Source organism: Pseudomonas abietaniphila (genome assembly GCF_900100795.1).
Classification (GTDB): domain Bacteria; phylum Pseudomonadota; class Gammaproteobacteria; order Pseudomonadales; family Pseudomonadaceae; genus Aquipseudomonas; species Aquipseudomonas abietaniphila.
Genome location: NZ_FNCO01000002.1, coordinates 115,343 through 171,595 on the forward strand (window position 1 = coordinate 115,343; position 56,253 = coordinate 171,595).

55 protein-coding genes (2 of these 55 only partly in view) are annotated in these 56,253 nt (G+C 60.9%); 25 read left to right on the forward strand and 30 right to left on the reverse strand.

All coding sequences use genetic code 11. The features are described from left to right. Positions 1 to 557, forward strand: partial view of a dienelactone hydrolase family protein gene (locus tag BLS87_RS03795; RefSeq protein ID WP_074750409.1) — the 3' portion only. The gene continues 163 nt to the left of window position 1, outside the view; the window shows 557 of its 720 coding nt (coding positions 164-720); its start codon lies beyond the left edge, outside the window; its stop codon occupies positions 555 to 557. Between the two features lie 146 nt (positions 558 to 703). On the opposite strand, the gene sodC is transcribed toward BLS87_RS03795, so the two are convergent. The 6 genes from sodC to gltP all read right to left on the reverse strand — a co-directional run bounded on the left by sodC (position 704) and on the right by gltP (position 5,729). Next, positions 704 to 1,222, reverse strand: coding sequence for a superoxide dismutase family protein (gene sodC / locus BLS87_RS03800; protein WP_074750411.1), 519 nt, complete (start codon positions 1,220 to 1,222; stop codon positions 704 to 706). 117 nt (positions 1,223 to 1,339) lie between these two features. After that, positions 1,340 to 1,753 (reverse strand): PaaI family thioesterase, encoded by a 414-nt coding sequence (locus BLS87_RS03805; RefSeq protein ID WP_074750412.1) that lies wholly within the window; start codon positions 1,751 to 1,753, stop codon positions 1,340 to 1,342. A 279-nt stretch (positions 1,754 to 2,032) separates the two neighbouring features. Continuing rightward, a complete protein-coding gene (locus tag BLS87_RS03810; RefSeq protein WP_074750414.1) occupies positions 2,033 to 2,545 on the reverse strand; it encodes a RidA family protein in 513 nt (170 codons plus the stop codon). Then, positions 2,538 to 3,440 (reverse strand): PhzF family phenazine biosynthesis protein, encoded by a 903-nt coding sequence (locus BLS87_RS03815; protein WP_074750416.1) that lies wholly within the window; start codon positions 3,438 to 3,440, stop codon positions 2,538 to 2,540. Before BLS87_RS03815 ends, BLS87_RS03810 begins: the two co-directional genes overlap by 8 nt. Before the next feature lie 104 nt (positions 3,441 to 3,544). After that, positions 3,545 to 4,384, reverse strand: coding sequence for an AraC family transcriptional regulator (locus BLS87_RS03820; RefSeq protein ID WP_074750418.1), 840 nt, complete (start codon positions 4,382 to 4,384; stop codon positions 3,545 to 3,547). A 19-nt stretch (positions 4,385 to 4,403) separates the two neighbouring features. Beyond that, positions 4,404 to 5,729 (reverse strand): glutamate/aspartate:proton symporter GltP, encoded by a 1,326-nt coding sequence (gltP, locus tag BLS87_RS03825; RefSeq protein ID WP_074750420.1) that lies wholly within the window; start codon positions 5,727 to 5,729, stop codon positions 4,404 to 4,406. 401 nt (positions 5,730 to 6,130) lie between these two features. On the opposite strand from gltP, the gene BLS87_RS03830 reads away from it, so the two are divergent. Beyond that, a complete protein-coding gene (locus tag BLS87_RS03830) occupies positions 6,131 to 7,651 on the forward strand; it encodes a xylulokinase (RefSeq protein ID WP_074750422.1) in 1,521 nt (506 codons plus the stop codon). Here BLS87_RS03830 and BLS87_RS03835 read toward each other — a convergent pair. From BLS87_RS03835 to BLS87_RS03860, 6 genes are all read right to left on the reverse strand, one after another. Further along, positions 7,638 to 8,357: an SDR family oxidoreductase gene (locus BLS87_RS03835; RefSeq protein ID WP_074750424.1), complete on the reverse strand. Its 720-nt coding sequence runs from the start codon at positions 8,355 to 8,357 to the stop codon at positions 7,638 to 7,640. The two genes, BLS87_RS03830 and BLS87_RS03835, sit on opposite strands and share 14 nt — an antisense overlap. Before the next feature lie 16 nt (positions 8,358 to 8,373). Then, positions 8,374 to 9,354: a sugar-binding transcriptional regulator gene (locus BLS87_RS03840; protein WP_074750426.1), complete on the reverse strand. Its 981-nt coding sequence runs from the start codon at positions 9,352 to 9,354 to the stop codon at positions 8,374 to 8,376. A 37-nt stretch (positions 9,355 to 9,391) separates the two neighbouring features. Then, positions 9,392 to 10,267: a carbohydrate ABC transporter permease gene (locus tag BLS87_RS03845; protein WP_208605134.1), complete on the reverse strand. Its 876-nt coding sequence runs from the start codon at positions 10,265 to 10,267 to the stop codon at positions 9,392 to 9,394. A 1-nt stretch (position 10,268) separates the two neighbouring features. After that, positions 10,269 to 11,174, reverse strand: a complete 906-nt coding sequence (locus tag BLS87_RS03850; protein ID WP_074750428.1) for a carbohydrate ABC transporter permease — start codon at positions 11,172 to 11,174, stop codon at positions 10,269 to 10,271. 209 nt (positions 11,175 to 11,383) lie between these two features. Next, positions 11,384 to 12,718 (reverse strand): ABC transporter substrate-binding protein, encoded by a 1,335-nt coding sequence (locus BLS87_RS03855; protein WP_074750430.1) that lies wholly within the window; start codon positions 12,716 to 12,718, stop codon positions 11,384 to 11,386. A gap of 74 nt (positions 12,719 to 12,792) precedes the next feature. Continuing rightward, positions 12,793 to 13,839, reverse strand: coding sequence for a zinc-dependent alcohol dehydrogenase (locus tag BLS87_RS03860; RefSeq protein WP_074750432.1), 1,047 nt, complete (start codon positions 13,837 to 13,839; stop codon positions 12,793 to 12,795). Positions 13,840 to 13,994: 155 nt separating this feature from the next. On the opposite strand from BLS87_RS03860, the gene BLS87_RS03865 reads away from it, so the two are divergent. Continuing rightward, positions 13,995 to 15,149: an ABC transporter ATP-binding protein gene (locus tag BLS87_RS03865; protein WP_083370596.1), complete on the forward strand. Its 1,155-nt coding sequence runs from the start codon at positions 13,995 to 13,997 to the stop codon at positions 15,147 to 15,149. 140 nt (positions 15,150 to 15,289) lie between these two features. Further along, a complete protein-coding gene (locus BLS87_RS03870) occupies positions 15,290 to 15,889 on the forward strand; it encodes a hypothetical protein (protein ID WP_074750436.1) in 600 nt (199 codons plus the stop codon). An 89-nt stretch (positions 15,890 to 15,978) separates the two neighbouring features. Here BLS87_RS03870 and BLS87_RS03875 read toward each other — a convergent pair whose 3' ends face one another. From BLS87_RS03875 to BLS87_RS03885, 3 genes are all read right to left on the reverse strand, one after another. Next, positions 15,979 to 17,436: a YncE family protein gene (locus BLS87_RS03875; RefSeq protein WP_074750438.1), complete on the reverse strand. Its 1,458-nt coding sequence runs from the start codon at positions 17,434 to 17,436 to the stop codon at positions 15,979 to 15,981. Positions 17,437 to 17,472: 36 nt separating this feature from the next. Further along, entirely contained in the window at positions 17,473 to 17,898 is a 426-nt protein-coding gene (locus BLS87_RS03880) for a DUF305 domain-containing protein (protein WP_074750440.1), read from the reverse strand. Positions 17,899 to 17,972: 74 nt separating this feature from the next. Then, positions 17,973 to 18,896, reverse strand: coding sequence for a LysR family transcriptional regulator (locus BLS87_RS03885; protein ID WP_074750442.1), 924 nt, complete (start codon positions 18,894 to 18,896; stop codon positions 17,973 to 17,975). A gap of 137 nt (positions 18,897 to 19,033) precedes the next feature. Here BLS87_RS03885 and BLS87_RS03890 point away from each other — a divergent pair, with 137 nt between their 5' ends. Then, positions 19,034 to 20,089: a tartrate dehydrogenase gene (locus tag BLS87_RS03890; RefSeq protein WP_074750444.1), complete on the forward strand. Its 1,056-nt coding sequence runs from the start codon at positions 19,034 to 19,036 to the stop codon at positions 20,087 to 20,089. Between the two features lie 101 nt (positions 20,090 to 20,190). Beyond that, positions 20,191 to 21,543, forward strand: a complete 1,353-nt coding sequence (locus tag BLS87_RS03895; RefSeq protein WP_074750446.1) for a dicarboxylate/amino acid:cation symporter — start codon at positions 20,191 to 20,193, stop codon at positions 21,541 to 21,543. On the opposite strand, the gene BLS87_RS03900 is transcribed toward BLS87_RS03895, so the two are convergent. Continuing rightward, positions 21,540 to 22,217: a murein L,D-transpeptidase catalytic domain family protein gene (locus BLS87_RS03900; RefSeq protein WP_074750448.1), complete on the reverse strand. Its 678-nt coding sequence runs from the start codon at positions 22,215 to 22,217 to the stop codon at positions 21,540 to 21,542. The genes BLS87_RS03895 and BLS87_RS03900 overlap by 4 nt on opposite strands. Before the next feature lie 333 nt (positions 22,218 to 22,550). Between BLS87_RS03900 and BLS87_RS03905 the strand changes: the two genes are divergently transcribed. Next, positions 22,551 to 23,141, forward strand: coding sequence for a cell wall hydrolase (locus BLS87_RS03905; protein WP_425262199.1), 591 nt, complete (start codon positions 22,551 to 22,553; stop codon positions 23,139 to 23,141). A 241-nt stretch (positions 23,142 to 23,382) separates the two neighbouring features. Here BLS87_RS03905 and BLS87_RS03910 read toward each other — a convergent pair whose 3' ends face one another. Continuing rightward, a complete protein-coding gene (locus tag BLS87_RS03910) occupies positions 23,383 to 24,237 on the reverse strand; it encodes a CAP domain-containing protein (RefSeq protein ID WP_074750451.1) in 855 nt (284 codons plus the stop codon). A gap of 340 nt (positions 24,238 to 24,577) precedes the next feature. On the opposite strand from BLS87_RS03910, the gene BLS87_RS03915 reads away from it, so the two are divergent. Then, entirely contained in the window at positions 24,578 to 25,234 is a 657-nt protein-coding gene (locus BLS87_RS03915) for a peroxiredoxin-like family protein (protein WP_074750453.1), read from the forward strand. Between the two features lie 122 nt (positions 25,235 to 25,356). Further along, entirely contained in the window at positions 25,357 to 26,259 is a 903-nt protein-coding gene (locus BLS87_RS03920; RefSeq protein ID WP_074750455.1) for a LysR family transcriptional regulator, read from the forward strand. Positions 26,260 to 26,271: 12 nt separating this feature from the next. Here BLS87_RS03920 and BLS87_RS03925 read toward each other — a convergent pair whose 3' ends face one another. Continuing rightward, on the reverse strand, positions 26,272 to 27,498 hold the full coding sequence (locus tag BLS87_RS03925; RefSeq protein WP_074751345.1) for a carbohydrate porin: 1,227 nt from the start codon (positions 27,496 to 27,498) through the stop codon (positions 26,272 to 26,274). A 363-nt stretch (positions 27,499 to 27,861) separates the two neighbouring features. Continuing rightward, positions 27,862 to 28,740, reverse strand: a complete 879-nt coding sequence (locus BLS87_RS03930; RefSeq protein WP_208605135.1) for a LysR family transcriptional regulator — start codon at positions 28,738 to 28,740, stop codon at positions 27,862 to 27,864. Between the two features lie 135 nt (positions 28,741 to 28,875). On the opposite strand from BLS87_RS03930, the gene BLS87_RS03935 reads away from it, so the two are divergent. After that, positions 28,876 to 30,222, forward strand: a complete 1,347-nt coding sequence (locus BLS87_RS03935; protein ID WP_083370598.1) for an MFS transporter — start codon at positions 28,876 to 28,878, stop codon at positions 30,220 to 30,222. A gap of 13 nt (positions 30,223 to 30,235) precedes the next feature. Here BLS87_RS03935 and BLS87_RS03940 read toward each other — a convergent pair whose 3' ends face one another. Together BLS87_RS03940 and BLS87_RS03945 are read right to left on the reverse strand one after the other, a co-directional pair. After that, complete coding sequence (locus BLS87_RS03940; protein ID WP_074750459.1) at positions 30,236 to 31,012, reverse strand: carboxymuconolactone decarboxylase family protein; 777 nt, start codon at positions 31,010 to 31,012, stop codon at positions 30,236 to 30,238. A gap of 230 nt (positions 31,013 to 31,242) precedes the next feature. Continuing rightward, the gene (locus BLS87_RS03945) at positions 31,243 to 32,226 is read right to left on the reverse strand and encodes an aldo/keto reductase (protein WP_074750461.1); all 984 of its coding nucleotides are present in this window, start codon (positions 32,224 to 32,226) and stop codon (positions 31,243 to 31,245) included. A 97-nt stretch (positions 32,227 to 32,323) separates the two neighbouring features. Between BLS87_RS03945 and BLS87_RS03950 the strand changes: the two genes are divergently transcribed. The 6 genes from BLS87_RS03950 to BLS87_RS03975 all read left to right on the forward strand — a co-directional run bounded on the left by BLS87_RS03950 (position 32,324) and on the right by BLS87_RS03975 (position 38,798). After that, entirely contained in the window at positions 32,324 to 33,232 is a 909-nt protein-coding gene (locus BLS87_RS03950) for a LysR family transcriptional regulator (RefSeq protein WP_074750463.1), read from the forward strand. Positions 33,233 to 33,320: 88 nt separating this feature from the next. Next, positions 33,321 to 34,223 (forward strand): LysR family transcriptional regulator, encoded by a 903-nt coding sequence (locus BLS87_RS03955; protein ID WP_074750465.1) that lies wholly within the window; start codon positions 33,321 to 33,323, stop codon positions 34,221 to 34,223. Between the two features lie 133 nt (positions 34,224 to 34,356). Next, positions 34,357 to 35,250, forward strand: coding sequence for a LysR family transcriptional regulator (locus BLS87_RS03960; protein WP_074750467.1), 894 nt, complete (start codon positions 34,357 to 34,359; stop codon positions 35,248 to 35,250). Between the two features lie 316 nt (positions 35,251 to 35,566). After that, complete coding sequence (locus tag BLS87_RS03965; protein WP_074750469.1) at positions 35,567 to 36,877, forward strand: MFS transporter; 1,311 nt, start codon at positions 35,567 to 35,569, stop codon at positions 36,875 to 36,877. Between the two features lie 96 nt (positions 36,878 to 36,973). Beyond that, positions 36,974 to 37,978, forward strand: coding sequence for a M14 family metallopeptidase (locus BLS87_RS03970; protein ID WP_074750471.1), 1,005 nt, complete (start codon positions 36,974 to 36,976; stop codon positions 37,976 to 37,978). Positions 37,979 to 38,114: 136 nt separating this feature from the next. Next, a complete protein-coding gene (locus BLS87_RS03975; RefSeq protein WP_074750473.1) occupies positions 38,115 to 38,798 on the forward strand; it encodes a GNAT family N-acetyltransferase in 684 nt (227 codons plus the stop codon). Positions 38,799 to 38,816: 18 nt separating this feature from the next. On the opposite strand, the gene BLS87_RS03980 is transcribed toward BLS87_RS03975, so the two are convergent. From BLS87_RS03980 to BLS87_RS04000, 5 genes are all read right to left on the reverse strand, one after another. After that, on the reverse strand, positions 38,817 to 39,575 hold the full coding sequence (locus BLS87_RS03980) for an endonuclease/exonuclease/phosphatase family protein (RefSeq protein WP_074751349.1): 759 nt from the start codon (positions 39,573 to 39,575) through the stop codon (positions 38,817 to 38,819). 136 nt (positions 39,576 to 39,711) lie between these two features. Further along, positions 39,712 to 40,926: an MFS transporter gene (locus tag BLS87_RS03985; protein ID WP_074750475.1), complete on the reverse strand. Its 1,215-nt coding sequence runs from the start codon at positions 40,924 to 40,926 to the stop codon at positions 39,712 to 39,714. A gap of 183 nt (positions 40,927 to 41,109) precedes the next feature. Continuing rightward, entirely contained in the window at positions 41,110 to 42,696 is a 1,587-nt protein-coding gene (locus BLS87_RS03990; RefSeq protein ID WP_074750477.1) for an ABC-F family ATPase, read from the reverse strand. Positions 42,697 to 42,992: 296 nt separating this feature from the next. Beyond that, the gene (locus BLS87_RS03995) at positions 42,993 to 43,361 is read right to left on the reverse strand and encodes an NUDIX hydrolase (RefSeq protein ID WP_074750479.1); all 369 of its coding nucleotides are present in this window, start codon (positions 43,359 to 43,361) and stop codon (positions 42,993 to 42,995) included. 178 nt (positions 43,362 to 43,539) lie between these two features. Then, a complete protein-coding gene (locus tag BLS87_RS04000; protein WP_074750481.1) occupies positions 43,540 to 43,851 on the reverse strand; it encodes a hypothetical protein in 312 nt (103 codons plus the stop codon). Positions 43,852 to 44,200: 349 nt separating this feature from the next. Between BLS87_RS04000 and BLS87_RS04005 the strand changes: the two genes are divergently transcribed. The 8 genes from BLS87_RS04005 to kdgK all read left to right on the forward strand — a co-directional run bounded on the left by BLS87_RS04005 (position 44,201) and on the right by kdgK (position 50,807). Next, positions 44,201 to 45,049 (forward strand): transporter substrate-binding domain-containing protein, encoded by an 849-nt coding sequence (locus BLS87_RS04005; RefSeq protein ID WP_074750483.1) that lies wholly within the window; start codon positions 44,201 to 44,203, stop codon positions 45,047 to 45,049. A 71-nt stretch (positions 45,050 to 45,120) separates the two neighbouring features. Then, positions 45,121 to 45,783, forward strand: a complete 663-nt coding sequence (locus BLS87_RS04010) for an amino acid ABC transporter permease (RefSeq protein WP_074750485.1) — start codon at positions 45,121 to 45,123, stop codon at positions 45,781 to 45,783. A 12-nt stretch (positions 45,784 to 45,795) separates the two neighbouring features. Next, positions 45,796 to 46,458 carry an amino acid ABC transporter permease gene (locus BLS87_RS04015; RefSeq protein ID WP_074750487.1) on the forward strand — a complete coding sequence of 221 codons (663 nt, stop codon included), beginning with the start codon at positions 45,796 to 45,798 and terminating at the stop codon, positions 46,456 to 46,458. Beyond that, positions 46,455 to 47,246 carry an amino acid ABC transporter ATP-binding protein gene (locus tag BLS87_RS04020; protein ID WP_074750489.1) on the forward strand — a complete coding sequence of 264 codons (792 nt, stop codon included), beginning with the start codon at positions 46,455 to 46,457 and terminating at the stop codon, positions 47,244 to 47,246. Before BLS87_RS04015 ends, BLS87_RS04020 begins: the two co-directional genes overlap by 4 nt. A gap of 24 nt (positions 47,247 to 47,270) precedes the next feature. Then, positions 47,271 to 47,660, forward strand: a complete 390-nt coding sequence (locus BLS87_RS04025) for a RidA family protein (RefSeq protein ID WP_074750491.1) — start codon at positions 47,271 to 47,273, stop codon at positions 47,658 to 47,660. Between the two features lie 168 nt (positions 47,661 to 47,828). Next, positions 47,829 to 48,593, forward strand: a complete 765-nt coding sequence (locus tag BLS87_RS04030) for an IclR family transcriptional regulator (RefSeq protein WP_074751350.1) — start codon at positions 47,829 to 47,831, stop codon at positions 48,591 to 48,593. 54 nt (positions 48,594 to 48,647) lie between these two features. Beyond that, entirely contained in the window at positions 48,648 to 49,853 is a 1,206-nt protein-coding gene (locus BLS87_RS04035) for an amino acid deaminase (RefSeq protein WP_074750493.1), read from the forward strand. Between the two features lie 12 nt (positions 49,854 to 49,865). Next, on the forward strand, positions 49,866 to 50,807 hold the full coding sequence (gene kdgK, locus BLS87_RS04040; RefSeq protein WP_074750495.1) for a 2-dehydro-3-deoxygluconokinase: 942 nt from the start codon (positions 49,866 to 49,868) through the stop codon (positions 50,805 to 50,807). Positions 50,808 to 50,930: 123 nt separating this feature from the next. Here the strand turns inward: kdgK and BLS87_RS04045 are convergent, their stop codons facing one another. After that, entirely contained in the window at positions 50,931 to 51,206 is a 276-nt protein-coding gene (locus tag BLS87_RS04045) for a peptidylprolyl isomerase (RefSeq protein ID WP_037009819.1), read from the reverse strand. 183 nt (positions 51,207 to 51,389) lie between these two features. Between BLS87_RS04045 and BLS87_RS04050 the strand changes: the two genes are divergently transcribed. Continuing rightward, entirely contained in the window at positions 51,390 to 52,556 is a 1,167-nt protein-coding gene (locus BLS87_RS04050; protein WP_074750497.1) for a PilT/PilU family type 4a pilus ATPase, read from the forward strand. 14 nt (positions 52,557 to 52,570) lie between these two features. Here the strand turns inward: BLS87_RS04050 and BLS87_RS04055 are convergent, their stop codons facing one another. From BLS87_RS04055 to BLS87_RS04065, 3 genes are all read right to left on the reverse strand, one after another. Continuing rightward, entirely contained in the window at positions 52,571 to 53,341 is a 771-nt protein-coding gene (locus BLS87_RS04055; protein WP_074750499.1) for a 3-hydroxybutyrate dehydrogenase, read from the reverse strand. Between the two features lie 10 nt (positions 53,342 to 53,351). After that, positions 53,352 to 54,743, reverse strand: a complete 1,392-nt coding sequence (locus tag BLS87_RS04060; protein WP_074750501.1) for a GntP family permease — start codon at positions 54,741 to 54,743, stop codon at positions 53,352 to 53,354. Between the two features lie 275 nt (positions 54,744 to 55,018). After that, on the reverse strand, positions 55,019 to 56,253 hold the 3' portion of the coding sequence (locus BLS87_RS04065; protein ID WP_074750503.1) for a sigma-54 interaction domain-containing protein. 178 nt of this gene lie beyond the right edge of the window; the window shows 1,235 of its 1,413 coding nt (coding positions 179-1,413); the start codon falls outside the window, past its right edge; the stop codon is at positions 55,019 to 55,021.

Sequence of the window (56,253 nt, forward strand, 5' to 3'; positions counted from 1 at the left end):
TCGCCGACCGCCTGGCAGCGGCCGGTTATCTGGCGTTGGTGCCTGATCTGTACCGGGGGGAGATGACGGTCGAGGAAGAGGAAGCGCATCACCTGATGAGCAAACTCGATTTCGCCGACGCGGCCTCGCAGGACATCCGCGGCGCCGTGCAATACCTCAAAGGCCACACCCGGAACGTGGGCGTCACCGGTTTCTGCATGGGTGGGGCGCTGACCTTGCTGGCATTGAACTTCATCCCTGAACTGTCAGCGGGCGTGGTCTTTTACGGCATGCCGCCGCTGGAATACCTCGATCCCAAGGCCATCAAAGTGCCGGTCCAGGCGCACTGGGCGACGCAGGACGAGTTCTTCCCGGCGGAAAACGTCGACAAACTGGAAGAAAAACTCAGCGAGGGCGGAGTGGACATCGAGTTCCATCGCTATCTGGCGCATCACGCGTTCACCAACGAAGAAGCCGTGGGTTACGGACGGATCCCGGGCACTCAATACGACCCGGTCTGGGCGCAATTGGCGTGGGACCGCACGCTGACGTTCTTTGGGCGCACGCTCTGGGGCTGATGCCCGGTTAAGGGTTAAACGTTGTAACGGAGGAAGCGAAGCGCGCGACGGGGTCATTCCGGCCCCGTGCCTGGACAGGCAGCTCGCGCGTTTCGCTGGCTTCAACCGTATCGGACAGCGGGGTCAAGCACCCCGACCGCTCACGGTCAGATCACCCCGCACGCGACGCGGTCGCCACCACCGCCCAGCGGCATGGGCATGTCGGCGTGATTGTCACCACCTGCGTGAATCATCAACGCGTGGCCCTTGATGTCCGAGATTTTTTTCAACCGCGGCGCCAGCACCGGATAGGTGGCCATGCCGTCGGCGGTGACGTAGACCGCGGGCAAATCGCCCAAGTGGCCTTCGACATAAGGTCCGAGGTGTTTGCCGGTCTTTTTCGGGTCGAAATGTCCGCCAGCGGCCAGTGCCGCGCCTTTCTTGCCGTCTTTGGTACCAGCATCACAGCTGCCGTTTTCATGCACGTGAAAACCGTGAACGCCCGCAGGTAACGAACTCAGCTTGGGCGTGAACACCAGCCCGTAGGCGGTTTCGCTGATGGTGACTTGACCGATGGGTTGTGGCGCGCCGTCGGCGCTGACCAGGTTCATGGGGACATCGAGTGTGGCCGCCTGGGCACCGAGGGAAAGCGAGCCGAGAAGACCGAGCCATAGATAACGTTTCATAAGCGTTCCATCGAAGGGATGAGGGTTCGACGTTCAGGTTTGCTGAACGGCCCGCAGCGTTCGGGGCTGCCTGGGTTTTGAGTGCTCGATGCTCAAGAGGTTCGCACTGAGTGTTACTCAACGCAGGTGCTGCGGCGGAATGGCATAGGTGCCGACGACATGGGCGACTGCGTCCGGTATACCTTCGGAGTACAGCGACACCTCGCCAATGGCCAGCGTCTTGCCGACTTTCATCAACTGGCATTCACCGATGATGCGCCGACCCGCTTCGGGTTTGCGCAGGAAATTGATGGTGAGGCTGGTGGTGACGGTCAACGGAACGATGCCGATGACGCCCAGCACCGCGACGTACAGCGCAACATCGGCCACGGCCATCAGCGTCGGCCCGGATACCGTCCCGCCAGGGCGCAGGTCAGCATGATCGATCACCTGGGAGATCGTCGCCCGTTGATCACCCACCGCTTCGACGACGATCCGGGTCTGCGGAAACTCACGGGCGATGAACGCCGAAATCTCTTCCTTGCTCGCCATCTTGTTCTCCTGCGGTGTGGGGGAGACCAGACTCGATGAGCGAAGGCTTGCTTGTCAATGTGCTGTTTGAGCGGGTTGCTATGGCGACACCCCTGCACTCCTTGTGGGAGCGAATTCATTCGCGATTGGCCATCCCATCCAGCAACACTCTATATCAGCGCCGCAATGGCAAACCTTCCGCTGTTTTGCTGACGGTAAGGCTCGCCTGCGTGCGTTGATGGCGCAGATGACCGGGACTTTACCCGCGTCGATGTACTTGGCAGCGGTGTTGGACATCATTCATGTCTTGAGCCTGACCACGCCTTCTACCTCGACCGCCGCCCCTCCGGGCAGTGAATGCACACCGATGGCTGAGCGGGCATGTCTGCCACGGGCGCCAAACAGTGCAGTCAGTACTTGCGATGCGGCGTTGATGACCTCCGACTGCGCCGCAAAGTCCGCATCGCCCCGCACATAACCCGTGATGCGGACGACCTGCGTTACGCGGCCCAGGTCGCCGTCACAGGCGGCTGCGACGATAGAAAGAAAATTCGCCACACACAGGCGCGCAGCCTCGCGCGCCTGTTCCATCGACACCTGCTGGCCGACGATGCCGGTGTAGCGAATGTCCTGATTGAAGCGCGGCACCTGGCCCGAGACCCATAACAGGTCGCCATCGAGCACGCTCAGTTGAAAGTGCGCCGGAACGACGAACGTGTCCGGCATGAGTGGATACAACGCCGCCAGTCGGCTGCCGAAGGGCTCGGCGACTTCGCGCAGCGGCAACCACTGTGGCTTCGAGTCCTCAGCCATGGGCCTCTCCCGACGGCGTCTGGTTGTCGGCAAAGGCGCTGTAACCCCCGACGAAGCAACCGCGCGGCGTGTTCGTCTGGTCCAGATCGAAACGTACGTAGATGTCTGAAGGGCGGCCCATGGCACGTCCCTGATGGATCAACACTGGCTCAGTGCTGCTCTCGATCAGGCCGTAATTCAGCAGACCGAACGCCAGTGCAGTGGCGGCGATGCCGGTTGCGGCATCTTCCGGGTAGCCCGAAGCCTTGGGGAACTGGCGGCTGTCGAACTGCCGAGGTGCCCCGGGGTGAGGGCAAAACAGGTAAAAACCGGTGGAGTCCAGGGCCTTGCACAGGGCCTCGATCCGAGCCGAGTCAGGGCGCGCTGCATCCAGCCGCTCGGGGGTTTTGACCGGAATCAGAGTTTTCACCCGACTGGTCGCGGCATTGAGAAACGGAAGATCGAGGATGTCTTCGGCGTCCAGACCGATCGCCCGGATGATCTGCTCGCGCAGCTCAGGTTTGCTCAGCGGCTCGATGACGCCGACAGGCTGGGAGATTTCAATAAAAGGAGGTTCGCCGGCCGTGTCATGAACCTGCGCGGTGACGGTGCCGCTTATCGTATCGATCGATAACTGATGGTTTTTCAGCTTGCCCAGGGTATGCAGCAGCCACACTGTGCCAATGGTGGCGTGGCCGCACATGCTCATCTCATGCAGCGGGACGAAGAAACGGAACTGATAATCGCTGCCGGTGCGTTCCCCTGCCGCAAACACAAAGCCGCTTTCATGGCCGTAGGCGCGGGCGATGGCTGTCATCTGCTCAGCATCAAGGCCTTCTGCGTCGATGACGATAGGTGCCGGGTTGCCGCCGCCCTGGCTGGATTTGAAGACTTCTACAACGCGCACATCCTTCATGGTGACCTCGAAAACGGGAGACGGGGTCGATTGTGCCCAAGGGCTTTGTGACGGTCCCGCTCGATCGGGTCGCCGACCCGCACGTTTAGGCCAACGCCCCCGGATCAGCGCGGCTTGCGCATCTGGCTGGGCACTACGCCCAGATAACGCTTGAACAGGCGAGCGAGGTAGGAGGGCGAATCGATGCCCACCGCCAGACTGATGTCGAGAATCGACAGCGAGGTGGTGGAAATCAGCCTTGCGGCGGTTTCCACTCGCGTGCGGTTTGTGAAGTCCAGCAGGGTTTCGCCGGTGAAGGCCTTGAACAGGCGGGTGAGGTGGCGCCGGGACAGGTGGAACTGATAGCCGATCAGGTCGACGGTCAAGTCGTCCTGCAGATTTTCCTGCACGTACCGCTGGATGTCGCGAACCAGCAGCGCGTGCTGCAGCCGCTCGGCAGGCTGCGGCTGAGATTGTTGCGTGGCGATCAGCCGCGCGCATTCTTCAAACAGCAATTGATTGAGGTGTGGCAGCTGGCGCTGGAACGCGTCGGGCGAGGTCACCTGCCGCAGTTGATCATGCAGCAGCAGGATGCTGTCCAGGGCGTCGCTGCCTTGCCAGACCTCCGCGCGATGGGCCCGCTGCGCGAACGTGCGATAGCCCTCCAGGCGACCCTGACGCTCGATGTGTTCGGAGTCTACATACAGCGCCACGTGCTTTTCCCGGCCCGGCGCTGCCCGAGTGGAATGGGCGGAGTCGGCTGGCACCAGCGAGAACGACTGCCGCGACACATGCCGCGCCTGGGGGGTGTTTTCGGTCGACAGGAACAGTCCACCCTGACGCGGCAACAACAGCATATGGCAGTCGTGGGCATGCCAGTCCTGCGCATAGCCGCTGCTCTCGCTGATTTCAAACCGGAAGCGCTCGGACGACCGGCCGCTGAACTTGGGCGAAAGAGGGGCCATCGAGTCGACCTCGCTGATGTCAGTTAGCCGTTGCAATGAGCTGTTCGCTCCGGGGTGACGGAGCAGACAGGGATTTCCAGTAGCGCTCACCGGCCGCATCATCGTACATCCCTTCCCAGCGGGCGACGACCAGCACGGCCAGCGCGTTGCCGACGATGTTCAGCGCCGTGCGGGCCATGTCCATGATGCGGTCGACCCCGGCGATGAATGCCAGTCCTTCCAGCGGAATGCCGACGCTGCCCAGAGTCGCCAGCAGCACCACGAAGGAAACGCCTGGCACACCGGCGATGCCTTTGGAGGTTACCATCAGCGTCAGCACCAGCGTGATCTGCTGGCCTAACGACAGGTCGATACCGTATAGCTGGGCGATGAACACCGCCGCAATGCTTTGATAAAGGGTCGATCCGTCGAGGTTGAACGAGTAGCCGGTGGGCACGACGAAGCGGCTGATCGCGCGAGGCGCGCCATAGGCTTCCATTTTCTCGATGATGCGCGGCAGCACGGTTTCCGAACTGGCCGTGGAATAGCCGAGGATCATCTCGGCCTTGAGGATGCGCATCAGCTTCCACACCGAAAACCCGCAGGCCCGCGCCACCAGGCCGAAGATTACGATGCCGAAGAAGGCGATGGCGGCGTAGACCAGCGTGACCAGGCGCGCCAGAGGCCACAGGGAGGCAAAGCCGAAGTTGGCGACGGTGACCGAAATCAGTGCGAAAACGCCAATCGGTGCACAGCGCATGATCATGTAGGTGATCTTGAACATGGTCTGCGACACCCCTTCCAGCACGCTTACCAGCGGCAGGCGCAGCTCGTCCTTGAGACTGGACAGGCCCAGGCCGAACATCACCGAGAAGAAGATGATCGCCAGCATGTCGCCTCGCACGATGGCCGCAAACACGTTGGGCGGCACCAGATTGAGCAGGGTGGTAATGAAGGCGTGGTTGGCCTGGACTTCGCTGGTGGTCTTCTCGTATTGGGAGATGTCGGTGGTGCCCAACTGGCTCATGTCGATACCGTGACCGGGCTGAAATACGTTGGCCAGCACCAGGCCGACGACGATTGCCAACGTGGTAATGATCTCGAAGTAGAGCAAGGTCTTGACGCCGATGCGGCCGAGCTTCCTGCTGTCGCCGACGCCTGCGATGCCGACGATCAGGGAAGAAATCACGATGGGGATCACGATCATTTTGATCAGCCGGATAAACAGGTCGCCTGCCGGTTGCAGCACGTTGCCGATCCACCAGCCCTTGTCTGCGCTGAAGTGGTTGAGCAGTGCGCCGACAGCGATGCCTAGCAGCAGACCGATGAGGATCTGCCAGGCGAGACTCAGTTTTGCCTTGGTCATGTCAGGTGTTCCCTTGCTGGTGAAGTCGAGGCGAAATACCGCAACGAGTCATGGCTCGCCGATGGCAGCTCGATGTTGAGCCGGTCTTTGGGCAGGGTCGGCGTCAATCGGGCCGATTGCCGACACGATTGGGCCACGCCCCGTGTTGACTTGCCTGCCAGCGACACAAATTCACCGTCCACGACAACCTGAGCGCAGGTGCGGGCTGACACGGCGGGTTAGCCGGTTTTGCTGCCGCTTCGCGCCAGATCGCGAGCAAGCTTGCTCCTGCAGCCCCTGGCCAGAAATAAAGTCTTCAGGGGCTGCTATCAAGCGGCGTTAAAACCAATACTCAACTAGTCTTGGCCTTCGGTCCTGCGGTTGTCGTGGACGTTGATGGACGGGGTTGGGGCAGGGCACGCATGCAGAAAATCGTCATAGGGATCGATCTGAGCACGACCACGTGCAAGGCCATTGCCTGGGATGTGCGGGGCATGCTGGTGGCGCAGGCGCGGGCGCCACTGGCGTTGTCCCGGCCGGCACCCAACGCCTACGAGCAGGACCCCGAAGACTGGTGGCGGGCCACGCAATGTGCGCTGAAGTCTCTGCTGGCAATGATCGAGGGCAAGGTCATCGCCGCCGTCTGCGTGGTCAATCAGCGCGAAACGGTGGCGGTCACTGACGCCGAGGACCGGTTGCTGCGGCCGGCGATTCTCTGGCTCGACGAGCGCCGCAAGGACGAAGTGGCCGCGCTCTGTCAGCGCGTCGGTCACGAGCGGTTGCACGCCATCACCGGCAAACCCCACGACTGGGCCCCCGCCATTTACAGCCTGGCGTGGATGGCGGATGCCGAACCCGAGCGCTTCAGGCAGATTCGACATGTCTACGAACCGCACGCCTGGCTGGTACGCAAGCTGACGGGCGAGTTCCTTACCAGTTGGGCCAGCGCCGATCCGTTTGGCGCTTTCGACATTCACACGCATGCCTGGGCCGAGGACGTGCTCCAGGCGCTGCCCATCCCGCTCAGCACCGCGTGTTTTCCCAACGCTGCTGCCCCGGGCTCCGTGCTGGGCACGGTAACCGGGCAGGCGCAGGCGCTGACCGGGCTTCCAGCGGGCACGCCGGTGGTCGCGGGCGGTGGAGACGGGCAGGCGGGCGGGCTGGGCATCGGTGTGGTCAGTGCTGGCACTGCGTACCTGAATCTGGGCACGGCGATTGTCTCGGGGGTGTATGCCGACACGCCGAGGGTGGACGAGGCTTTCCGCACGATGTGTGCCATCGACCGTCAGGGCTATGTGCTGGAAACCTCGCTCCGCTCCGGCACCTTGCTGATCAACAGCCTGTTGCGACAGTTTTTCGAGATTGACGTGGTCGCTCAACCGGACAGCCTGATTCGTCTTGAAATCGAGGCGTCGCGGGTGGCGCCTGGCAGCGCCGGTCTGATCCTGCTGCCGTACTGGAACGGTGTGATGAATCCGTACTGGGATCAGGACGCACGCGGATGCCTGTTGGGGTTGTCGCCGGATCACGGACGCGCGGAAATTTACCGGGCGGTGCTCGAAGGCATTGCCCTTGAGCAAGCCGTTGCCACACAACGCATGGTCCAGGCCACGGGCGAGCCGGTGAACACGTTCGTCGCCATCGGCGGTGGGGCGGCCAGCCGTCTGTGGTGTCAGATCATTGCCGACATCACCGACCGGCCGGTGATCCGTGCCGCGACCCAGGAAGCCTCCAGTCTGGGCGCCGGCATTGCGGCGGCGGTCGGTGCCGGTTGGTACGAAGACTTCGCCAGCGCGGCGCAGGTCATGACCCAGGACGGCGAGACGTTCTTGCCGAATCCGGCGTTGCGCGAATTTCACCAGGAACTGTTGGCGCTCTACAGCGAGCTGTACCCAAGGCTGCGTGACCTGTATCCGCGCCTCGCGAAGCTCAACCGGCGCTGAAACCGCCATCGACCGTCAACGTCACGCCATTGATCATCCCGGCATCGTCGCTGAGCAGGAAGGCGATGGTCGAGGCGATTTCGCTCGGCTGCACAAAACGTCCCAACGGAATGCGCGCGAGCATTGACGCGGCCTTGACCGGGTCGCTCCAGGCCTTGTCGGCCATCGGTGTCAGGGTCACCACCGGGTTCACGCTGTTGACCCGGATGCCATACGGCCCCAACTCCACGGCCATGACCCGCGTCATTGCGTCCAGCGCGGCCTTCGAGGCGCAATACGCCAGATGATCACGAGTGCCGACGGCGGCGGCGAGGCTCGAGACGTTGACGACAGCGCCCGGCATACCGCGTTTGATCAGGTCCCGGGCCACCACCTGAGCCACCACCATGGGCGCGCGCGTGTTGACCGCCATCAAGTGATCGAAGGTCTCCACCGACGTGTCGAGAAACGACTCCAGTTCCACGACGCCCGCGCAGTTGACCAGCAGGTCGATTGGCAGCATCGAGGCGACAGCGGCCTGGGTCGCCGCGACATCCGCCAGATCCACTACCAAGGTGTGGTCGCAGTAGGTAAGGTCGGCCGCATTGCGTCCAAGGGCGATGACTTGTGCACCGCAGCGTGCCAGCCATTGCACGGTTTCACGGCCGATGCCCTTGCCGGCCCCGGTCACCAGGATACGTTTGCCCATGAAGTCGTGAGTGGCCATGGCGGTTGCTCCAGCGTCAGTTGTCTTGTTCGAGCAGTTGCTGCGCGGCGCTTTCGTCGATCACCAGTTCGTGAACGACGTTGCGCAGCAACACCGCGCGAATGATCTCGGCCTTGTACGGCCCACCCGATACCAGCACCACCTTGCCGATCTTGCGCAGGTCTTCAAGATCCAGCGAAATCGCGCGTCGGTTCAACGGGTGATTGACTTCAATGCCGTCGCGATCCAGCCAGCGGCCGAGCAGATCGCCCACGGCGCCGGCGGCGCGCAGTGAGCGGGCGTCTTCGGGATTGACCAGCCCCAGTTCCAGCATCAGCGAGCGTTCGCTGAGATCGCCGACCGTCAACAGCGCCAGATCGGCCTGACGTGCCTTGCCCAGTACATCCTGCACCGAGGCTTCTGCCAGGATCATGTCCCGGTACGGCTCAGAGGGCGCGAACACCGGGGCCGCCAGGTAGTAGTAAGAGCCGCCGAACAGGCCCGCCAGACTGGAGGCGATTTCCACGGTGTTGTTTGCCGACCCGTAATGCAGGCCGCCGAGCAGCGACACCACGGTCATGTTGGGCAGCGCCCGGCCTTGCAGTTCACGCACCGCCTGACGAAGGGTGCGGCCCCAGCCCACGGCGATGATGCAGCCATCGACCAGATACTCCTCGATGCTCGGCGCAACACCCACCCCAAGCACGCGAAAGATGGTCGACGGATCGTCCGGGGACGGCACCACGGTGACCCGCTCCAGGCCAAACCGCTCCTGAATCCGCTCCTCAAGCTCGATGCACGAGGCCAGCGGCGAATTGATGCGAATCTGCACCACACCGGTTTCACGGCACGTCGCCAGCGCCTTGTTGACCCGCACGCGCGTGATGCCGAGACGGTCGGCGATCTGCTGCTGGGTCATGTTGTTGACGTAGTAGTACCAGGCGATGCGGATGTTCAGTTGATCCTCCGCGTTCACCGTTTCGGTGTCGGCGGTCAGTTCCGAGTAGCGATTCTGCACGGCAGTGTCCTTGGTAAAGCCTGTTTTGCGGCACGCCTTACTTCACCGCGCCCATGGTCAGACCTTGTACCAGATGCTTGGAAACCATCAACGCGAAAATAATCACCGGGAACACGATCAGCGTGCCGGTGGCCATGATCTCGCCCCAGGGCAAATCGTAGCCGCTCATGAAACTGGTCGCGGTGACCGGCGCCGTGCGGGCGACGTTGCGGGTCAACACCAATGCGTAGAGCAACTCGTTCCAGGAAAAGATGAACGAGAAGATCGCCGACACGGCAACGCCCGGCATCGCCAGCGGCAGGGCGATGCGCCAGAAAATGGTGAAGCGCGACGCACCGGACAAGCGGGCGGCTTCGTCCAGGTCCTTCGGCACGCCACGAAACTGATCCGTGCAGATCCACACCACGATGGGCAGGTTGAAGGTCAGGTAAATCAGGATCAGCACCAGATGCGTATCGATCAGGCCCAGGTTGCGCGCCATGAGAAAGATCGGCAGCGCAACGACGATCGGACTGAGCATGCGGTTGGTGATGAACCAGAACCACAGGTCCTCCTTGCCCTTGAACTCGAAACGCGCCAGCGCATAGGCGGCCGGCGTGCCGAGGCCCACCGCCAGCAGCGTGGTGCAGACGGCCACGATCAGCGAGTTGCCGAGGCTGTGCAGCACATCGCGCTCGAACAACACGTTGACGTAGTTATCCAGGTGCGGCGTGAACGCCCAGATCGGCGGCGAGGCGAGGGCTTCTGCTTGCGTCTTCAAACTGGTGGCGACCATCCAGTAGAAGGGGAAGACCGCGAACAGGAAGATCGCCAGCAGGCCAACGAGATGCCAGGCGTTGACCCTCATGCGAGGGCGTGCGTGTGCAGGGGTGCTGGCCATCGTCGGGTTTTTTGCAGCAGGAACGGTGGCCATGTCAGATCTCCCGGTAAACGAATTTAATGTACAGGCGCGCCAGCACGATGGTCAGAATCAGCATCAGGATCGCCTGGGCCGAGGCCACCCCCTGATCGAACACCCGAAAGCCGACGCGCTGGATGTACACGCTCACCAGTTCGGTGGCAGCACCCGGCCCGCCACGGGTCATGGTGAACACGGTGTCGAACATCTTGAGAATGTCGGCGGTGCGCAAAATCAGAATCACCGTGGCGCTCGGCAGCAGGAAGGGCAGTTGTACATAGCGCACGATCTGCCAACGGCTGCGGGTTTCCAGTCGCGCCGCTTCTTCGATTTCATTGGGGACCATGGTCAGCCCCGCCAACAGCACCAGTGCGCAGAAAGGGGTCCATTGCCAGATGTCCATCAGGGCCACGGCAATGAACGCGTTCGTGGTGTCGCCCAACCATTCGACCGGCCCCGCGTTGAGCATCGCCAGCAAGGCGTTGGCGACGCCGAAGTCGCGGTTAAAGATCAGGCGCCCGATCAGACCGGCGACGGCGGGTGCCGTGGCCAGTGGAATCACCAGGCTCATGCGCGCCAACAGCTTGAACCCGGACAGGCCCGGCTTGTGCAGCATCAAGGCGATGATCAGGCCCAGCGCCAGCTGAATCGGCACCACGGTGACCAGAAACAATCCGGTACGGCCCAGCGCTGCCCAGAACGAGGCGTCGTTGAGCACATTGAGGTAGTTGTCGAAGCCGATGAACGGCGTCGGGTCCTTGGGGCGCGCCAGGTTGTACTGGCGGAACGAATTGACCAGCGCGAACACGGTCGGAAAAATGCCGATCAGCGCCAGCGCGACAGTGGCGGGCGCAAGGAAGGAAAATGCAGCCCGGGTGTTGTTCCACAGCGTCGGGAACACCGTTTTTTTGTGGTTGGACATGTTGTTTGATTCTCCGGAGATCTGCTTCTGCCGGAGGCGTAGGAGCGTGGCTTGTCCCGCGATCGGCGGGGGAACCCCGTCGTAAACCCTGCTCACGCGGCAGAGTAGAAAAACCGCGTTGGCAGGGTCGCTGACGCTTTGCGCCAGATCGCGGGACAAGCCACGCTCCTACGGCCTGCGGCCAGAATCAGGAGCAGGTTGTTCCTCGTTTATTTCAGCAACTTCACCTTGCCGTCGTAGTAACCCGCTTTCTTGAGGATGTCCTCCATCTTGCTGCCGATGGCCTTGGCACCCGCCTCAACGCTGGACTTGCCGAGCATTATTGAGGTGCCGTTTTCGCCGACCACTTCAGAGATTTCAGGCCATTGCGGGAACCGTGGGCGGTAGTCCGGAACGCCGCCTTCCCACGAAGTCACCATCGGCTGAACAAACGGGTACTTCTTCTGCACGTCCGGGTCTTTGTAGACCGACATCCGGCCACTGACGCCTCCCGCTTCCAGGTAAGGTTTGGCCATGGCTTCAGAGGTGACCCACTGAATGAACAGCCACGCGGCCGCTTTCTGTTTGTCGCCGGAATTGGCATTGACCCCGAGCGAGAAACCGCCCAGCGCAGGCTTCAGACCCGCTGGCCCCTTGGGCTCGGTGGCGACCGCCAGGCAATCGGTGATTTTCGATTTGGCGGGATCGGCCAGGGTGCTGTAGAACGCCGACCATTCGGTGATCATCGCCACTTTGCCTTGGGCAAGCGCGTTGACGGCTTCGTTATGGTCATAGTCGACGATGCCCGGCGGCATGAATTTCATCAGGTCCTGACGGAACTGCAGACCTTCCTGAGAGGCCTTCGAGTTGAGGTTGGATTTGAAGTTGGCGTCCAGCAGCGAACCGCCGAACGGCCAGAGGAAACGCATGAAGCTGTCCGCCGACTGGGTTTCACCGCGCCGCGATTGCAGGGCATAGGCGTAACGGTCCTTGGACTTGTCGGTGAGCTTGGGCGCATAGACCTTGAGCAACTCATCCCAGGTTGCTGGCGGTTTGTCGAAACCGGCGTCCTTGAGCATGCATTTGTTGTAGAACAGCAGGCCCGAGTAGTTATCGAAGGGCAGTCCGTAGGTCTGATTGTCCCAACTGCCGAACGACTCGAGCAGGATCGGGAAGAAACCGTCAAGCTTCAGGTCCGGGTCGGCCAGCTTGGCGTCTTTGGTGAACGTGGTGATCGGCTCCAGCCAGCCATTCCCGGCGAACTCACCGATCCACACCACGTCGGTCAGCACCACGTCCAGAGGTTCGGCGCTGCTGAAGCGCAGCACTTCCTGCTCGCGGGTATTCTCGTACGGGATGATTTCGTAATTGACCTTGATCCCGGTCTTTTTCTCGAATTCCGGCAGCAGCTTGATGGCAGCGGCGTAGCCGGGGCGATCGAGAAAGATGGCTTTGATTTCGGTGCCTTTATAGGGTGCTGCGGCTTCTTCCAGTGTCCAGGCCTGAGCAGCACCAGACCCTAGCGCGACGGACAGGGCGAGGGCATTCCATACCAGCTTCTTCATTACGTGACCTCTTTATTATTGTGGGCGAGGATTACGCGTTGTCTGCGCTCACGCGCATCGGGAGTTACAACTTCTTATGAGTCAGTCTCTTGCTCGGCGTTGGGCAAAATGATCGTTTTCAGCGCACCGTCGACAAACTCCGAGGGGTAACTGAAAGCCTTGGTGGCGTGTTGAAGGTCGAAGCGGTGGGTGACCAGGCAATCAACATCCACCAAGCCTTGCGCGACCAGTTGAATCGCCCGGTCGTACACATGGCCCATGCGCCGTGACAGGCGAATGTCCAGCCCCTTTCGACGCAGCAATGAGGCGCTCAATGGCGCGTATTGATCGCCGTCGGGAATGCCCACCAGCACCACCCGACCGCCAATGCGCGCGGATTGCGCGGCAATCTGAAACCCTTCGGGCGAATTTGTCGCTTCCAGCACCAGATCGACGCCGCGGCCATCCGTCCACTCGGCAATCGCGGCGTGGTCGGCGGCCACTTCATCGGCACCCAACTGGCGGGCTTTCTCGGTGCGGTAGTTGATCGGGTCGATGGCGTAAATGGCTTTTTTGCACATCATCCGCGCCAGTTGCAGCAGGCACAGGCCGATAGGGCCGCAACCGATGATGGCGACCGTTTCAAACAGTTTTTTGCTGCCCGCCAGGTCCATCGCATGAATCGCCACGCCCAAGGGTTCGAGCATGACGGCCTGGACCGGCGTGAAGTGGTCGGGAACGGGATAAATCTGGCTGGGCGAGACCACGATATATTCGGTCATGGCGCCGTGGGTGTGGGGTGGCGAACCCAGGAATTGAACGTGCGGGCAGAGGTTCACATGACCGCGATGGCACCATTCGCACTGGCCACAGGGTTTGGCCGGATCGACCGCAACCAGCTGGCCGGCTTTCAAACCCAGCGCGGGTTGATCCTCGACCACGCGGCCGGCGAATTCATGCCCTGCGATAAAGGGCTGAGTGATGCGCGCATGGCCGATGGCGCCTTCCTTGTAGTAATGCAGATCGCTGCCGCAGACCCCGACAGCGCTCACCCGCAACAACACTTCGTCGCCAACCGGCACCGGCACCGGTTTTTCACCGATACGGATGTCACGGATGCCATGGATGTATGCAGCCCGCATTCGGTGCGCTCCTTGACATTTGTATTTTTAGAATTACAAATGATCGTAGGACGAAATAGTTTGATGTCAAGTGCGCTACCGTTAATGAATCGGTATGTGTGCCTACGAAGTTTGCATACGGTCATCCAACAACAATAATTTCAGGGGACACGATTTTGACTGAGCTCAGTTTGAGTGGCGTCGAGAAAGCCTATGGCGACATCAAGGTGTTGCATGACATCCACCTGAGCATCGAAAGCCGCGAATTCGTGGTGTTCGTCGGGCCTTCCGGGTGTGGCAAGTCGACCTTGCTGCGCTGCATCGCGGGGCTTGAGAGCATCACCCAAGGGCAGATCCGCATCGGCGCGCGTGACGTGACGTTCCTGGAACCGGCCGATCGCGGTGTGGCGATGGTCTTCCAGTCCTATGCGCTGTACCCGCACATGTCGGTCTACGACAACATCGCCTTCGGCCTCAAGATGCAGAAAATCCCCAAGGACCAGATCGAGGCCAAGGTGCGCAACGCCGCGCGCATCCTGCAACTCGATCCCTTGCTGGATCGCAAACCCAAGGCACTGTCCGGCGGGCAGCGGCAGCGTGTGGCCATTGGTCGAGCGATCGTCCATGAACCGGAAGTCTTTTTGTTCGACGAGCCACTCTCCAACCTCGACGCCTCGCTGCGGGTGCAGATGCGTATCGAGATCGCCAAACTGCATGCCGACCTGCAAGCGACCATGGTCTACGTGACCCATGACCAGGTCGAAGCCATGACCCTGGCCGACAAGATCGTGGTGCTGAACAAAGGCTGCATCGAACAGGTCGGCTCGCCACTGGAGCTCTACCACCATCCACGCAACCGCTTTGTTGCTGGCTTCATTGGCTCGCCGCAGATGAGCTTTTTGCAGGTGTCAGCGGCGGCGGTCAGTGCTGAGGGGGTTGAGGTGATCCTGCCCGGGGGCGGGCGTCTGTGGGTGCCGGTGCAGGGCGAGGGTGTGAAGGCGGGTGATGCGCTGACCTTGGGGCTGCGTCCTGAGCATCTGTCCGAACGGGGGCAGGGCGACGCGCAGATTCCGGCGAAAGCGCTGGTCGTGGAGCACCTTGGCGGAGAGACGTTTACTCACGCCGAGACCGCTGACGGCAGTGACCTGATGATCAAGGGCGACGGCATGTCCCAGGTCAAGGCCGGGCAACCACTGGCGATTGGCGTGTCCGGGGGTCGATGCCACCTGTTCGATGCGCAGGGACAGGCGTTACCCCATCGGGTCCATTACACCGCGCGGGCGAGTGAAAACAGCCTGCAATCACCCGGTTCAGCGGCGGTTGCGGGGTAACGGTTTAGCGCTCGGTAATGCCAGAGAGGTCATCCCAGAGCGGTTTCTTATAATTTTTTCTTCAGTGATGGCCTTTTGCGCCGATACAGCCCTGGGCCCGATGCGTTATCGGGCACGATGTTTAAACCAAGGAGCTGTAGATGCGTATTACCAGTGTTTTGATGTTGGCGGGCACCTTGCTGCTGACCGGTTGTTCGTCGCTGATGCAACCTGTCGATAACCAGACGGTGCAGCCAAGCGCGCAAGACGGCGCTCAAGTCGTGTTCATGCGCAGTGCGTTTACCGCCAAGGCGATCGACGCATCGCTGTATGACGTCACCGGCGGCAAGACGCAATTCGTGGGCATTCTGTCCAACGACACCAAGATCGCTTACCCGACCGCGCCAGGCCATCGCACCTTTATGGTCGTGTCCGAAGCCGCCGATTTCCTGGAAGCCGATCTGGCGCCAGGCAAGACCTACTACTCGATGGTCACTCCCCGCATGGGCATGTGGAAAGCACGCTTCTCCCTGTGGCCGGTGGCGCGCGATCCAAAGGCTGAATACAGCCTGCAATCCAAGGATTTCAAAGACTGGATCGGCGACACCAAACTGGTCACCAACTCACCCAAATCGTTGAACTGGTTTGAAACCCACAAAGCCGATGTCGAAGCCAAGCGCGTTGAATACTGGCCAGTCTGGCAGAAGAAAAGCCCAGCTGACCTGCAATTGCGCACCTTGCAGGCCGCTGACGGACAGTAACCTGCTGTAAGTCCTGACGTCAGCGGGTCGCACGTCTTACCCATTTGGTAATCATGTCGCCACAGGTAAGCCGTGCAGCGCAAAAGCGATTACTGCGCCTGAACCTGCGCCAATGCGCCCAACTGGTCCGGCTTGCCCGCCACCACCACCAGATAACGCCGCTGCTCGGGTGTGTCGTTCTGCACGATCTGTCGGATCGGGCCGATAGTGTTGACGATGGCCGACCCCGCCGGGTTGGTCATGAAGGCTGACAACGGCTGCAGGTTGCCACTGCCATCCGGCTTGTCGGCCAGTGCCAGGGTGTAAGGCTGCTTGGGTTCAAGGCCCGTGACCGCCGCTTGCAACACTTGTGTCAGGCCCTGGTTGAACAGCGTGACGCTGGTGGGTGCCTGATCCGCAGGCGTGCCAACCGCGTTCAAACTCAGGTGCGCCGCTTGCCCGGCCACCCCCAGCGGCTTGAGGTTGTCGGTGCCGGCACCTTTCTCCACTGCATTGGGCACATAGGCGATGGCTTGCGGCGCCTGGCCAATCGGGATGTTGGCGATGACCTTGTTGCTCAACGTGTCGATCACCGCAAACGCATCGGCGTTTTCCAGACCCACATAAATACGGCTGCCGTCACCCGACGGCCAGATGCCGTGAGGCAGGTTGCCGACCGGGATCGTCGCGACTTTCTCGAACGTATCGGTGCGATAGACCTGCACCTGATTCAGTCCACCCACGGTGATGTAGGCGAACGAACCATTGGCGTTGTTGACCAGGTTGACGTGGTTGGCAATCGGCCCGATGTCCAGCGTCTTGATCAGCTTGAACGGAGGTGTGGCTTCAAATACCTGCGCTTTGCCGACATCCTTCAGCGTGAACCAGACCTGCTTGCCATCGGCGGACGCGGCGATATTCGGGCAGAATGGGCTGGCCTGTTGCACGTGGCCGACGATCTTGTGATCAGCGACGGACACCACCACCGTTTCCGGGTTGAACGAGGAGCAGACGTAACCGTATTTGCCGTCCGGCGAGAAAATCTGCATGCCGGGCCCTGCCGGTGTCTTGATGCGAGTCTTTTCCTGGAAGGTCTTTGCGTCGATCACCGATACGTAGTCCTCGCCGCGCACGGTCACCCACACCTCTTTGCCATTGGGGGTGAAAAACGCTTCATGGGGCGCTCGCCCAACGTAGGTCTTGTGCTTGACGGTGTTGGTTTGCGTGTCAATGAACGACACCGAGTTGGTGCCGATGGAGACCACCGCCAATGTCTTGTGATCCGGCGAGAAGCCCAGTCCGTGCACCAGCACTTCGCCTTTGTACAGCGGGCTGAGGTTACCCGGCTGTGGGTCGCCGAGGCTGATTACCCCGAGCAGTTTGTTGTCCACCGGATCGGTGACCGATACGGTATTTGAGAATTGCTCGGCTGCGTACAGGCGATCCTGATGGGAGATGGGAATGTCCTTGGCCGAGGCCTTGCCGGGAATCTGTCCGGCGAAACTGGACATCGAAGCGGTTATCAAGGCGCAGGTCAGCAGCGCCATAGGAAAACGAGGGAGGTGCATGAGATTTCCTTTTTTCGTGAAGTCAGGGAGTGACGATCAGGGCTGCGCCGTGATCGGTGTCTGGGTCGGGGAGGCGACAGATGGCGGCAATGGATCGCCGATGGCCAGGCGCATCGCGGCGATTTCCTGCTGTTGTTCGACGATGATTTCCTGGGCCATGCGCTTGAGCTGTTCGTTGTGGCCGTACTTGAGCAGGGTCACGGCCATGTCGATGGCGCCCTGATGATGCGCGCTCATCATCGCCACGAAATCGCGGTCAATGTCGCCGGTGGGTTTGCTGTCCATGCCGGCCATCATCGTTTCCATGGCGGCAGCGTTTTCCTGAAGGAAGGGGGCCTCGGCGCTGATGGGATTGGGTGTGTTGCCGTGCTCGTGGCCTTCGTGGCCTAGGGCGGCGGACACAGCGCTCATCAGTAGCAGCGCGACGCCGCAGTGCAATGAAGGGCGGGTGAGTCGTGACATGTGCGTTTGCTCCTGTCTGAAAGCGTTCACAGGCAGGACGCACGGCGCAGCGGGTTATTCCATCGGCAGGTGCATCATTCAATTTCCGACGCCGTCTCCCCCAAGTGATCAATGTGCGTGAAGCGCTCGACCAGAAAGTCGATCAGGCTTCTCACGCGGGCGGACAGGTGCAGTTGCTGCGGGTAGACCGCGTAGACGTCTGCCCGGGTCGGGGTCTGGTCTTCGAGCACCAGGCGCAGGCGGCCGCTGCGCACATAACGGGCGATGTCCCACTCGGCTCGCAGCAGAATGCCGTAGCCCTCCAGCGCCCAGTTCAGGGCGACCTCACCGTCATTGCACCCCAGCGCGCCGCGCACCTTGATGTTCTGCGTCTTGCCGCCGTTGGTGAAGCTCCAGACGCCGTAGGGCGTTTCGTTTTGCCGCAAGAAAATGCAGTTGTGCTGTTGCAGGTCGGCCAGCCGGGTCGGCACGCCATGCTTTTCCAGATACAGCGGTGAGGCGCACAACAAGCGGCGATTGGAGGCGATCTTACGCGCATGAAACGCGGCATCCGGCAGGGTGCCGAAACGGATGCCCAGATCGAAGCCGTGGGTGGCGAGGTCCAGGGGGTGATCGCTGATTTCGAGCTGGATCTCCACCTCCGGGTAGCGCGCGAAAAACGCCGCCAGCGCCGGGCCGATATAGCGCCGGCCAAACCCCAAAGAAGCATTGACGCGAATCAGGCCCTTGGGCGTGGCGCGGCTGCTGCTCACCAACTGTTCGACCTCTTCGATCTGCGTGAGAATTCGCGCCGCGTGGGAAAAGTACAGCTCACCCTCGGTGGTCAGGCTCATGGATCGCGTGGTGCGGTTGACCAGACGAATGCCGAGCCGCGCCTCCAGTGCGCTCAGTCGCTTGCTCACGGCAGGCGGTGTCACCCCGAGCTCCCGCGCCGTGGCGGCGAGGCTGCCTTGTTTGGCGAGGAGGTAGAAAAACTGCAGATCCAGGGACTGATTCATTCGTAACTCAAAGTTATGGATGTAGTGATTCTGGGGCACTCACTGCGTGGCGCTCACTACATATACTCCGCTCACACCCCGCTTGAACAGCCCGGTTCAAGCGGCATAACAAAAACGTGACGAGAGTGGAGTTGATCATGAACGCATACAACATTGCAGCGATCCCAGGCGACGGCATCGGCGTTGAGGTCATCGCAGCCGGTGTGGAAGTGCTGCAGGCCTTGTCGAAAAAATCCGGCTTCGCGCTGGAGTTCAAGCACTTCGACTGGAACTCGGACAATTACCTGAAGAACGGCTACTACATTCCCGAAGGCGGCCTGGCTGAGCTCAAGACGTTCGACGCGATCTTCTTCGGCGCAGTCGGCGCCCTCAATGTGCCGGATCACATTTCCCTGTGGGGCCTGCGTCTGCCGATCTGCCAGGGCTTCGATCAGTACGCCAACGTGCGCCCGGCGCGCGTGCTGCCCGGCGTGAAAAGTCCGCTGCACAACGGCGACCAGATTGACTGGGTGGTGGTGCGCGAAAACTCCGAAGGCGAATACTCAGGCAATGGTGGACGCGTTCACCGTGGTTTGCCGGAAGAGGTTGCCACCGAGGTGTCGGTCTTTACCCGTGCCGGTGTCGAGCGTATTCACCGCTTCGCGTTTGAACTGGCGCAAAGCCGGCCCCGCAAACACCTGACCATGGTCACCAAGTCCAACGCCCAGCGTCACGGCATGGTCTTGTGGGACGAGATTTTCTACGAGGTGGCCAAGGACTTCCCGGACGTTAAAGTCGACAAGGAGCTGGTGGACGCCGTGACCACGCGCATGGTGCTCAAGCCTTCAACGCTGGACGTGATCGTCGCGACCAACCTGCACGCCGATATCCTCTCGGACCTGGCGGCGGCGTTGTCGGGCAGCCTGGGCATTGCTCCGACGGCCAACCTCAACCCGTCACGCCAATTCCCGTCGATGTTCGAGCCGATTCACGGTTCGGCGTTCGACATCACCGGCAAAGGCGTTGCCAACCCGGTCGCCACCTTCTGGACCGCGGCCATGATGCTGGAGCACCTCGGTGAGCCTGCTGCCGCCCAGCAACTGATGTCGGCCATCGAGGCCGTCACTGAAAGCGGGTTGCACACGCCGGATCTGGGCGGCACGGCGACCACGCGGCAGATCACCGATGCAGTGCTGGCGCTGATCAACCGCTGAGGCGGCGCATCGATTCAAAGTAATGCAGTTATCGCCGAGGGGCAGGGCACGGACCTGACCCCTCGGTACTTCCTGACAACAATAAAAATCAGGGCCCTGTCATGAAAAGAATACTTGGCAAACTCTACGTACAAGTCCTTATCGCGGTCATTCTCGGCGCCATCGTCGGGGTGTTCGTTCCCGAAACGGCCACCGCGCTCAAACCCTTGGGCGACGCGTTCATCAAGCTGATCAAAATGCTGCTGGCACCGGTGATTTTCCTCACCGTGGTCTCGGGCATCGCCCGCATGGAAAGCATGAAAGAGCTTGGGCGCGTCGGCTTCCGCGCGCTGCTGTATTTCGAAGTGGTGTCGACCCTGGCGCTGGTGGTCGGGTTGGTCGTGGTCGATGTGTTCAAGCCGGGCGCCGGCATGAACATTGATGCAGCCACGCTCGATACCTCAAGCCTGGCGACCTACACCACCGCCGCCAAGCACGCCTCGTTCATGGATTTCATCATGAACATCATTCCCGACACCATCGTCGATGCCTTCGCCAAGGGCAACGTGCTGCAGATTCTGCTGTTCTCGATTCTGCTGGGCGTCGCGCTCGCTCAGGTCGGCCCTCGCGGCAAGGTCTTCGTCGACGCGCTGGACAGCCTGATGCAGGGCATGTTTCGCATCGTCAACATGGTCATGCGTCTGGCCCCGATCGGCGCGTTCGGCGCCATTGCCTTCACCATCGGCAAATACGGTTTCGGCTCGCTGTTCTCCCTCGGCAAACTCATGGCGTGTGTGTACCTGACGTGCGCGGTGTTCGTGATTTTCGTGCTCGGGCCCATCTGCCGATACAGCGGTTTCAGCCTGTGGAAGTTCCTGCGGTTCATCAAGGAAGAACTCTTCACCGTGCTGGGCACCAGCTCGTCGGAGTCGGTGTTGCCGCAGATGATTTCCAAGATGGAAAAAGCCGGTGTGTCGAAACCGGTGGCCGGGATGATCATTCCTTCGGGGCTGACGTTCAATCCCGACGGTCAGGCGATCTATTACACCATCGCCGCGATTTTCATCGCGCAAGCCACCAACACGCCACTGACCCTGACCGATCAATTGATCGTGCTGGCCGTGCTGATGTTTACCTCCAAAGGCTCGGCAGGCGTCACCGGTTCAGGTTTCATCATCCTGGCGGCCACCCTGGCATCGCTGGGCACCATTCCAGTGGCGGGAATGGTCCTGCTGTTGGGTGTTGATCGCTTCATGTCCGAGGCGCGGGCAATCACCAACACCATCGGCAACGGCGTGGGCACCATGGCCATCGCCAAATGGGTGGGCGCGCTGGACACGGAGAAGATGAACAGGGCGCTCAACGGCGAGCCTGAACCGGAAAAGGCCGAGTCTGTCGGGCCCGAAAAGCCGGCGGTCACTTCGTCGAATGCTCCCGGGTTGCTGCCGGGGCTCAGTCGCGTGTCACAGGGTTAGCGCAACGTTATTCCGGGCGTGCAGTGGATGAACGTCGATGACTTCAGCCACTGCGTGTCCGGGTAATAAATGAACACCAGTTGACCGTCCTTCAGCGTGTCGATTACCGGCCGCGCGGCGGCAGTCGGCACCGCAGGGCAACCATGGCTTCTGCCGATTCGCCCGTTTGCACGGGCGAAGTCGTTGCTGACGTAATCGGCACCATGGATGACCACGTCCCGTTCGAAGGCCCGGTCGTTTACCCCCGGCTCAAGGCCGTCCATGCGCAGCGAATAACCGTTGCGCCCGATATAGGTCTCGCGGGTGCTGTAGAGGCCAATGCTGGAGGCCAGGCTGTCCGGCGCGTTGGAAAACTGCGTGGCCAGGTTATCGCCGCTGTTGCGGCCATGGGCGACCAGCTCGTGGAAGAGCAAGGTGCGCGTGGCGAGGTCGAAGACCCACAGGCGCTGCTCGGTCGAGGGAAGCGAGTAATCGATAACGGCGAGTTTTGTGGTGGGCGTGTTGGACGTCGACATCCGGCATTGCGCCGATTGCACGGCCAGTTCGATGACCTGAGGGTTGGCGTCCGGCGCGGCACGGCTCAGGGCGGCGCTCAATCCCTGCCCGCTTTCGGCGCAGACCAGCGCGGGGCACAGCGACGCGATCATCATCAGTAAAAACAGCTTGGTTGCCATGCATTACGCTCGCTGGGAAACGGCATCGCCACCCCTCAATATCGTCAACCGTGCAACGTGGTTGCAAGCACCACTCGTCCCGACGCTGAAAGCCGTTGCATAAAGTTAAAACGCCACTATGCTGCTTCCAGCGAGCTGGTCTCAGGTCGCAGTAGGTCTTTGGCGTCTCCCAACAACAACACCCATAACCCGTCGACGACTGCTTGCGATGTTCCGGTTCACCCGTGGCGGACCTGCCTGGATGGCGGCCAGCGGTGAGGCGGGTGCAGGTGCGATCGGCCTTGAACAGAAGGTTCGACGATGCGCCTTATTTGCCTTTCAATCTGCCTGCTGATGGCGACGTTCGCGGGCCAGTCGCAGGCGGCTGACGCGCCTCCGGCGCCGGAAGCCGTGGTCAGCAAAGCACAAGTGCTGGAAGAAAAAGCGGCTGACAAGGACGGTGCGACACCGGCCGTGCCCAAGAGCGAAATCATCACCCAATCCGAAGCCCAGGCCGTTGACCCTGAGGGTGCGGCGTCGGTGGACGATGCCATCGTCTGCCTCTCGCGCACGATCTACTGGGAAGCCAAGGGCGGCACTGATGCGGACATGTCGGCGGTGGCCAACGTCGTGCTCAACCGGCTGGGCCATGAGGGCTATCCGGACACGATCTGTGGCGTGGTCAAGCAGGGTTCAGAGAAGAAGGCCTGCCAGTTTTCCTGGTGGTGCGACGGGCGTTCCGATCAGGTGAAGGAAGATGATCGCTACGCCGCCTCCAAGGAAATCGCCCGCAAGGCGCTTAACCAGCAACTCAGCGACAGCACCAAGGGCGCCATGTACTTCCACGACCGCAACGTCAAACCCGCTTGGGCCAGCGAGTACATCAGGACGGCAGAGACCGGGAAGTTTCTGTTTTATAAACCGAAGGACGGGAAAGCGAAGTAGGGTGTAGATACCTGATCCAGCGTACAGCGGGTGTGTCGATTCTGTCTCCCACAGGGACCGAGTCAATGCGCGCAGCGAGGATGCAGTCCAGTCTGTGGAAGTGAGCGCGCTCGCGAATGCGGTGTATCAGCGGACGTCATTGCCCAATGACCCACCGCATTCGCTGCCCTCGTAACCTCGGACGTCTCCTACAGTGATCGAGTCAGTCCGCACAAGACAGCGGCGGGCGTTCACATGGTGGCTACTGCTTCACCCCAAACATCGCGGTCCAGTAAATGCCGGCGTCGCTTTTCGGGTCGGTGGCGTAGGCGGCGCCCAGGTCGCGGAAGTCGGGGTTCATCAGGTTGGCGCAATGACCGGGGCTGGCGAGCCAGCCTTCGACCACCTTGCGCGCGCTGTCTTGCCCGGCCGCGATGTTTTCGCCGATTTGCTGCCCGATATACCCGGCGAGTTCTGCGCGGTCACCGGGGGTGCCGCCGTTGCGGCCTTTGTGATCGAAGTAATTGTTGTTGGCCATGGACCGCGTGTGCCCCTCGGCAGCCGTGGCCAGGGTGTCGTTCCACGCCAACGGCGCAGCGGCCGAGAACGGTTGACCGCCACACTGATGCGGCACGCTGCGAGCGGCATTGATCAGCCCAAGTATTTTCTGCCCCTCGGCCTGGGCGTTGCCCAGCCCACCGGCCAGCAAAGGCCGCGCCAGCACGATGCGCCAGTCACGGTCATTGCGGCTCACACCCACGTCGACAAACTGCGGGTCCAGGACCACCTGACAAAAACTTTCCTGAATGGCTTTCATTGCCGACGCCGCGTCACGCGGGCCGGACAACGAGATCGCCTGGACGGTCACCATGGGATAGGACGCACGGGCCAGCACCTGTTGCAGATCCACGCTGCCGGTGGGCGGCAGGTTAAGGCGTGAGTCGGCCGTCAGGGGAGGGAGTTCTTGAGACACGACGTTGGCGCAGGGTTGCGCCTGGCTGCGAAAGCTGTTGATCGACTGCACCAGTTGCGTTTCTTCACTGGCCTGCGCGGTGCCGGTGACCATCACCAGCCATGAAAAGGCGGCAAGACCCATAGAAAATGATGTGAGGCGCATGAAGATCTCCCTTGAACTGACTGCGGCCATGATGCGCGATTTTGCCTGTATCGAAATAGTCTGAACGAAACAATCTGAACGAAACAATCCACAGAGGTTGCAATCGAGTGACTGCTTTTTGCAATCGTTGCGATAAAAATGCTCCGCGTACCGTGGCCGCGCGAAGGGATTGCCGGGCGGCAGACGCGGCGCGATGGGTCATTGTGTGGTGACAGGGGACAGCAAGCCTGCCCATTCCTTCAACGCATGACTGTTATCACCCGAGCCCGTCTTCTTGGGGGCGGTGAGGATTGAGAGGATGAGCGCCTCGCTTCACTCATCACTCACAAGGAATACCGCCATGACCCTCCAAGCCAAACTCGACGCCTTTAAAGCTGACTTCGTTGCAGGCAAGCCTCCGTACAACGCCCCAGCACCCGTGCACGTGATCATGAAGCGCGCCACGGATGAACTGATCGCATCCGGTCAGGCCCAACGCACACTGAAAGTGGGTGACAAAGCGCCGGTCTTCACCCTCAACGATCCCGAGGGCAATCCGGTGTCCTCCGCCGAGCTGCTGGCGAAAGGGCCGTTGGTGATCAGTTTCTACCGGGGTGTCTGGTGCCCGTACTGCAACATGGAGCTGCAGGCGCTGGAAGAAGCCTTGCCTCAGTACCGTGAACTGGGCGCGAATCTGGTGGCAATTTCTCCGCAGGTTCAAGCCAATAGCCGCAAATCGGTGCGCCAGAACCACCTGACCTTCCCGATTCTCAGTGACGTTAAAAGTCAGGTGGCCGAGGCTTTCGGTCTGCGCTTCAAACTGCCGGATTACCTGATCGACCTGTATAAAGGTTTCGGTAATGACCTGCCGACCTTCAACGATGACGCCAGCTGGGTACTGCCGATGCCGGGTCGTTTCGTGATCGGCCAGGACGGGTTGATCACGTACGCCGAGGTCAATCCCGATTACACCCTGCGTCCAGAACCGACCGATCTGTTGCCAGCCTTGCGCGGCTGAACAGTGTTGTGAAACCAGGCTGCCACCTCCCGTGGCAGCCTTTTTGGCGTGCAGGCTGTTGCAACCTTCGTGTATCAGCGATGCTGCGCACTGCCCGAAGAGCGATTGAAGAAGGAGTGCTGATGGACCGTCTGGCCGCGATGGAAACCTTTATCTGTGCCGTGGAAACCGGGTCGTTCTCGGCTGCCGCCAAGCGTCTGGGCGTAGGGCAGCCCGCGGTGTCGAAGTCCATCGCCTCGCTGGAGGAAACCCTGGGCACGCGCCTGTTGTTACGCACCACTCGCGGATTGACGCCAACCGAGGCCGGGCAGGCTTACTACGACGCCGCCAGACTCACGGTCGATCACGCCAACGAAGCCGATGCCGCAGTGCGCGGGGTGGGCTCGGGCTTTACCGGGCGCTTGCGAATCAGCGCCGCAACGACCTTTGCCAGCCTGCATGTGGTGCCTTATCTGGGGCCATTGCTCAAGCAGCATCCGGGGTTGAACATCGAGGTGATTCTCGATGATCGCAGTGTCGACCTGGTGGAAGAGGGCATCGACGTGTCGCTGCGCATGGGTGTGCTGGACGACTCATCGATGACGGCGAAAAAGATTGCTCAAGGACGGCGACGGGTGATTGCCACGCCTGCGTATCTGGCGTGCCATGGGATTCCTGTCCATCCACGGGATCTTGAAGGGCACCAGGCGGTGATCTATAACCGCGCCGGGGGCGGCGATACCTGGCCGTTGCGCCGGGGAGACGAAACACACAGCGCATCGGTGGGCGGGCGTTTGCGCGTGTCGGCCGCTGAAGGGGTTCGCGCGGCGGTGAAAGCCAACCTCGGCCTGGCGATGGCCTCCGAGTGGATGTTCGCGCCGGAACTGGCGAGCGGTGAAGTGGTGACCGTGCTGGATGACTGGACGTTACCGTCCATTGACCTGTGGGCGGTGTTCCCCGCAGGCCGCATGACCAGCGCCAAGGCCCGGGTGTTCGTGGATTACGTCGCCGCGCTGCTGGGCAATGAACGCCCAGACAACGTTTGAACGGACGGTGGGTTACAGCGTCGCCTTGACCTGCAAGCCGACGATCAGGGTGTTGTCGATGTCCTCGCCATAGAACGCGCCCGGTTCAATGATGTACTGCACCGAAGGGCGCACGGTCAGCCATGGCGCGATCTGTGCGCCGTAGGTCATCTCCACCAGACCTTCGCCGCTGGCCAGGTCAGGGAAGTCCTGACCGTCGGCCAGCGCTGCGTTTTCCTGGACGTCCCGGCTGCGGGCGTTGAAGACTGCGCGACCGTAGCCGATGGCGACGGTGTCGTTGGGTCGGGACGCAAAAGGTTTTTTCAGGGCAAAACCGGTCGAGTACCAGCGACGGAACGGCGCGGCGGCAGCGCTGGCATTGGAGAACTGACCGAACACGTGGACGTTGCGGCCGCTGACATCACTTGAGTTCCAGATCGCCTGGTCCATCAGGAAATACGAGCCCTCACGCCCGGCGACTTCCTTGCTCGTGCCGATGCGCGGGGCGTCGGACGTGTCGTAGTAATAGCCGACGCGATACTCGCCGGGCAGCTCGCCGAGCACGTTGTAGATCGCTTCGATGGGCAGAATGTTGCCCGTGCTGTCTTTGGGCGCTATGTCCCAGGCGCGACTGGATTCGCCGTTGCTGGCGGCGTCGACCTTGAATGCGGCGACCTGCAACGCGAAGTTCGGCGTGAAGCGGTACTTGGCCATCGCCCCCAAGTGGGCGTTAGGGTAGTTGCTCCAGCCGCTGCCGCCTGACATCGCCAGTGGATGACCGCAGAAACCAGCGTTCATGAAGTTGCACAGAATCCCGCTGCTCAGGCCGCCCAGGTCGTTGCCCATCGCCATGTAGCCCAGCTTGACGTTCAGTGCAGGGGTGAAGAGGGTGTTTTCGTAGCTGAGCTCGGTCAGCCGCGTGTACAGGCCGCCGTAGTTTTCCTGCACCGGCAGGCGGTTGCCCACCAGATCGCCGGAGCCGTCGTTGCCGCGCCGGTCGTTGAGCGTCAACTGCACTTTGCCGCCGCTTTCCAGGCCCAGCAGTTTGCCGAGATCGAACTGCGCACCCAGCTTGATGTTCTGTGAATAGCGGGTGCCGCGCTGTTTGCCGCCGTGAGCGTTGTAGACCGTCTCCCCGCTGTAGTCGCCGGTGATTTTCACGCCCTGTGCGGCCAGTCGGCTACGGCTGCCGTCCCAGTCACCCGTCATCGTCGACTGCTCCAGCCAGTCATCGGCCAGGGTCGGCGCGGATGCGGCCATTGCCAATACGGAGCCGACCACCAGCGCCGTGGAAATGCCACGGCGCGAGCCGGATTCGAACGTGAATTGCGAAGGATTGCTCATTGATCAACCTGAAGGGCAGTAGCTCGTCACGGGGACGACAGCGTAAAAGAGGAGGGCCGCGCGCGGGCGCGCTCGCAAGCGGGCGCAATGAAACCATAAAACGGACTAACCGGTTAATCTGTTTTTGCGATGACGGGTATCGTCGCTGTCCATAGTCATCAGGTTGCGCACAGCCACTCAGGCCTGACGGCGAGTTGAAGCTTGAAGTTGTAGCGAAGGGGGCCGGTGTACGGGCCATCCCAGCCGTTCAATTCAGGTCCTTCAATTCAGGTGCTGGGATCACGCCAGCGCCTGGATCAACCTCTTGAAGGCAGGCAGCGCCGGGTTGTCGTTGTCCCTGCGCGACACTCGATACAGCTCGGCATGCAATTGCGCATCGCTGAGCGGGCGAAACGCCAGGTTTTCGCTGTGTAGCTGCGTGGCCGAGGCCGGAACGATGGCCACACCCAATCCCGCCTTGACCATGCTGATCACGGTGTGGGTCTGCCCCACGTGATAAACGTAACGCGGGGAGACGCCGGTCATGGCGAACAGCCCGGCGATGCAGTCGTAGAAATACCGGCCTTCATCGGGTGCGTACATCACGAACGGTTGCAGATCGAGGTCGCGTACGGCGATGGCGCGCTTTTGCGCAAGCGGGTGCTGCTGCGGCAGCGCAACCAGCAAGGGTTCACGACTGATCAACTGGGCGTCGAGGGTGTCGTGATCACTGACTTGCCTGACGAATCCCACGTCGATGCGGTGGGCGGCCAACGCGTCGAGCTGCGCGCTGGACACCATTTCCTTGAGCGTGAACTGCAACCCCGGCAAGTCCTGGGCGGCACGGGTCAGCAGCGCAGGAATCATCTGGTACGCGCTGACGGCCGTAAACCCCAGCGTCAGGTTGCCGGCTTCACCCCGCGCCAGTCGCCGAGCGCCTTCTGCGGCCTGGTCGGAGAACGCCAGAAGGTGCCGGGCGTCCCGTAAAAAGCCCAGACCGGCGGCTGTCAGTTTCACCGAGCGATTATTGCGTTCCAGCAGCTGGATACCCAACCCGCGCTCGAGCAACTGAACCTGACGACTCAACGGTGGTTGCGTCATGTGCATCCGCGTCGCAGCCCGCCCGAAGTGCAACTCTTCTGCCACGGCGACGAAACAACGCAACTGGTGTAATTCCACGATTCAATATCCGCATCAATCCATACAGTCTCTATGTTAGACCTGAATCGATCGCTGCTCCTATCATCGGCGTGACAGTTGTACGACAACAAAAACAAAATGCCCGCCTTCAACAGAGCGGGTGGGAGACACATCATGCTCAGCAAATCCCTTCCCGCGGATTTCGCCGACGCGCAAGCGAAGGTCGGCCGCCACCGTTTTCTCATTCTTTCGATGATCTTCATTGTCACCGTGGTCAACTATGCGGACCGGGCGACCATGTCCATCGCCGGCACTGGCGTGGTCAAGGACTTGGGGCTGGACCCGATGATGCTAGGGATGATTTTTTCAGCATTCGCCTGGGCCTATGCGCTGGGGCAGATTCCGGGTGGCTGGCTGCTTGATCGCTTTGGCGCGCGTCGCGTCTATGGCTGGAGTCTGGTGCTGTGGTCGTGCTTTACGATGGCGCAAGGCACCGTGGGCTGGTTTGGCCTGATGGGCGCCTCCGCCGCGATGAGCCTGTTCGCCATGCGCTTCATGCTGGGGCTGGTCGAGTCTCCGGCGTTTCCCGCCAACAACCGCATCGTGTCGTGCTGGTTCCCGACCAGTGAGCGCGGCACCGCGTCGGCGTTGTTCAACTCGGCGCAGTACATGGCCGTGGTGCTGTTCACGCCGCTGATGGCCTGGCTGACCCACGCGCTGGGTTGGGAACATGTGTTTCTTTGGATGGGCGGGCTGGGACTGGTGCTGAGCCTGTTCTGGTTCGCGCTGTACCGCGAACCCCACAGCGACAAGCGTTTGAGCAGCAAGGAGCTGGACTACATGCGCGAAGGCGGCGCTTTGGTGGATCTGGAGCTCAATCGCAAGGCGCAGAAGAACAAAGCGACGTTCCAGGAAATTAAACAGCTGTTCACCAGCCGTACGCTGTGGGCGATTTATCTGGGGCAGTATTGCATCACTGCGCTGACGTATTTCTTCATCACCTGGTTCCCGATTTACCTGATCAAGGGCCGTGGCATGACCATCATGGAAGCCGGCTGGGTGGCCGCGCTCCCGGCGATCTGCGGTTTTTCCGGCGGCGTGCTGGGCGGGATGTGCTCGGACATGCTGATTCGTCGTGGCGTGCACCCGTCGGTCGCGCGTAAGACGCCTTTTCTGATCGGGATGGTGATGTCGACCGTGCTGGTGATGGCAAACTTCGTCGACGCCAACTGGATCGTCATCGCGTTGATGGCCTTCGCTTTCTTTGGCAAAGGCCTGGCGGCGGTGGGCTGGGCGGTGCTCTCGGACACCGCACCCAAAAACATGGTGGGCTTGAGTGGTGGCGTGTTCAACGGTATCGGCAACATTGCCGGGATCATCACCCCCGTAGTGATCGGCTACATCGTGGCCACCACGGGGTCGTTCAATATCGCGCTGTGGTTCGTGGCGGCACACGGGCTGTTGGGTGTTTTCGCCTACGGCGCTTTGGCCGGCCGGTTTGAGCGGGTGGAGTTGCGCTGATCCCTGGCTGAATTCACCCGGCGCTGCGCGACGCGAACACGTCCTTGAGCACCGGCACGGCGGACATCGCCTTCGGCCAACCCACATAGAACGCCAGATGAGTCACCACCTCGGCCGCCTGTTCACGGGTCAAACCGTTGTCCATGGCCCGGTTGAGGTGGAACGTCAGTTGTGCGGACTGGTTCTGCGCGATCAGTGCGGCGACCGTAATCAGGCTACGGTCCCTCGGCGTTAGATCAGTGCGGCGCCAGAGGTCGCCGAACAGCACATCGTTGGTGTAGCGCGCCAGCTCCGGCGCAGTGACGCCCACCGAGCCTTCAACCGCGGCACGGCGTTTGGCTTCACTCTCCTCATTCAGCGTGAGCGGTTCGCTCGGCGGTGGCGTGATCTGCTCGGGATCAAGGCCCCGTTCAGCAAACACCTGCTTCGCCACGCCCACCGCCGACATCGCGTTGGGCCATCCGCTGTAAAACGCCAGATGGGTGATCAGGCCGGTGATCTCGACGGGTTTGACGCCGTTGTCCAACCCCAGCTTGATGTGCCCGGTCATCTGCGCGGTCTGTCCGCTGGCGAGCAGGGCGGCGAGGGTGATCAGGCTTCGGTCGCGAGGGGGCAGGTCCGGACGTTTCCAGACTTCGCCAAACAGCAAGTCCGTGGTGTAGCGGTAGAGCTGCGGGGTGATTTCAAGGACATCCGGCGACGGTTGGGGGTCAGGCCGGGACTTGCCTTCCTCTGCGCCCGCCAACGCTGAGAAGAACACACTGGCGAGCGTGGTTGCGATCAACTTCATACCTTCGTCTCCTGAAAAAGGGTCCATCTTAGGCAACCCTGACGGGTGGATTAAGGGCCGTGGGCGGGATGCCGTCATGAGCAGCGCTCACCAATGGAGGACGCTGCGCGTGATCCGGAATTGTTTGGGATGAATAACAGGGAGTTCGTCACGGCGGGAAAAAGCCCTGCCGCCAGTCCTGCGCAAACGCAGGACTGGCGCAGGCTTGGGATGAGATCAGCGGAGCGGGATCACCGGTTGACGGCTTTCTGTAAGTGAGCCGGGTAACGGTCACCGACGATCTCGATGGCCTTAAGGGCCGAGTCGATGGCCTGCAGATCGGTGGCGGTCAGGACGATGTTGGCGGCACCGACGTTTTCCTCAAGCCGATTCAGTTTGGTGGTGCCGGGAATCGGCACGACCCAGGGTTTCTGCGCCAGCAGCCAGGCGATGGCGATCTGTGCGCGAGTGGCGCCTTTGCCGTCCGCAATCGTGCCCAATACGGCCACCAGCTGGGCATTGGCCTTGCGGTTTTCTTCGCTGAAACGCGGCAGGCCCTTGCGGAAGTCGTCGTCAGCGAACGTGGTGTCAGCGTCGATGGCGCCGGTGAGAAACCCTCTGCCGAGCGGGCTGAACGGCACGAAGCCGATGCCCAGTTCCTCCAGCAACGGCAGGATTTCCTTCTCCGGTTCACGCCACCACAGCGAGTATTCGCTCTGCAGCGCCGCCACGGGCTGAACTGCGTGGGCGCGGCGAATCGCATCGGCGCCCGCCTCGGACATGCCGAAATGCCGGACCTTGCCCTCGGCGATCAGGTCCTTGAGCGTCCCCGCCACGTCCTCAATCGGTACGTTGGGGTCCATACGGTGCTGATAAAACAAGTCGATGCGATCGGTCTTCAAGCGTTTGAGCGACGCTTCGGCCACGGCGCGAATGGTCTCAGGGCGGCTGTCCAGACCTTGCGGCGGTTCGCCGTTCTTGAAACCGAATTTGGTGGCGATCACGATCTGGTCGCGAAAGGGGGCGAGCGCCTCACCGAGCAGTGCTTCGTTGGTGAAAGGGCCGTAGGCTTCTGCGCTGTCGAAAAACGTGACACCGCGCTCGAAGGCGCCGTGGATCAATTTGATGGCGGCGGATTTCTCCGTCGCCGGGCCGTAGGCGAAGCTCAAGCCCATGCAGCCAAGGCCGATGGTGGACACCTGCAGACCGCCTTTACCCAGTGTGCGTTGTTGCATGTTCTGTCTCCTTCGATAGGTTCGAACTACCTTATATTCATGTACCTTCTTCAACAATCCGCTCAACGTTGCATGGCTACATGAGGTTAATTCATAAATGATTCGAGCCGACTTGCCGGAACTGACGGCCTTCATCGCCATTGCCGAGCACCAGAGTTTCAGTGGTGCGGCCCGGGTGCTGGGCGTGTCGCCCTCGGCGCTGAGCCATTCGATGCGCAACCTGGAGGCGCGGCTGGAAATGCGTCTTTTCAACCGCACCACGCGTTCGGTGGCATTGACCGAGGCGGGCGAGCAATTGCTGCAGGGCGTGCGCCCTTTACTCAATGACCTCACCAATGTAGTCAATGAAGTCACTTCCGCGCGTAATACCCCGTCAGGTTCGATTCGGATCAGCGCTTCAGAGTCGTCGATCAGAACGCTGATTCACAACGTCGTCCCGAAGTTTCTGGAGGACTACCCACAGGTCCATATCGAGCTGATCGCCGACAGTCGGTTGGTGGACATCGTGGGCGAGGGCTTCGATGCCGGCATCCGGATTTTCGACGATGTACCCAAAGACATGATCGCGGTGCGCTTCGGCCATGACATTCACTTTGGTGCGGTGGCATCGCCTGCGTATCTGTCGCGGCATCCGGCGCCTCAGCTGCCCCATGACCTGAAAGCGCACCGCTGCATCCGCTTCAAGTTTGCCAGCGGCGCGCTGTTTCGCTGGGAGTTCGAGTACATGGGGCAGAACACCAGCATCGACGTCGACGGACCGATGACCATGGACAACATCAACATGATGATCGAGGCCGCGCTGAACGGCATCGGCATCGCCTGGGCGCCGCTGACGCAGGTCGAAGACCATCTGACAGAAGGGCGCCTGGTGCATCTGCTGCCGGAATGGAGTCCGACCTATCCCGGTGTCTGCCTGTATTACCCGGCCAACCGTCACCCGCCGATGGCCTTGCGGCTGTTTGCCGAAGCGGTACGGGCGTGGGCGCAGTCGCGGCAGCCCAACTGATGCCATCGGCATCGATCCATTTGGGTCGGCTTTCTGACTCGCACCGGCACGCCACACGCTCTTTGAATTGGAACCATGAGGATCATCAATGGCCCGTGACAGTTACAACGACCTTCTTGCGTTTCTGGCCGTGGCCCGAGAGCGCAGTTTTACCCGCGCGGCGGCTCAGCTTGGGGTGTCCCAGTCGGCGCTGAGCCATACCATTCGCGCGCTGGAGACGCGGCTCGGCGTGCGCTTGCTGACCCGCACCACCCGCAGTGTTGCGCCCACAGAAGCGGGAGAACGGCTGTTCAACAGCCTGGCGCCGCGCTTCGAAGAAATTGATGCCGATCTCGCGGAAGTTCTGGCGTTTCGTGACCAGCCGCGCGGCACGATTCGCATCACCGCGACGGACTATGCTGCGAACTCGGTGCTCTGGCCGCGTCTGCTGACCTTTTTGCCTCAATACCCGGACATCAAGGTCGAAATCATGACCGACTATGGGCTGACCGACATCGTCGCCGAGCGTTACGACATCGGTGTGCGCCTGGGGGATCAGGTGGCCAAAGACATGATTGCCGTGCGCATTGCGCCGGACATGCGGATGGCGATCGTCGGTGCTCCCGGCTACCTCAAGGACCGCCCGGCGCCTGAAACACCGCAGGCGCTGACGCAACACAACTGCATCAACCTGCGTTTACCAACCCATGGCGGGTGTTACGCCTGGGAATTGAGCAAGGGCGACACCGAGGTTCAGGTGCGCGTTGAAGGCCAATTGACGTTCAACGGCGCTTACCAGATGCTTGAGGCGGCCCTGGCCGGGTTCGGTCTGGCGTACATTCCCGAGGAGCTCGCCAGACCCTACGTGGCGTCCGGTCGGTTGGTGTGGGTGCTGGAGGACTGGTTTCCGACGTTCCCCGGGTTTCACCTCTACTACCCAAGCCGCCGTCAGTCCTCCCGCGCGCTGACCCTGGTGGTCGATGCCTTGCGGTTGTCGAAGGGGGCGGTTTGAAGCCCTCATCGATGCATCAATGTGTTCGATTCCATGAGATGTGCTCATAGCGGCATACCCTTTGCGGGGCTTAATCGCTCCTTTCGAGGCACGTTTTTCGGCGTGTCCCCGACAACGTCAAGCAGGACTCACGATGCAACTGGAATGGCTGGAAGACTTCATCGAACTGGCACGTACGCGCAGTCTGTCGCGGGCGGCGGAGAACCGTTGCGTGACACACCCGGCGTTCGGGCGGCGGATTCGCGCGCTGGAAGACTGGGTCGGTGCGCCGCTGATCGAGCGCAAACAACCGCTGTCGCTGACCCCGGCGGGGTTGTTGTTTCTGGATGCAGCGACGCAGTCGATGGAGTTGCTGCTGGCGGCCCGCGCGCAGTTTCAGAACATCGGCCTTAACCGCGATGAGCCGCTGCGGATCGCGACCGGCCGCACCTTGGCCAGTGAATTCTTCCCGGACTGGTATCAGTCGCTGCACGAACAGTTCGGCGCCTTTGCGGTGTCGCTGGTCACGGGCGGCGCACAGGAAGCGATCGTCAAGTTGTCAGCGGGCGAGGTGGATTTGCAACTGATCTTCTCCAGCCCGCTGACCCGTATCCTGATCGACAGCGAGCGCTTTGACTCGCGAGTCCTGGCGCAAGAGGTCTTGTTGCCGGTCAGTGCGCCCGATGGTCAAGGCCTGCCCATGTTCTCGATCCACCCCGACAGCGATGCATCGAGCATTCCCTGGCTGGGGTTCTCGCCGACGCTGTCGTTGCGCGGCGTGCTGGCGCAGCACCTGGCCAGGCTGCCGCAACGTCTGGCCCTGCGAATGATCTATCAGGCCGATTCTTACGAGGCGATTCTGGAAATGGCCAGACGCGGCAACGGTCTGGCCTGGCTGCCCAGAATGGTGGTGCAGGAAGCGCTGGCCTCGGGACAGTTGGTCATCGCTGGCGGCCCTGAGATGCACATCGGCTTTGATATCTCACTGCACCGTCTGCGCTCGAATCGCAGTGACCGTGTGATGCGGATCTGGGACGGGTTGGGTTGATCGGGTCTTGCTGAGAGGCGCAAATACCTGCCCTGTTATTGTGCGTCTTGAAAAAAACACCTCCCGCGCACGCGTCTGAAATCCCCGTGGCAACGGCGTCGTGCCGAACAGGCTCAAGGCTGTGCCCAAACAGCAATTGTCGAACCGCTGACTCTGATTCACTTTGGCTCCGGGCCGGACAGTCACGAAGGCGCAGATCGTCGATCACTGTCCGGTTGTTTTCACCCATAACAATGACTGCCGTCGCGTCCGCCAGGCGCCCAATGCCCGTGCGGACAGGATCGCTAACTGTGAAACAGACCCGGAAGCCACTCCCATGACCACTCACGCATCCACCGTGCACTCGGCACAGGCAACGACCCGGCGAGGGCCGTGGAAAGAGATCGTCGCCGCCAGCTTCGGCAACGCGCTGGAATTCTATGACCTGCTGATCTATGGCTACTTTGCGGTGGTCATCGGCAAGCTGTTTTTCCCCTCGGACAACGAGACGACCTCGTTGCTGTTGGCCGTAGGCTCGTTCGGTATATCGTTTCTAATGCGTCCACTGGGTGCAATCGTCCTCGGTTCGTACGCCGACCGGGCGGGGCGCAAAGCGTCGCTCACCCTCTCGATCCTGATCATGCTGATCGGCACAGCGTTGATTACGTTCACGCCTTCCTACCAACAGATAGGAATGGCGGCGCCGCTGTTGATCATCGTCGCGCGGATGCTTCAGGGCTTTTCCACCGGCGGTGAATTCGGCGCGGCGACGGCGTTCATGGTCGAGCATGCCGACGCCAGCCGTCGTGGTTTCTTCGCCAGTTGGCAGTTGTCGACGCAAGGACTGGCCACGGTGCTGGCGGCCGGCGTCAGCGCCTTGCTCAGCTACGCGCTGAGCGACGTGCAACTGAATGACTGGGGCTGGCGCGTGGCGTTTGGTGTCGGTCTGTTGATCGGGCCGGTTGGCTTTTACATTCGCAGTCAGATCGATGAGACCCCGGACTTTCAGAAGGTCGTGGCCAAGGCCGAGCCGAAAACGCCGCTGCGCGACGTGCTGATCAAAGGCCATGTCAGCCTGTTGCTGGCGATCGGCGTGGTGGCGGGCGCCACGGCGTTCAACTACGTGCACAAGCTCTACATGCCGACCTATGCGCTGAAACAGTTGCAGATCGCTGCGACGTCTTCTTACCTCGGAGCGCTGGTGACCGGAGTCACGCTGATGATCATGGCGCCGGTGTTTGGCAGCCTGTCCGACCGTTACGGGCGTTTCAGGGTGCTGACGATTGCGCTGCTGATCACCGGTCTGTCGTCGTACCCGATGTTCGTCTGGCTCAACCATTTTCCCAGCGTGTCCACGCTGCTGATGGTCCAGGCCATGGTGGGCGTGCTGATCGCGGCGTGCCTGGGGCCGATACCCGCGATGCTCGCCGATATCTTCCCGACCAGCATCCGCGGCACCGGCCTGGCGCTGAGCTACAACTTTTCGGTCACCCTCTTCGGCGGCTTCGCCCCGCTGATCGTGACGTGGATGATCGAGGCCACGGGCAGCAAGCTGGCGCCGAGTTTCTACGTGGTTGCGACGTCGCTGGTGAGCGTCATCGCCGTGATTCTACTGGGGCGGCGCATGCGTCACAGCACGCCGGCCTGAGCCTGTCACCCATCCATTTCCATTCATGAATTGAGTGTTGCCGCAGCCCATAGAGGGGCCACGGCTCGCGTATGCCATTGTCCGTTGGAGGCCCAAATGAAGACCCTTGAGCAAGTCCGTGCATCGCTGAAACCGTATCCGATCGAGGTTGAATTCCCGGATATCCGTCGCTGGAAGGAGGGCACCGACGGCGTCGATTACGTTCACAGCTTCGACAGCGGCGTTGCCGGGCCTCATGTGATGATCATGGCCCTGACCCATGGCAACGAAGTCAGCGGTGCAATCACGGTCGATGCCTTTCTTGCGCGCGAACTGCGCCCGCGTCGGGGACGGTTGACCCTGGCATTCGGCAACGTCGAGGCCTATCACCGTTTCGATCCTCAGAACATCGACGCCACCCGTTATCTGGACGAAGACATGAACCGCGTCTGGTTGCCCGGCAAGCTTGACGGTGAACTGGACTCCATTGAGTTGCGTCGGGCACGCCAGTTACGCCCGGTGGTGGACACCGTGGACCTGTTGCTGGACATCCACTCGATGCACGAAGAAGCGCCGCCGGTGATGATGTGTGGCGCGCAACGCAAGGGCATTGATTTCGCGGCAACGCTGGGCGTGCCGCAGACGGTGGTCGTCGATGCAGGGCATCCGAATGGGCGTCGGCTGCGCGACTATGAGGGCTTCAACGATCCGTCGAGCGCCAGGAACGCGCTGTTGATCGAGACCGGTCAGCATTTCTCCAGGCGCAGTCGTCAGGTGGCACTGGACACGGCCGCGCGCTTTCTGGTGACCACCGGCACGGTGTCGCCGGAGGACGTTGTCGAGTTCATCAACACGCAAACGCCGCAGCCGCAGCGGTTTCTTGAAGTGACCGACCCGGTGGTGGCCGACAGCATGGATTTCAGCTTTGTCGACGATTTCCGGGGCCTGGAGTTGATCGAACAAAAAGGGACGGTGATCGCCCGTGACGGCGACACCGACCTCGTCACGCCCCATGACCATTGTGTTCTGGTGCAACCCTCGCTGCGTCATCTGGGCGTGGGCGTGACGGTGGTGCGGCTGGCGAAGATCCTGGACGTGGCGCCTGAGCGTTTGTCGTTCTGATCAGGCGGGGCGCTGTGGTTGTATGGCACTCCGGACAAACCCGGCGCCGACGTCGCCTCAGAAGCGGTTATGATGCGCGGGTTAGCCCCTCCACGTGATCGTCGTCGTGGAGCCTTCGCCCAGAGTCAGGATTCTCATGTACACCATCACCCGCCTTGAAAACACGCCGCCCGAATCGATCCAGAGTCAGATCATGCAGAGGGTGGTCGATTACGTGACCGACATCAGCATGGTCGGCATTGTCGCGAGCAACCCGCTGTATCAGCTGTATCAGTACGGGGTCGGGCACGAGGTTCATCAGTACCTGCAAGCCATGAATGGCTCTCGGGGTTTCCCGGTCGAGCTGATCGTCGCTCTGGATGACGAAGACCCTTCTGTGGTCATCGGCTTTTTGTTGTACCTGCCGGTGCAGGACGATCCGGAAGCCTGCGCGGTGGCGTATATGGCGGTGCACGCCAGCCAGCGTCGACGCGGGATCGCCCGAGCGATGCTGCGCCAGATGATCGAGCGGTATCCTCATGCGGAGCTGGCGTGCTTCGCCGGCAAGGTGCCGTATTTCGAGGCCATGGGGTTTCGGGTTCTAACGGCACGGGGTCCTCAGGTCGTGATGAATACCCGGGACCATCAGACTGAGGGCTTGCTTGCAGTGCTGGACGTCGCACCGATCTACAACTCGGTGGAGGTACGGCAAATCCACGCTTATTTACTCAAACAGCATGGCAAGCGCGCCATGACCGATGCTGAAAAGCAGCGGGACCGTCACCTCGATCAGATGACGCGCCAAGCCCGGTTAATGGTGCTGGAACGGTTGAATCAATGAGCAGGTGAGCGGGTGCCGTCACATGTGCACTTCCACCGCCAATGGCAGATGGTCGGATAAATGAGTCCAGGGCCGAGTGCCAAGAATTTTCGGGTCGTGGCTGGTGGCGTTGCGCAGGTATACCCGGTCCAGGCGTAGCAACGGAAAACGTGCAGGGTAGGTTTTCGCCAGTTTGCCGTGACTGCGCTCAAAGGCCTCGTGCAGGTATTCGCAACGGGCCAGGCGTTTGTTTCCCTGCAATTGCCAGTCATTGAAGTCACCCGCGATGACCACAGGCGCGTGTTCCGGCAATGAATCGAGTAGCGCGCACAGCAGGTCAAGCTGCAGTTGCCGATGGCTTTCGAGCAGGCTCAGGTGCACGCAGATCGCATGCACCTCGTCATGCCCCGGGACCTGCAACACGCAGTGCAACAGCCCGCGTCGCTCCGGCCCCGTGATCGACACGTCCAGATTGCGGTAATGCAGAATCGGGTATTTGGAGAGCAGGGCGTTACCGTGGTGCCCCTCGGGGTACACCGCATTGCGGCCGTAGGCGAAGTCGCTCCACATGCTGTCTGCCAGGAACTCGTAATGGGAGGTCTCGGGCCAATCCGAGAACCGTGCGGCATGCCGGTCATGGCCGCCAAGCACCTCTTGCAGAAACACCAGGTCGGCGCCTGTACTGCGCACCGCTTCACGCAGTTCTGGAAGGATGAAGCGTCGGTTCAGCGCGGTGAAGCCCTTGTGGGTGTTGACCGTCAGCACGCGAAGTCGGTGGACATCACGTACGTCAGCCATGTCCGTAGGGGGAACACGGGTGCCTGCAGGGTCGGGGTTCACGCGCACACTCCTGTCGCGGGGGATGTGCTAACTCCGACCCGGCAGCCACTCGGCAGTTCAGCTTTATTCGGCTGAGGTCCAGGTCAGTGTTTGATCACACCCGCGTGTCTACGGTGGGGCGGCGAGACAGCAGCAACGTCAAGGCCAGCGCGAGGAGCGACAGCAGGGCGGCGAAGAAGAAGATCCAGCCGTAACCCATGCCTAGCGCGATCGCGCCCATCAAGGGCCCGGCAATCGCCAGCGCCAGGTCGAAGAACACCGCGTACGCACCCAACCCGGCACCGCGGCTGCTGTTGGGCACCTGTCTGATGGCCTCGACACCGATGGCCGGGTACACCAGCGACAGGCCGAAGCCGGTGAGTCCCGCGCCGATCAGGGCTACGGTGGTGCTCGGTGAAAGCCACAGCAACACCAGCCCGATGGTTTCCACCGACATGCAAGCAATCGCCGAACGGAAACCACCAAAACGGGTGATCGCGTTGATGAAAAAAAGTCGGGCAACGATGAAGCAGATGCCAAACACTGTCAGGCACCAGGCAGCGCCTTCCCAGCCACGGTTGACGTAATAGAGCGTGATGAAGGTCGTCAGGGTGCCGTAACCGATCGACGACAGGGTCAGGCTCAATCCGTACGGTGCCACGCGGCCGAACACCGACCAGAAGGCCATGCGCTCGCCTCGAACCACGGGCACCGGCGGCTTGTTGCGGATCAACAGCAGCGCGCCAGCGGCCAGCGCGGTGAGCACCAGGCCCAGGCTGACAAAGCCCAGCGCATCGACCATCACCACGCCCAAGGGCGCACCGATCGCAATCGCGCCGTAGGAGGCGATGCCGTTCCAGGAAATGGAGCGCGCCGTGTGCTCGGACCCGACCTGCCCAATGCACCAACTGATCGTGCCGACCCCGATCAACCCTTGAGACCCGCCGAGGATGAGCCGGGCGATCACCAGAATGATCAGGCTGGCCTGCGCATAGGACTCCAGCAAGATTGCCACCACCGTCAGCACACCGCTCAGTGCGATGCCGGAGAGGCCGTACACGATCGCCCGCTTGGTGCCGATGGTGTCGCAGATCCTGCCAGCCACCGGGCGGCTGAGCAGGGTCGCCAGGTATTGCGATCCGATCACCAGACCCGCCACCACCGCACTGAATCCAAGCTGATTGTGCACATAGCCGGGCATGACCGCGATGGGCAAACCGATGCACAGGAAGGCAACGAACGTGTAAAAAACGATGGAAACGATTTGCAGCGTGATCGTCAGTGAGCTGGCGTTTGGAGCAGGCGTGTTTGGCGGCAGGGCGGCAGACATGGGACTCTTCGCTGGAGCGGTGGGAGTGCGTCATCATCGCGCGGGATCAACAGAAATGAAAGCAGGCTAACGATGTAAACCCGCCTGACTGGAGGATCCCTGGGCATTCACCGACCCGCAAAACCATCGCTCATAAAAAAGCCCCGTCGCGTGGACGGGGCTTTCGGTAAAACGCGTAGCGGCTTAGAACACCACGCCCTGGCTGCGCAGGTAGTCGTCATAGGTGCCGCTGAAGTCGGTCACGCCGTTAGGGCTCAGCTCAATGATGCGCGTGGCCAGCGACGACACGAACTCTCGGTCATGGCTGACGAAGATCAGCGTGCCCGGGTAGTTTTCCAGCGCCAGGTTCAGCGCCTCGATGGATTCCATGTCCAGGTGGTTGGTCGGTTCGTCCATGACCAGAACGTTCGGTTTCTGCAGGATCAGCTTGCCGAACAGCATGCGGCCTTGCTCACCACCGGAGATGACCTTCACCGACTTGAGGATCTCGTCGTTGGAGAAGAGCATACGGCCCAAAGTGCCACGAATGATCTGCTCGCCCTGCGTCCACTGGCCCATCCAGTCGAAGAGGCTGACGTCGTCTTCGAAATCGTGCGCGTGATCCTGAGCGTAGTAGCCCAGTTCAGCGCTTTCAGTCCACTTCACCGAGCCTGCATCCGGCGTTAGTTCGCCCATCAGCGTGCGCAGCAGGGTGGTCTTGCCGATGCCGTTCGGGCCGATGATCGCCACGCGCTCGCCGGCTTCGACGGTGAAGCTGAAGTTTTTGAACAGGGTCTTGCCGTCGAACCCTTTGGACATGTGCTCGATGGTCACCGCCTGACGGTGCAGCTTTTTGGTCTGCTCGAAGCGGATGAACGGGCTGACGCGGCTCGAAGGCTTGACCTCGGCGAGCTGGATCTTGTCGATCTGCTTGGCGCGAGAGGTGGCCTGCTTGGCTTTCGAGGCGTTGGCCGAGAAGCGGCTGACGAACGTCTGCAGCTCGGCAATCTGGGCTTTCTTCTTGGCGTTGTCCGACAGCAGCTGCTCGCGGGACTGGGTTGCCGCTGTCATGTACTCGTCGTAGTTACCCGGGAACAGGCGCAGCTCGCCGTAATCCAGGTCAGCCATGTGGGTGCACACGCTGTTGAGGAAGTGACGGTCGTGGGAAATGATGATCATGGTGCTGTTACGCGCCGTGAGAATGGTTTCCAGCCAGCGAATCGTGTTGATGTCCAGGTGGTTGGTCGGTTCGTCGAGCAACAGCACTTCCGGATTGGAAAACAACGCCTGAGCGAGCAAAACACGCAGCTTCCAGCCCGGCGCGACTTCGGTCATCGGACCGAAATGCTGTTCCAGCGGAATACCCAGACCCAGCAGCAGCTCACCCGCGCGGGATTCGGCGGTGTAGCCGTCCATTTCAGCGAACTCGGTCTCAAGCTCGGCCACGGCCATGCCGTCTTCTTCGCTCATTTCCGGCAGCGAATAGATACGGTCACGCTCGGCTTTGACTTTCCACAGTTCCTCGTGGCCCATGATCACGGTATCGATCACGGTGAATTCTTCGTAGGCGAACTGATCCTGACGCAATTTACCCAGGCGCACGTTCGGCTCGAGCATGACCTGACCGCCAGACGGCTCCAGATCACCGCCCAGAATCTTCATGAACGTGGATTTGCCACAGCCGTTGGCGCCGATGAGGCCGTAGCGATTGCCGTTGTTGAATTTGACCGAAACGTTCTCGAACAGCGGTTTTGCGCCGAACTGCATCGTGATATTTGCTGTGGAAATCAATTACCTTACCTTTCAATAGCTTGGAAGTGACCGACCGCCGCTTGGGCGTGCATAGGGCAGCGGATGAGCCAGGGAGCTCGCGCCTGTCACGATCTTCAGTGAACCCGACAGGCAAAAAAACCACCTCAGCGTCGACCTTGTTCAGGGCGCTGGGCAGCTTGTATGCGGGATTCATGCCGGACAGTGGCGCGCATTGTCGCATAGCTGGGATGACAGATATATGGGGGAGGGCCAGCCTGACCCATCGAAATCAGGCTGGCGGACGTTTCAGGGCTTTGGTCCGATGAAAAGCCGCTTCACGCAATGGCATCGCTCAGGAACGCCTTGATGATGGACTTGACGGAGGGGTTGACCTTCACGTCGCTCAACGCCTTGGCGGTGAACCATTTGCAGTCGGCAATTTCGTTTTTGGGAGAGGGCGACGCGATGAGCGTGACCGAGACTTCGAACACGTGATGCAGCACGGTCTCCGACTCACAGCGGGTGACATAGGACAAATCCTCGAGAATAAGGCCGGTCTCTTCGCGCAATTCCCGCACAGCGGCTTGCGCGGGAGACTCTCCCGCCTCGACTTTCCCGCCCGGCAGGTTCCAGCGTGCCTTGGGTTTGCGCACGTACAGAATCTCGTCGTCTCGTCGGCAAATCACCGTGGCGCGTTCTTTCATTGAATGTTCCTCCACCGTACAGCTTGTGAGATGCACCCAAGGTGCGAAATGTCACGCAGCTGTCATAAAAGCTTCATGAATGACTTGGAGGCATTAACGGTGCCAACGTTCCCTGTTTCATCGGCCTGTACGGCCGCTCCTTTAACCCTAGCAGCGATGTGCGCGCGCAGCCTTTGAATCACGGCTTGGTGGGGGCCGCTTTCTTTTGGGTCGAATGCGTGCGGTCGGTCTTCGATGGGGTGGCGTGCCTGACAGGCGACTGTTTCTCGACTGCTTTTTTGTCGGTGCCTGCAGGCTCGGGGTTGGCGGGCTTCTTCTCGTAGCCTTGGGCATCACCGCCATTACCACCGGCTGGTGAGGATGGGTTTACGCCGGGCGGTAACGCTGAGCCTCCTGCTTCGGCTGCCATGCCATGGGGTGTAAACAGTGCCGTAATACCGAGGGTTAAAAATCCTGCCGTTAACAGGTGGGACAGTTTGGGCATGCTCATGAGGTGTCTCCCGTCTGACTGACGTTTTGTTTACGTTTAGGCATCTGTGGCGATGCCAATGTGCTGTCAGCGCGACGGACGGGCGCCAGGCACTTAACGCTGCGCGTTTCTGGCGCGTTACGCACAACACTGGGGCCTCGGTACACAGCGCTGTGGGAAACGGTAGCGCCCATTTTTGTCTGACGTGTTTCCGCGGCTCGGCCTCTCATGGCTAGCTCATTGATATTGCAAACGTTTTGAACGCTGTTTTTCTTCTTCGATTCTGTGGCACACTTTCTGCTGTCTATTCCGCTGTTACATACCTAGTTCCGGTATAGCGGAATAAACACCTTCTAGCGGAGTTCATCACATGCATCGCGGACCTTCTTTTCTGAAAGCTTGTGCGCTTGTACTGGCAGCCACAGCAACCCTAGCGACCACGGTTCAAGCGGCTGACAGTAAGCTCGACAGCGTGTTGCAACGCGGCCACCTGGTGGTGGGCACGGGCAGCACCAATGCTCCGTGGCACTTCCAGGGCGCTGACGGCAAATTGCAGGGGTTCGATATCGACATCGCGCGTATCGTCGCCAAAGGTCTGTTCAACGACCCGACGAAGGTCGAGTTTGTGGTGCAGTCGTCTGATGCGCGGATTCCGAACTTGCTGACTGACAAAGTCGACATGAGCTGCCAATTCATCACCGTTACCGCCAGCCGCGCGCAGCAAGTCGCGTTTACCCTGCCGTACTACCGCGAAGGCGTGGCGCTGCTGTTGCCCGCCAACAGCAAGTACAAGGAAATCGACGACCTCAAGGCCGCCGGTGATGGCGTGACCGTTGCCGTGCTGCAGAACGTTTACGCAGAAGAGCTGGTTCACCAGGCGTTGCCCAAAGCCAAAGTCGATCAATACGACAGCGTCGATCTGATGTACCAGGCGATTAACTCCGGCCGTGCAGACGCCGCCGCCACTGACCAGTCTTCGGTCAAGTACCTGATGGTGCAGAACCCTGGCCGTTACCGTTCCCCGGCGTTCGCCTGGAGCCCACAGACCTACGCGTGCGCCGTTAAACGTGGCGATCAGGACTGGCTGAATTTCGTCAACACCGCGCTGCATGAAGCCATGACCGGCGTTGAATTCCCGACTTACGCGGAGTCCTTCAAGAAGTGGTTCGGCGTCGAGCTGCCGACTCCAGCCATTGGTTTCCCGATGGAATACAAGTAACCCGCACTACATCACTGAACTGACGGGGCGGGGAAGGCCGTGATGTCTTTCCGTCCCAGGTACTGCTGACCATGAATTATCAGTTGAACTTTGCAGCCGTCTGGCGGGATTTCCCCAGTCTGCTGGCGGGGCTGGGTCTGGGCCTTGAGCTGGCCCTGATCTCGATCGCCATCGGCTGCGTGATTGGCCTGATGGCGGCGTTTGCGATGCTGTCTCGCTACCGGGCGTTGCGCGTGGTGTCGTCGGTGTATGTCACGGTGGTTCGCAATACGCCGATTCTGGTGTTGATCCTGCTGATCTACTTCGCCTTGCCCAGCCTGGGAATCCGCATGGACAAGATCCCTTCGTTCATCGTCACCCTTTCGCTGTACGCAGGGGCATACCTGACGGAGGTGTTTCGCGCCGGTCTGCTGAGCATTCACAAAGGCCAGCGTGAAGCCGGTCTGGCGATCGGCCTTGGCGAATGGCAGGTACGGGCCTACATCATCGTGCCGGTGATGCTGCGCAATGTGCTGCCAGCGCTGTCGAACAACTTCATCTCGCTGTTCAAGGACACCTCGCTGGCGGCCGCTATTGCCGTGCCGGAGCTGACCTATTACGCGCGCAAGATCAATGTCGAAAGCTACCGGGTCATCGAAACCTGGCTGGTGACCACGGCGTTGTATGTCGCGGCCTGTTACCTCATCGCCATGCTCTTGCGCTACCTCGAACAGCGCTTGGCGATTCGCCGCTAGGAGGCCCCAGACATGTACGAACAACCGACCTGGTTGCATGAGTTGTGGATCGCCCGCGAGGCACTGTGGGCCGGTTTTCTGACCAGCGTGCAGTGCGCTGGCCTGGCGATCATCTTTGGCACCGTCATTGGAGTGTTTGCCGGGTTGATCCTGACCTACGGCAAGCTCTGGGCGCGGCTGCCATTTCGTTGCTACGTCGACCTGATCCGTGGCACGCCCGTTTTTGTGTTGGTGCTCGCCTGCTTTTATATGGCCCCGGCGCTGGGCTGGCAGATCAGTGCGTTTCAGGCCGGCGCACTGGGCTTGACGCTTTTCTGCGGTTCCCACGTCGCGGAAATCGTGCGCGGAGCCTTGCAGGCCATTCCGCGGGGCCAACTGGAGGCGGGCAAGGCCATCGGCCTGACGTTCAGCCAGTCGCTCAGTTACGTGCTGCTGCCGCAAGCGCTGCGACAGATCCTGCCGACGTGGGTCAACTCGTCCACCGAGATCGTCAAGGCGTCGACCTTGCTGTCAGTGATCGGCGTGGCCGAGTTATTGCTCAGCACACAACAGGTGATCGCGCGCAATTTCATGACCCTGCAGTTTTACCTGTTCGCGGGATTTCTCTTCTTCGTCATCAACTACGCCATCGAGCTTCTTGGGCGGCAAATTGAAAAACGGGTGGCCTTGCCATGACACAGACTCAAACCGCGACCGCTGCACCGGCGTTACTGAGCATCGAAGGACTGCACAAATCCTACGGCCCTGTCGAAGTCCTCAAGGGTGTGGACCTGAAGATGAACAAGGGCAACGTGGTGACCCTGATCGGGTCCAGTGGCTCTGGCAAGACCACGCTGTTGCGTTGCGTCAACCTGCTGGAAGAGTTCCAGGGCGGGCATATCCGTCTCGAAGGGCAGGACATCGGCTACAGCGACGTCAACGGCAAGCGCGTGCGTCACCCTGAAAAGGTCATCGCGCAGCACCGGGCCATGACCGGCATGGCGTTTCAGCAGTTCAACCTGTTCCCGCACCTCACCGCGTTGCAGAACGTGACCCTGGGGTTGCTCAAGGTCAAAAAACTCCCCAAAGATCAGGCCGTCGCCCTCGCTGAAAAATGGCTGGAGCGCGTCGGTCTGCTAGAGCGGCGTAATCACTACCCAGGCCAGTTGTCCGGTGGGCAGCAACAGCGTGTGGCCATCGCCCGTGCCATTGCGATGAACCCCAGCCTCATGCTGTTCGACGAAGTGACCTCGGCCCTCGACCCGGAACTGGTCGGAGAAGTGCTCAGCGTGATCAAAGGCCTGGCCGAAGAGGGCATGACCATGTTGCTGGTCACCCACGAAATGCGCTTTGCCTATGAAGTGTCCGATCAAATCGTCTTCATGAATCAGGGTCGCATCGAAGAGCAGGGCCCTCCCAAGACATTGTTCGAGCAGCCCAAATCGGCGCGCTTGAGCGAATTCCTCAAGAACATTCGTTTTTAAACGCTCAATCAAAGGAGATTTTTCATGAGCATTACTCGTTACGGCGCTGGCAGCACCGCAGGTGGCGGCCAGCCACGTCCATTCGCCCGCGCGGTAGAGGCTGACGGCTGGTTGCATGTCTCCGGCCAGGTACCGGCGGAAAACGGCGAGATCATTGTTGGCGGCATCGTTGAACAAACCCATAAGACGATGCAGAACCTGGTGGCGATTCTGACTGAAGCCGGTTATGGCCTCGAAGACGTGGTCCGTGTCGGTGTCTGGCTTGAAGACCCTCGGGATTTCTGGAGCTTCAACAAGGTGTTCGGTGAGTACTTCACGCCCGAACACGCCCCGGCCCGTGCCTGTGTACAGGCGAACATGATGGTCGACTGCAAGGTCGAGATCGACTGTATTGCTTATAAAAAGAAAGGCTGAAAGAGGTTGCCCTTGTAGGAACGCGCTTGGCCGCGATGGCGGTGCGTCAGGCAATGATTTTTTTGCAGGCATACCACAATCGCGGGCAAGCGCGCTCCTACAGTCACTGTCGTGCTTGTAAACTGCGTGCCTCATTCAGGAAAGACCCGCTCAATGGAAAGCACCACCATGACCGAAGACACCATCAAGCGCCGGGCCCGTGGTCTGGACCGGGCGTTCGATATTCTTGATTTCCTCAAGGAAAAAGGCACGCCGCTGCGGCCCAATGAAATTGCCAGCGGCATCGGCAGTCCCAAGTCGACGGTGTATGAATTGGTCAGCTCCCTGCTGGAGCGGCGCATCCTCGAAACCGTGGGCAAGGACGGCCACGTGTACCTGGGGCGTCAGCTGTATTTCCTCGGCCAAGCGCATCTGCGGCATTTCGATTTCACCCGCGAGGCTGAAGTCAGCCTGTGTGAAATCGTCGACCAGACCCGGGAAACCGCGCAGATGTGCCTGCTCAACGGTCGCAAATACACCGTGGCATTGATGAAGGAAGGCGCTCGGCATTTCCGCATTTCCTCGGACATCGGTGAAGATGCGCCGATTCCGTGGACCGCTTCGGGACGCCTGCTGCTCGGGCACTTGAGCGATCAGGAAATCATCGACCTGATCGACCCTGAGGATTACATCCTCCCGGACGGTCAGCGACTGCCGCTGGAGACCTTCCTCGCCGAGATTCGTAAAGCGCACGACGAAGGCTTTTTCTCCTTCAACAGCATTGCCGACACCTTCACCCACTGCTTCGCTGCACCGGTGAAGGACAATCAGGGCATCTGCATTGCAACCCTGTGCATTGTCGCCCCTCGGGCCGATGCGACCGCACACTACGACGACTATCGACGGGTACTGATCAACAGCGCCAACAGCCTGGCCCGTCGCGTCAACGACTGACGGGGTCGCCGACGAGTCGCGATCCTTACCGAACAAGAACTCTGGAGAACAGACATGACGATTGCCGCACTGGAAAAAGGCGCCGCCAACCCCGGCGACCAGCTTGTACGGGATGTGAGCCTGCCCGCGCTGGTCATCCACGACACGGCGCTGGAACACAATCTGCGCTGGATGCAGAAATTCGTCAGCGACAGCGGCGCGGAACTCGCACCGCACGGCAAAACCAGCATGGTCCCGGCTTTGTTTCAGCGTCAGTTGCAGCACGGCGCCTGGGGCATGACCCTGGCAACCGCCGTGCAGACCCGCGCGGCTTACGCCCACGGCGTGCGCCGCGTGTTGATGGCCAACCAGTTGGTCGGTGCGCCGAACATGGCGATCATTGCCGACATGCTCACGGATTCGATGTTCGACTTCCATTGCATGGTTGACCACCCGGACAACGTCAAGGCGCTGGGCGAGTTCTTTGCGCAGAAGGGCCTGCACCTGAATGTCATGATCGAGTACGGCGTGGTGGGTGGCCGTTGCGGCTGCCGTAGCGAAGAAGAAGTCATGGCCCTCGCGGACGCCATCGCCGCACAACCGGCGTTGAAGCTGACCGGTATCGAAGGCTATGAAGGGGTGATTCATGGCGATCAGGCCGTCAGCGGGATTCGCCAGTTCGCCGCGTCGCTGGTGCGTCTGGCCGTGACCCTGCAAGACAAAGGCGCGTTTGCGCTGGACCGTCCGATCGTGACCGCGTCGGGTTCGGCCTGGTACGACCTGATTGCCGAAGAGTTCGACAAGCAACAGGTTCGCGACCGTTTTCTCAGCGTCCTGCGCCCCGGCAGCTACGTGGTGCATGACCATGGCATCTACAAAGAGGCGCAATGCTGCGTGCTGGACCGTCGCCACGATCTGAGCGAAGGGCTGCAGCCGGCACTGGAAGTATGGGCTCACGTGCAGTCGATGCCGGAGCCGGGGTTTGCAGTGATCGCATTGGGCAAGCGTGACGTGGCGTTCGACGCTGGCATGCCGAACCCGATCAAACGTTACAAAGCGGGTGTCGTGCCTGCTGAAGGCGATGACGTGAGCGCCTGTAAAGTGACTGCCGTGATGGACCAGCATGCGTTCATGACCGTCGCGCCGGGCTGCGAGCTGAAGGTGGGCGACATTATTTCTTTCGGCACCTCGCACCCTTGCCTGACGTTCGATAAGTGGCGCACGGGGTGCCTGGTCGGCGATGACCTGAGCGTGATCGAAACCTTTGACACCTGTTTCTGACGGAAGCCTGCGATGAGCGAATTTCTCAGTCACAGTCACCCACGGGTGGCGCTGATCGGCGAATGCATGATCGAGTTGCAGCAGCATGCCAACGGCACGCTCAAGCAAAGTTTTGGCGGCGACACGCTGAACACTGCGGTGTACCTCTCACGGCTGCTGGGGTCGGCGGCGCAGGTGGATTATGTCACCGCCCTGGGTGACGACAGCTTCAGCGATGCCATGTGCGCGATCTGGGCAGAAGAGGGCATCGGTCTGAGCCGCGTGCAGCGGTTGCCGGGACGTTTGCCTGGGCTGTATTGCATCCAGACCGATGCCCAGGGCGAGCGGCGCTTTCTCTACTGGCGTAACGAAGCGGCTGTGCGTGAGTGCTTCACCACGCCGGCGGCCGATCCGATTCTGGCGGCTTTGCCGGAGTACGACGTGCTGTATTTCAGCGGCATCACGCTGGCGGTGTTGGGCGAAGTCGGGCGTGCCCGGCTGTTGTCGACCTTGGGCGACGCCCGGGATCGCGGCGCTCGCGTGGTCTTCGACAACAACTACCGGCCGCGCCTGTGGCGCAGTGTCGATCAGGCGCGCCAGGCGTATCGGGCGGTCATGCACGAAGTCGATCTTGCGCTGCTGACCGAGGAGGATGAACAGGCGTTGTTCGATTACGCCGACAGCGAGGCGATCATGAGCGCCTACCGCGACATGGGTGTCAGTGAGGTGGTGATCAAGCGAGGGGCACAAAGCTGTCTGGTGCGCGCGGACAACCGCCGTTACGAGGTGCCCGCGCATCCGGTGCACAACGTCATCGACACCACCGCAGCAGGCGACTCCTTCAGCGCCGGGTATCTGGCCCGGCGTCTGCGTGGCGGCAGTCCGCAGGAAGCGGCGGAAGCCGGGCACCGTCTGGCGAGCCTGGTCATTCAGCATCCGGGGGCGTTGATTCCGCGCAGCGTGATGCCGGCTTGAATCGCTGACGCAAATCCCTTTAGGCGCTTGCTTGCCCGCGATTGCGGTGTGTCATTCACCTTTGCGGTGTCAGGCCGAACGCAATCGCGGGCAAGCGCGCTCCTACAGGTCGTTTTTTGCAGTTCAATCCCGATAAAACACCTGCACCAGGTGATAACCGAACTTGCTCTTCACAGGCCCATGCACCGTACGCAGGGGCTTTTTGAAAATGACCTGGTCGATCGCTCCGACCATCTGGCCGGGGCGAACTTCGCCCAGGTCGCCGCCGCGCTTGCCGGACGGGCAAGTGGAATATTTCTTTGCCAGCACATCGAACGCTTCGCCCTTGGCGATTCGCTGCTTGAGCTGCTCGGCTTCTTCAGCCGTCTTGACCAGAATATGGCGGGCTTGAGCTTTCATGATGAAATCGCCTCGATAAAAAAGCCGCGCATTATGCCTTTACGGCACGATTTCAGGTAATTTCCTTCACCTTGGCCGGACGAGCGTACGCCAACCTTCGGCGAACGTTGGTGCGGGTCGATGGTCGCACTTGAACAGTGTTGACCTGCTGTCTTCTTAAAACCTTTATGTGCGGTGTGACTTATGGATTTCCCGGCGTTGTTGAAGGTTCTTGCCACCCAGGACGGATCGGATCTTTACCTCTCCACGGGAGCGCCGCCGTGCGCCAAGTTCAACGGCGTGCTCAAGCCGTTGGGCACCGAGGCGCTGAAGCCCGGCGACGTGGCGCTGATCGCCGAGGGCATCATGGACGCCGAACAGCGTCTGGATTTCGAACGTGAGCTGGAGATGAACCTGGCCTTTTCCCTGTCGGGAATCGGCCGTTTCCGGATCAACATCTTCAAGCAGCGCAACGAAGTGTCCATCGTCGCGCGCAACATCAAACTCGACATCCCGAAATTCGAAGACCTGCACCTGCCACCGATTCTGCTCGATGTGGTCATGGAAAAGCACGGTCTGGTGCTGTTCGTCGGTGCGACCGGATCGGGTAAATCGACGTCCCTGGCCGCGTTGATCGATCACCGCAATCGCCACGCCAGCGGGCACATCATCACTATCGAAGACCCGGTGGAGTTCATTCACAAGCACAAGAAGTCGATCATCAACCAGCGCGAAGTGGGGGTCGATACTCGCAGTTTTCACGCGGCGTTGAAGAACACGTTGCGTCAGGCTCCCGACGTGATCCTGATTGGTGAGATTCGGGATCGCGAGACCATGGAACATGCGCTGGCGTTTGCCGACACTGGCCACCTGGCGATCTCGACGCTGCACGCCAACAACGCCAACCAGGCGCTGGACCGCATCATCAATTTCTTCCCCGAGGACCGCCGTCCGCAGTTGCTTCACGATCTGGGTAACAACCTCAAGGCGTTCGTGTCCCAGCGTCTGGTCAAAACCAGGGACGGCAAGCGCAGAGCGGCCGTGGAAGTGATGCTGGGCACGCCGACCATTCGCGACCTGATCCACCGCAACGAGCTGACCGAGCTCAAGGGCATCATGGAAAAGTCGACGAATCTGGGCATGCAGACTTTTGATAATGCGCTGTACGACCTGGCAGTCGAAGGCGCGATCACTGAAGACGAAGCATTGAAAAATGCCGACTCGGCGAACAACGTGCGGCTGCGTTTGAAGCTTCACAATGAAGGTGGCGTCACCCATATCACCACACCGCCCCCGGCGCCACAGCCTGCCGCGCAGGTGGACGTGAAGGATTGGGGGCTGGTGGATGAGCGGGATGAGCCGGGTTCCTAGGCCTGCGTATCCGGTTATCGTGCCAGCCAGCCGCCATCGATATTCCACGCCGCGCCGCGCACCTGCGCCCCGGCTTCACTGCACAGGAACAACGTCAGCTCGCCCAACTGGGAGGGTGTGACGAACTCCAGTGACGGCTGTTTCTCTGCCAACAGGTCATGTTTGGCTTGCTCGATGTCTCCGGTTTCGGCGCCGCGATCGTCAATCTGCTTCTGAACCAGCGGGGTCAGCACCCAGCCCGGACAGATTGCGTTGCAGGTGACCTGGGTGGTGGCGGTTTCCAGGCCGACGACCTTGGTCAGGCCTATCACGCCATGCTTGGCTGCGACATACGCGGCCTTGCCTGTAGAGCCCACCAAGCCGTGCACCGACGCGACATTCACGATCCGGCCCCAGCCTTTGGCTTTCATGCCCGGCAGCGCCAGGCGGGTGCTGTGGAACACCGAGGACAGGTTGATCGCAATGATCTTGTCCCAGCTCTCGACCGGGAAGTCTTCCACGGCATCGACGTGCTGGATGCCGGCGTTGTTGACCAGAATATCCACGCCGCCGAACTCACGCTCGGCGTAGGCGATCATGTCGGCGATCTGGGCCACGTCGCTGACGTCCGCAGGGTGATGGCCGACCTTGCCACCATATTGCTTGACCTGCTCGATCACGGCCGACGCGTCGCCAAAGCCGTTCAGCACCAGATTCGCCCCGGCCTTGGCGAGGGTCAGCGCGATCCCCAGGCCGATGCCGCTGGTGGAGCCGGTGACCAGTGCGGTTTTACCTTGCAGACTCATGTTCGATTCCTCATACGATGCCGGTTGCATAGAAAGTGCCGATGACCACGAAGACCGCCAGGGTCTTGATGATGGTAATCCCGAAGATGTCCTTGTACGCCTCGCGGTGGGTCAGCCCCGTCACCGCAAGCAACGTGATGACCGCGCCGTTGTGCGGCAGGGTGTCCATGCCGCCACTGGCCATGGCTGCGACCCGGTGCAGGACTTCCAGCGGAATATTGGCGGCGTGGGCAGCGGCAATGAAACTGTCCGACATCGCAGCCAGCGCGATGCTCATGCCGCCCGACGCCGAGCCGGTAATGCCCGCGAGCAAGGTGACGGTGATCGCTTCGTTGACCAGCGGATTGGGAATGGTCTTGAGCCCGTCGGCCAATACCAGAAAGCCCGGCAGGGAAGCGATGACCGCACCGAAGCCGTATTCCGACGCCGTGTTCATGGCAGCCAACAGCGCGCCGCTCACCGCGCCTTTGCTGCCTTCAGCGAGTTTCGACTTCACGGCACCAAAGGCGAACAGCAGCACAAAGACGATCCCCACCAGCAAGGCGGCTTCCACGGCCCAGATCGCGGTGATTTTCGAAATCTCGGTCTGAACGGGCGTAGCCATCCCGGGCAGCGCCAATGTGTGCGTCTTGCCATACCATTGCGGAATCCACTGAGTGAACAACAGGTTCATCACGCCAACCAGCAGCAATGGCGCCAGCGCGATCCAGGGGTTGGGCAGCTTGATGTCAGAGGCGGTTTCCGGCTCGTTGCGCAACTCGGTGCCGTAGCCTTCGCCTGCGCGTTGTGCCTTGTTGCGCTGGCGCGTCAGGAACAGCATGCCGGCGCAGAACACGAATGCGGTACCGATCAAGCCCAGCCACGGTGCCGCCCAGGCGGTGGTGTTGAAGAAGGTCGACGGAATGATGTTCTGAATCTGTGGCGTGCCGGGCAGGGCGTCCATGGTGAACGAGAAGGCGCCGAGCGCGATGGTCGCCGGGATCAAGCGTTTGGGAATGTTGCTCTGGCGGAACATTTCCGCGGCGAACGGATACACCGCGAACACCACCACGAACAGCGAGACGCCGCCATAGGTGAGCAGGGCGCAAACGAGCACGATCACCAGCATGGCTTGGCGCGTGCCGAGCAGGCCAATGGCCGCCGCGACGATGGAGCGGGAGAACCCGGAGAGTTCGATCAGCTTGCCGAACACGGCGCCGAGCAGGAAAACCGGGAAGTAGAGTTTGACGAAGCCGACCATCTTGTCCATGAACACGCCGGTAAAGGCGGGCGCCACAGCCGATGGATCGGTCAACAACACAGCGCCAAGCGCAGCGATGGGGGCAAAAAGGATAACGCTATAACCACGGTATGCAGCAAGCATCAGCAGCGCGAGGGCTGCCAGCGCGATGATCACACTCATCGAGTGTCTCCTGTTGTTTTTGTTATGACTGCGGTCCAGCCGCGTACAGGAGGTATAGCTACTTTCGTGCCATTACGCTAAATGATTGATTCTTATGACTTTTCTAATGGGTCGCGATAGGGCAGTGGCAAACTATGTCTCTGATGAGAGACTTACGTCCTTGCAAACATGACGATCCTGCTCGCTGGCGCAAACAAATCAGCCTACGGGACCCCGCCCCGGAGGCGTTTTGAGGATGTTCACGGAAAATCCGGATTCAGAGACGCCGAGTCTCATTATTGAGACTCGGCGATGCCCAGCGCTGCCATTTTTTTGTACAACGTGGATCGTCCCAGCCCCAGTTGCTGCGCAGCGAGGATCACGTTGCCTCGGCAGTGCGCCAGTTTTGCTTGAATCAATTCGCGATCGAAACGCTCGCGCGCCTCGCTGTACGTTTCACCAGACACCGGCGCAGGCGACTCCGTAACGCCTTCAATCGGCACCAGGGTGCCGATGGCGGCGCGGATCTCATCCGCGCCGAGCTGCAAATCGTCGCTGAGCAACGCGGCGCGCTCCAGCACGTTGCGCAACTCCCGGATATTGCCAGGCCAAGCGTGCTTGCCCAACATCGCCATGGCGCTGGGTTGCAACTCATGCTGACTGCGCAGTTCTTCCAGAATGGCCTCGCTCAGCGCCGCAAGATCGTCCAGACGTTCGCGCAATGGCGGCACGCCGATGGGCAGCACACTGAGGCGGTAGTAGAGGTCTGCACGAAACGCTCCACGCTTGATCGCTGCTTCCAGATCCGTCGACGTCGCCGCTATCAGGCGCACGTCGCTTTTGATCATTTCGTTGGAGCCCACGGGCTCGTATTCCTTTTCCTGCAGCACCCGCAGCAATTTGCTTTGTAGGGGCAGGGGCATGTCGCCGATTTCGTCAAGGAACAGCGTGCCGCCTTCGGCCAGATAGAATTTGCCCTGTCGCCCGCGCCGGTCTGCGCCGGTAAATGCGCCCGGTGCGGTACCAAAGAATTCCGCTTCCAGCAGCGTCTCGGGAATTGCCGCGCTGTTGATGCTCACGAACGGCTTGTGGGCGCGGGGCGATGTGTTGTGAATGGCGTGGGCGAGCAATTCCTTGCCTGTCCCGGTTTCCCCCAACAGCAACACGGGGGAGTCGGTGCTGGCGCTGCGTCGGGCGCGACGCTTGACCTCAAGGCTCGCCAGGCTGTTGCCAATGAAATGCGCAAAACTGTATTTGGCCTGCCGGGCGCGCAACAGCGAGCGGGTCGAGGCCAATTCCTGCTGCATGCTGAGGTAACGTTTGAGCAGCGGCGACAGCGCATGCAGTTCATCGAAGAGGGCGAAACCGATTGCGCCGATCACGCCACCGACATCGTCATGAATCGGCAAGCGCATGACCACCAGCGGGTCCTTGGCGGTGTCCATCATGTCCAGCAGGATGGGTTGGCCATTGCTGGCGACTTGTCGCAGCAGGCTGCCGGGAATCACTTTTTCGCAGGGTTGACCCACCG

What these genes read in the sequence shown, in the direction of transcription:
- BLS87_RS04000 (WP_074750481.1), bottom strand. Translation starts at nt 43,851, where the DNA reads ATGAGCATGCCCAAACTGTCCCACCTGTTAACGGCAGGATTTTTAACC.
- BLS87_RS03845 (WP_208605134.1), bottom strand. Translation starts at nt 10,267, where the DNA reads ATGGCCACCGTTCCTGCTGCAAAAAACCCGACGATGGCCAGCACCCCT.
- kdgK (WP_074750495.1), top strand. Translation starts at nt 49,866, where the DNA reads ATGAGCGAATTTCTCAGTCACAGTCACCCACGGGTGGCGCTGATCGGC.
- BLS87_RS04030 (WP_074751350.1), top strand. Translation starts at nt 47,829, where the DNA reads ATGACCGAAGACACCATCAAGCGCCGGGCCCGTGGTCTGGACCGGGCG.
- gltP (WP_074750420.1), bottom strand. Translation starts at nt 5,729, where the DNA reads ATGACCAAGGCAAAACTGAGTCTCGCCTGGCAGATCCTCATCGGTCTG.
- BLS87_RS03890 (WP_074750444.1), top strand. Translation starts at nt 19,034, where the DNA reads ATGAACGCATACAACATTGCAGCGATCCCAGGCGACGGCATCGGCGTT.
- BLS87_RS03980 (WP_074751349.1), bottom strand. Translation starts at nt 39,575, where the DNA reads ATGGCTGACGTACGTGATGTCCACCGACTTCGCGTGCTGACGGTCAAC.
- BLS87_RS04015 (WP_074750487.1), top strand. Translation starts at nt 45,796, where the DNA reads ATGTACGAACAACCGACCTGGTTGCATGAGTTGTGGATCGCCCGCGAG.
- BLS87_RS03850 (WP_074750428.1), bottom strand. Translation starts at nt 11,174, where the DNA reads ATGTCCAACCACAAAAAAACGGTGTTCCCGACGCTGTGGAACAACACC.
- BLS87_RS04010 (WP_074750485.1), top strand. Translation starts at nt 45,121, where the DNA reads ATGAATTATCAGTTGAACTTTGCAGCCGTCTGGCGGGATTTCCCCAGT.
- BLS87_RS03875 (WP_074750438.1), bottom strand. Translation starts at nt 17,436, where the DNA reads ATGCACCTCCCTCGTTTTCCTATGGCGCTGCTGACCTGCGCCTTGATA.
- BLS87_RS04045 (WP_037009819.1), bottom strand. Translation starts at nt 51,206, where the DNA reads ATGAAAGCTCAAGCCCGCCATATTCTGGTCAAGACGGCTGAAGAAGCC.
- BLS87_RS03905 (WP_425262199.1), top strand. Translation starts at nt 22,551, where the DNA reads ATGGCGACGTTCGCGGGCCAGTCGCAGGCGGCTGACGCGCCTCCGGCG.
- BLS87_RS04050 (WP_074750497.1), top strand. Translation starts at nt 51,390, where the DNA reads ATGGATTTCCCGGCGTTGTTGAAGGTTCTTGCCACCCAGGACGGATCG.
- BLS87_RS03955 (WP_074750465.1), top strand. Translation starts at nt 33,321, where the DNA reads ATGGCCCGTGACAGTTACAACGACCTTCTTGCGTTTCTGGCCGTGGCC.
- BLS87_RS03935 (WP_083370598.1), top strand. Translation starts at nt 28,876, where the DNA reads ATGCTCAGCAAATCCCTTCCCGCGGATTTCGCCGACGCGCAAGCGAAG.
- BLS87_RS03870 (WP_074750436.1), top strand. Translation starts at nt 15,290, where the DNA reads ATGCGTATTACCAGTGTTTTGATGTTGGCGGGCACCTTGCTGCTGACC.
- BLS87_RS03950 (WP_074750463.1), top strand. Translation starts at nt 32,324, where the DNA reads ATGATTCGAGCCGACTTGCCGGAACTGACGGCCTTCATCGCCATTGCC.
- BLS87_RS03835 (WP_074750424.1), bottom strand. Translation starts at nt 8,357, where the DNA reads ATGGCCACTCACGACTTCATGGGCAAACGTATCCTGGTGACCGGGGCC.
- BLS87_RS03860 (WP_074750432.1), bottom strand. Translation starts at nt 13,839, where the DNA reads ATGCGGGCTGCATACATCCATGGCATCCGTGACATCCGTATCGGTGAA.
- BLS87_RS03805 (WP_074750412.1), bottom strand. Translation starts at nt 1,753, where the DNA reads ATGGCGAGCAAGGAAGAGATTTCGGCGTTCATCGCCCGTGAGTTTCCG.
- BLS87_RS03920 (WP_074750455.1), top strand. Translation starts at nt 25,357, where the DNA reads ATGGACCGTCTGGCCGCGATGGAAACCTTTATCTGTGCCGTGGAAACC.
- BLS87_RS03830 (WP_074750422.1), top strand. Translation starts at nt 6,131, where the DNA reads ATGCAGAAAATCGTCATAGGGATCGATCTGAGCACGACCACGTGCAAG.
- BLS87_RS03885 (WP_074750442.1), bottom strand. Translation starts at nt 18,896, where the DNA reads ATGAATCAGTCCCTGGATCTGCAGTTTTTCTACCTCCTCGCCAAACAA.
- BLS87_RS03965 (WP_074750469.1), top strand. Translation starts at nt 35,567, where the DNA reads ATGACCACTCACGCATCCACCGTGCACTCGGCACAGGCAACGACCCGG.
- BLS87_RS03855 (WP_074750430.1), bottom strand. Translation starts at nt 12,718, where the DNA reads ATGAAGAAGCTGGTATGGAATGCCCTCGCCCTGTCCGTCGCGCTAGGG.
- BLS87_RS03820 (WP_074750418.1), bottom strand. Translation starts at nt 4,384, where the DNA reads ATGGCCCCTCTTTCGCCCAAGTTCAGCGGCCGGTCGTCCGAGCGCTTC.
- BLS87_RS04005 (WP_074750483.1), top strand. Translation starts at nt 44,201, where the DNA reads ATGCATCGCGGACCTTCTTTTCTGAAAGCTTGTGCGCTTGTACTGGCA.
- sodC (WP_074750411.1), bottom strand. Translation starts at nt 1,222, where the DNA reads ATGAAACGTTATCTATGGCTCGGTCTTCTCGGCTCGCTTTCCCTCGGT.
- BLS87_RS03925 (WP_074751345.1), bottom strand. Translation starts at nt 27,498, where the DNA reads ATGGCCGCATCCGCGCCGACCCTGGCCGATGACTGGCTGGAGCAGTCG.
- BLS87_RS03960 (WP_074750467.1), top strand. Translation starts at nt 34,357, where the DNA reads ATGCAACTGGAATGGCTGGAAGACTTCATCGAACTGGCACGTACGCGC.
- BLS87_RS03940 (WP_074750459.1), bottom strand. Translation starts at nt 31,012, where the DNA reads ATGAAGTTGATCGCAACCACGCTCGCCAGTGTGTTCTTCTCAGCGTTG.
- BLS87_RS03945 (WP_074750461.1), bottom strand. Translation starts at nt 32,226, where the DNA reads ATGCAACAACGCACACTGGGTAAAGGCGGTCTGCAGGTGTCCACCATC.
- BLS87_RS03975 (WP_074750473.1), top strand. Translation starts at nt 38,115, where the DNA reads ATGTACACCATCACCCGCCTTGAAAACACGCCGCCCGAATCGATCCAG.
- BLS87_RS04060 (WP_074750501.1), bottom strand. Translation starts at nt 54,743, where the DNA reads ATGAGTGTGATCATCGCGCTGGCAGCCCTCGCGCTGCTGATGCTTGCT.
- BLS87_RS04025 (WP_074750491.1), top strand. Translation starts at nt 47,271, where the DNA reads ATGAGCATTACTCGTTACGGCGCTGGCAGCACCGCAGGTGGCGGCCAG.
- BLS87_RS03915 (WP_074750453.1), top strand. Translation starts at nt 24,578, where the DNA reads ATGACCCTCCAAGCCAAACTCGACGCCTTTAAAGCTGACTTCGTTGCA.
- BLS87_RS04020 (WP_074750489.1), top strand. Translation starts at nt 46,455, where the DNA reads ATGACACAGACTCAAACCGCGACCGCTGCACCGGCGTTACTGAGCATC.
- BLS87_RS04035 (WP_074750493.1), top strand. Translation starts at nt 48,648, where the DNA reads ATGACGATTGCCGCACTGGAAAAAGGCGCCGCCAACCCCGGCGACCAG.
- BLS87_RS03995 (WP_074750479.1), bottom strand. Translation starts at nt 43,361, where the DNA reads ATGAAAGAACGCGCCACGGTGATTTGCCGACGAGACGACGAGATTCTG.
- BLS87_RS03970 (WP_074750471.1), top strand. Translation starts at nt 36,974, where the DNA reads ATGAAGACCCTTGAGCAAGTCCGTGCATCGCTGAAACCGTATCCGATC.
- BLS87_RS03985 (WP_074750475.1), bottom strand. Translation starts at nt 40,926, where the DNA reads ATGTCTGCCGCCCTGCCGCCAAACACGCCTGCTCCAAACGCCAGCTCA.
- BLS87_RS03880 (WP_074750440.1), bottom strand. Translation starts at nt 17,898, where the DNA reads ATGTCACGACTCACCCGCCCTTCATTGCACTGCGGCGTCGCGCTGCTA.
- BLS87_RS03815 (WP_074750416.1), bottom strand. Translation starts at nt 3,440, where the DNA reads ATGAAGGATGTGCGCGTTGTAGAAGTCTTCAAATCCAGCCAGGGCGGC.
- BLS87_RS03810 (WP_074750414.1), bottom strand. Translation starts at nt 2,545, where the DNA reads ATGGCTGAGGACTCGAAGCCACAGTGGTTGCCGCTGCGCGAAGTCGCC.
- BLS87_RS04055 (WP_074750499.1), bottom strand. Translation starts at nt 53,341, where the DNA reads ATGAGTCTGCAAGGTAAAACCGCACTGGTCACCGGCTCCACCAGCGGC.
- BLS87_RS03910 (WP_074750451.1), bottom strand. Translation starts at nt 24,237, where the DNA reads ATGCGCCTCACATCATTTTCTATGGGTCTTGCCGCCTTTTCATGGCTG.
- BLS87_RS03895 (WP_074750446.1), top strand. Translation starts at nt 20,191, where the DNA reads ATGAAAAGAATACTTGGCAAACTCTACGTACAAGTCCTTATCGCGGTC.
- BLS87_RS03900 (WP_074750448.1), bottom strand. Translation starts at nt 22,217, where the DNA reads ATGGCAACCAAGCTGTTTTTACTGATGATGATCGCGTCGCTGTGCCCC.